The sequence below is a fragment of the Streptomyces sp. NPDC005281 genome (genome assembly GCF_040607495.1).
Taxonomy (GTDB): Bacteria; Actinomycetota; Actinomycetes; order Streptomycetales; family Streptomycetaceae; genus Streptomyces.
Genome location: NZ_JBEXGX010000025.1, coordinates 54,149 through 110,988, shown reverse-complemented (window position 1 = coordinate 110,988; position 56,840 = coordinate 54,149). Strand labels below are relative to the sequence as shown.

The following is a 56,840-nucleotide window of genomic DNA, read 5'->3' as shown; positions in this document are numbered from 1 at the left end:
CGTCGATCACACTTACGACGCCAACGAGGTGCAGTTCCCGGGGAACCGGGTCGAGCGCAATGCCATGCCGCCAGGCTCGCACTCCTCCGACACGCTCAAGGTGCGCGCAGCCGACATCCGGTTCGTCATCGACAAGCTCGGCACGCTCAGCACCGGCGGCAACCCTGACTACGGTCACGCCACGCTCCCCAACGGTCTGACGAAGAACGTGGACATGTCCCGTATCGGCATGTTCGGCTGGTCGCTGGGCGGTGGGGCGGTCGACACCGCCATGCAGCTCGACAAACGCATAGCCGCTGGCGCCAACCTGGACGGACAGTTCTTCGGCACGGCGCCGAGCAAGGACCTGGACCGTCCCTTCATGCTGTTCAGTTCCGGCACCCACAACCGAAACACCGACAGCTCGTGGCGCACCCTGTGGTCGCACCTCAAGGGCTACCGGGTCGACATCCAGCTCCACGGCGCGGCGCACCTGTCGTTCAGTGACAACGAGTGGATGGTGCAGCAGGAGGCGGGTCTGCTCGGGCTCTCCCAGAGCCAGCTCCAGCAGCAGTACGGCACGATCGACCCGAACCGTGCGATCGCGATCCAGCGCGTCTACCTCGCCGCCTTCTTCGACCAGGAATTGCGTAAGAAGCACAGCACCCTGCTCGACGGACCTGACCAGAAGTACTCGGAGATCTCCTTCGTCCGCTGACTGGGCGTTCCCAGGGCGGGCTCCGTTGTGCGGGGTCCGCCCTTTCGTGCGACACCGCATTCGCACGACTGAGGTACGGATATGTGATGGGGATGTGATCACGTCACACTAGAGTGACAGTTCACCCTGTCGAACCTTTGCGCTAGGCGCCCGTTGAGAGAGGAACCGCTGTCCTGCCCACCGAGTCCCGGGCGCCGCGCCGACACAGAGTCCGCCGCCGCGCCGACATGCCGCTGCTGGGCGGTGTTCGCCCGCCGATCGTCCTGCTCCTCCTGCTGCTTCTCGTGGTCGCCGCCCTGACCGTCACCGGCCTCGGCGACGTCCATTCCGAGCATGTGCCGGTGGCCATGCTGAACTCGGAGCAGCAGATCGCTTCGGACACCGCGCTGTCGGTGCGTATCGCGATCGATGCCGAGGCGAGCACGGTACGCCGTACGGCCGACTCCTACACAGCGACGAGCACATCGACACCCGCGAGCACGCTCAAGGCGCTGATTGCCGCGAACAAGGCGGACCTCGGCAGCGCTCTGCTCGACGCGCACACCGGCAAACTGCTGGCGTCCGGTGGCGGGTCGGTGGCGCTGGCCGGGGTGGAGGCCGCCAGGAGGACGTCCGGGCAGGGCCCGATCACGCCCCGGCTGGTGACCTCGGACGGGACGCGGCGGTTGCTGTACTTCGCCAGGGTCACGCTGCCCGCGCAGCAGGTGGACGCCAACCAGGATCAGAACCAGGTCCCGACCGGGGCCGAGCGGCAGTGGCTGCTGGTGGTTTCCGAGGCGCTCCCCACCCTCACGACGTTCGGCGACGGGCGCATCGCCAAGGTGCTGAACGCGAGCGGCAAGGCGCTCGTCACCACGTCCCACGGGGCGGCGTCACCGACCGCGGCCGACAGTGGTCTGCCCGAGTCCGCGTCCCGCGCGGTGAGCGCGTCGGGACGAGACGCCGACGCCTCCGGAAGCCTGCTGGGGGCGGCCACGAGTTCCCGGCCCACGGTGGCAGGTTGGGCCCAGGTCGCCTCGACGACCGGGCCGGGCGACACCGACGGCCTCGGCCTGGTGGTGCTCACCTCCCATGCCGTGCCTGCCACGACCGCCGACACCGACTACTCGGGCTTCGCGCTCGAGGCCGCCGGGGCGCTCGCCGGTATCGCGCTGCTGCTCGGGCTGGCGCTGCAATTCCTCGTGCAGCGCCCGCTACTGCGGCTGTACCTGTCCGCCGGCCGCCTGGCCCGGGGCGCGACAGAGGACGGGTCGGCCGAGGCGGCGGAGCTCGCCCGTCCCGTCCCGGTTCACTGCTTCGGGGAACTCGCCCGGATCGGACGGGCGTTGGAGTCGCTGCGGCAACAACTGCTCGGCGAGAGCGCCCCGCAGGGGTTCCCGGCCCGCCGCGGACCTGGCTACCGGGCGCTGGCCGGGCTCGGCCTGGTGCTGGTGGCCGGCTGGGCGCTGCCGATGATCTTCGTGCTGAACCGGGCGGACGCGGCCTCGGTTCCGGCGCCGGTCATCGCCAACCAGCAGGCGCGCGCCGAGCTCGCGGCGAACCGTGTCCGGCAGTCGCTCGACCAGTCGTACGTCGAGCTGAGTGACGTGGCCGCGAGCCTGCCGGGCAAGAGCCGGGCCGCCCAGACCGAGGATCTGCGACACGCTCTCGCCAAACACAAGCAGTACCGCTCGCTCTACCTCCTGGACCGCTCCGGTGCCATCACCCTCCGGGTCGGGGACACCCCGCTGCGCACCCTCGTCCACGTGCCCGACGGCGGCGGGGTCACCACCGTCAACACCTCGGGCCGGATACCTGCCATCGCCTCCTACGCGCAGGTTCGGCCGGTCAACGGCGAAGCCCCGGCGGACGGGGTGGTCCTCTTCGGCGAGGTCGACGTGAACACGCTCAACTCCACCCTGGCCAGACCCAACCTGGGCAGCGTCTGGGTGACGGACGCCGACTGCAAGGTGCTGGCGGCGAGCGTGGGCTACCGCGCCTTCCAGGAACTGCCCGACCCCGGCCTGACCCGCCTCGCCCGCGCCGCCCAGAGCGCCCCCGGCACCGCGGGCACGGCCACCTCGAAGGTGCTCTCCTCGTCCTCCGGGCCCTCGGTCGACGCCGCCGCGCCGCTGGCGCAGAACGGCCCGACAGCACACCTCGGCTGGCGCGTGGTGACCGCGGAGCCCGCGGCGGCACTCCAGCTCCCCGCGACACAGGCCCAGCAGCGCACGATGCTCGTCGGAATCCTGGGCCTCGCGTTCGGCGCGGCCTGCCTGGGCTGGCTGTACGTCGTGGTGATCCGGCCGCTGCGAGCGGTCGCTGTGCTCGGCGAGAAGCTCGCGGGCGGAGACCGCCGTACCGTGCTGCACCCTGTCAACCACGACGAGATCGGCTCGGTCACCCGCAGCCTGGAGCTGATTCGCCAGGCTTTGGCGGAACGCAGCCGGGCGGCCAGAACCGAACCGACCGACGACCCTTTCGGGTCGTGGCGCGTGAACACACTGCAGCAGCGGTAGGAGAAAGGATTCAGCGTGCTCTTCCTATATGTCATAGTCCTGCTGTGCTGCGCCGCGCTGTGGGTCGCCGGAATCGTGGAGCAGAGGCGGCACTTCGACTCGCTGAACCAGATACCGACGCGGGTACTGGTCAACGGCATCCGCGGCAAGAGCTCGATCACCCGGCTGTGCGCGGGCGCGCTGCGCGGCGGCGGCCTGGTCACGGTGGCCAAGACCACCGGTACCGCGGCCCGGTTCATTCACCCGGACGCCACCGAGGAACCGATCTACCGCAAGTTCGGGCTGTCCAACATCGTCGAGCAGATCGGCATCGTACGGCGAGCGGCGACCTACCGCCCGCACGCGCTGGTGATCGAGTGCATGGCGGTGATGCCTGCGCTGCAGGAGATCAACCAGGAGAAGCTGATCCGCTCCACCATCGGCGTCCTGTGCAACGTCCGTGAGGACCACCTGGAGGAGATGGGGCCGACGTTGGACGACGTGGCCCGCTCGCTCTCCCGCTCGATGCCGGTCGGCGGGGTGTGTGTGACGGCGGAGAAGGACCGTCTGCACGTCCTCCAGGACGAGGCCGACAAGCGGAACTGCCGCCTGGTCTCCGTCGATCCGGAGTCGGTGAGCGACGCCGAACTTCGCGGCTTCAGCTGGTTCACCTTCAAGGAGAACGTGGCGATCGCGCTCGCGGTAGCCGAACTGCTCGGCGTGGAACGGCAGACCGCGTTGCAGGGCATGTGGGACGCGCCCCCCGACCCGGGCGTGCTGTCCGTGGAGCGCTACGTCACGCCCGAGGGCAAGCGGCTGCGCTTCGCCAACATCTTCGCGGCCAACGACCCCGAGTCGACGCTGATGAACGTCAAGCAGCTGCAGGATCTGGGCGCGATCGGGCAGCCGCTCAACGTGATCATCAACTGCCGCCCGGACCGGGTGGAGCGCAACGGCCAGATGGGCACGATCATCCCTGACCTCGCTCCGGAGGCCGTCTTCCTGATCGGCCATCCGACCAAGAGCGCCCGCGACGCCATTCCGGCCGGCTTCACCGGGCGGGTGGTGGATCTCGGCGGCGACCGCCGCGACCCCGAGGAACTCACCGCGGCGATCCTCGCGGAACTCGGCCTCGCTTCCTCGCTGGTCGCGATCGGCAACATCCATGGACAGGGCGAACTGTTCCTGGAATGCCTCGCCGAACTGCCGCTGGACGACTCCGAGGACGAGCTCGCTTCCGCGCCCCTCGGCGACGGTCTGGACCAGGAGACGATGCAGATCGCGCTGCCCCGGCAGATGGCGCTGTCCCGGCCTCCCGCCCCCGAGCCGTACAGCTGGGTGGCACCGCTGGAGACACCGACGTACGCATTCCACGTCCCGGGGCAGCGCGAGCTCGCCCGCCGATTCGCCGCCCGCCACGACCGGCCGGGCGGCGAGCGATCCCAGGACGACCTGCAGCACTCCTACGATCCCCACCAGTCTCCGAGGAACCGTTAGTGATCCCCGCCAACCTCACCGCACAGACCGCCGCGCTCGGGATCGCCCTCGGGCTGGTCTTCTCGCTCGTCTGCTACCTGACCACCAACCTCTCGCCCGGGGGGATGATCACCCCCGGCTGGATCGCCCTCACGCTCGTCACCGACGTGCAGCTGGCGGCGCTGATGGTCGGTGTCTCCGCGCTGACCTACTTCATGACCAAGCTGCTGCAGCGCACGGTGATCCTCTACGGCAAGCGGCTGTTCGCCGCCGTGGTGCTGTGCGCGGTGCTCATGCAGACCACCGTGATGCTCGCTCTCAGCCACGAGTTCCCGCTGCTGTACACGTCACAGACGCTCGGCTTCATCGTCCCCGGCCTGGTCTCCTACCAGATGGTGCGCCAGCCGCTGGGGGCCACGCTCATCTCGACCACGGCCGTGACGCTGGCCACGTACGTGGTCCTGGTCGTCGGACTGCTGATCGGCGCCCTGCCCACCGCCTGACCCGTCCACCGTCCTGCACCCCACACTCTCAAGGAGCACCGGCCATGCACTCTGAACCCGTCGGCAGGCGCAACCGCCCGACCCGCCGTGCCGTGCTCGGGACGGTTGCGGGCGTGGCGACCGCCGGGGCGGCAGGCGCTTACGCCTGGAACCGCCACGGACACGGCAGCGGCAACGGCAACAACGGCGGTGTGAGCGACCGGCCCGGGCGCCGTACCTTCGAGCGGCTGTCCGACCCCGGCCGCACCGTCGTCCGCGGCCCCGACGGCGACACGCTCGCCACCTTCACCGACGATGCCCGTACCGCCGTGCTCGCCGGACCCAGCCGCAGCTTCAGCGAACCGCGGACCACCGCCGCCACAGTGACCACGAACGCCTGGGTGCGGGTGCTGCCGCACGCGTGGCAGCAGGGCATGGAGAAGTCCGCCTGGTTCAAGGGCTGGTTCGACAAGGCGCTCGCCGACACCGGACCGGACGCCTTCGCGGTGGCGTTCGAGTACAGCAGCGCCGGGGCGCCCGACAAGCACAACAGCGCCGGCGTCCGCTACGCGGGCACCGCGCACTTCGGCCCGCGCAACCAGCGAGTCAGGAACCCCCTGGACTTCGCCTACTACGACGAGCAGTCCGACTTCTACGACTTCCTGGGCATCCCCTGGACCTTCTCGGACGGGACGCGCGCGCAGCCGGAGCGGGCCCGCTACGGCGACGTCGACTGCTCCGGCTTCCAGCGCCTGGTATGGGGCTACCGCATGGGCCTGCCCCTGCACAACACCAACACCAAGGGCGCCGGCCTGCCGCGCCGCGCTTTCGCCATCGCCGCCTACGGTCCCGGCCGCATGGTGATCCCCCACACCGACAGACAGCCCACCGAACTGGGCGTCCTGCAGCCCGGGGACCTCGTCTTCTTCGCCATAATCAAGAACCGGCCGAACTTCATCGACCACTGCGGCATGTACATGGGCCTCGACGACCAGGGCCGGCACCGCTTCTACTCCAGTCGCTCCGCTGCCAACGGCCCGACCCTGGGCGACCTGTCGGGCCACTCGCTGTTGGACGGCACCGACTTCTACGCCCGCGGGTTCAGGGCGGCCCGGCGCCTGTGAACCCGCCGCCGCACCCGTCCGCTGATCCGAGGACCACTGCCATGGCCACCATCCCCGCCGCCCAGCCGACCAGAGCGCGCCGACGTCGACGGGCGAACAACCCTCGCTCCGGCCCACCGGAAGCCCTCCAGCGCTGGGAGCGCCCAGCGCTTGCCGCAGTGCTGGTCACGGCTCTGGGGCTGTACTCCTGGGGCATCGGGCACGCCGCGCTCCACCCCTTCTACAGCGCGGCGACACGGTCGATGGCCGGCAGCTGGCGCGCCTTCCTCTACGGCGGGCTCGACGTCAGCGGTTCGATCACCGTCGACAAGCTCCCCGGCGCGTTCTGGCCCGAGGCCGCCTCCGTCTGGCTCTTCGGCCCGCACACGTGGGCGGCCGCGCTGCCGCAGGTCGTCGAGGGCGTGCTCACCGTGTGGCTGCTGCACCGGATCGTACGGGTCTGGGCCGGGCCTTTCGCCGCGCTGATCGCCGCGCTGGCGCTCACTCTCACCCCGGTCACCGTGGTCCTCACCCGAGCCACCATCCCGGACACCGCGCTCACTCTGCTGCTGGTGGCGGCCGCCGGAGCACTGCAGAAAGCGGTGCGCACCGAGCGGCTGCTGCCGCTGATCACCTGCGGGGTCTGGGTCGGGCTCGCTTTCCAGGCCAAGATGCTGCAGGCGTGGCTGGTGCTGCCGGTCTTCGCCCTGGTCTATCAACTCGCGGCACCTGGAACGCCGTTGAAAAGGGCCCTGCGGTCGTTGTCGGCCGGTGCGGTCGCCCTGGCGGTCTCCTGTTCCTGGGTGCTGCTCGCCTGGGCGACACCCGCCGCCGACCGCCCGTACCTCGACGGAACGTCCAACAACAGTGCGTTCGCCATGGTCTTCGGCTACAACGGCCTGAGCCGCTTCAGCAGCGACGCCACCGCATTCGGTGCCGTCGCGGGAACCGCCGCCAGCCGCACGAGCGGCAACACCGGCTGGACGATGCTGATCAACCACACGGTCGGCCCCCAGGTCGCCTGGTTCCTGCCGCTCGCCGTCGTCGCCGCGGTGCTGGGCGTCGTCTGGCGCTCCGGGCAACCGCGGACCGACCCGCTGCGCGCGGGATTTGTGCTCTGGGGCGGCTGGCTGGTCGTGCACGCGCTGGTGTTCAGCGTTTCCAACGGCAATCACGCCTACTACACCGCTGTCATCGCCCCACCACTCGCCGCGCTGGCCGGCGGCGGCCTCGAGCTCTTCCGCTCGGAGTACGAGGCGGGTGGTCAGCGGCGCGTGGCGCTGCCGGCCGCCATCGCGCTGACGACGCTCTGGGCTCTGGTGCTCGACTGGCCCACCCGCTTCCTCTCCTGGCTGCTGCCGCTCGCCGTGATGCTCGCGATATGCGGCGCGGTGGGCCTGTGGATCCGCGGGCCCCGCACCTCCCCGCGACTGGTCCACAGCGCCCTCGCCGCCGGGATCGCGGCCATGCTGGTCGTCCCGGCCGGCTGGGCCTTCTCCTGCCTCGACCCGCTGTACGCGGGCGCCTCCACCTCGCCGACGGCCGGTCCGGTCGGCCTCGCTTACGACGCCGCCCTCCAGAACTACCGAGCCGTCGCCAGGGTGGGGCTCGACCAGCCGGGCAACCGTGACACCGCCCTTCTCCGCTACCTCACTGCGCGCCGCCACGGCGAGAAATACCTGCTCGCCACCCAGGCCGCCTACGCCGCCGAGCCCCTGTTGCGCGCGAAATCCGAGCCCATGCTCGTCATGGGCGGCTTCACCGGCCTTACCCCCTACCCGACCGCCCGGCAGTTCGGCACGCTCGTCACCACCCACCAGCTGCGCTACGCGCTGCTCACCACGAAGCGTCCCACCACCGCCACCACCACCTGGGTGAAGTCCCACTGCACCCGCGTCCGGCCCGCCACTTACGGCCGCCGCACCGGCGGCACTCTTTCCCTCTATGACTGCAACCCGAAGGGGTGAAGGGGCGCCTCCGGAACCCGGGGATCACGGCCAACGGCTGAGTGTCGGCAACCCGGCTGAAAGAACTCTGCTCGTGCCGCCGCCCGAAGCCTGCCGACAAGACCGGACCACCACGCTGAACAGCGACGCGAAACACCGCACGATCGACTCGCTGTCAGCGCCCGGGGGCGTGTCAGTGGGAGCCTCCCCCAAGGCCGGGTAGTTAGCGTTTTCGCTGGTCACGCAAGCCCGTTGAGGGATTCCCGGCATGGAGCAACGGAGCTCGTTGGTACAGGCAGTCGTCCAAGACAGCTTGTTCCCGAGGAGCTCCGTTGCCGTTTCATCCTGTCCTGTCGGCCCCGGTGGTGGCCATCACCCGTACGGTCACCATGGCGGCGGGCCGGCCCGGCCGACGACACCGGGGGGGGGCGATTCGGTCCGTTCCGGACGGTGTCGTTCGACGGGTGCAGTTCGCAAAAGGTCGCCGACTCCGAGCGGAACCGGGTCTGGCTGGGGCGGACGTCTCACCACGGCTATCCGACCGTGGAGTTGATGACGCTGGTCGAGACCGGGACCAGGGCGCTTATCGGCGCGGTGTTCGGGCCACCAGCAGGCGGCGAGACCAGTTACACCTCACAGCTGCTGCATCTGCTGCGGCCGGACATGCTGGTCCTGTGAGACAAAGGCATTGATGGCAACGGCTTCCTTGCCGCCGTGAACGCGACCGGCACCCAGGTGCTGGGCCGGCTCCGGGCCAACCGCCGCACCCCGGTCCTGACGCGCCTTGGCGACGGCTCGTACCTGTCGGTGATCGGTACGGAGAGAGTCCGTGTCATCGACGCGGTGATCACGGTGGCCTGCGCGGACGGGACCGTCTTCACAGGCTCCTACCGGCTGGTCACTACCCTGACCGACGCCCGCCGCTACCCGGCAGCCACGCTGGCAGCTCTCTACCACCAGCGGTGGAACACGAATCGGCGTAGTACGCACTCCGCCACACGATCATGAACGGCTGCATCCTGCGGTCGGGCGACCCGACTGGCGTCGAGCAGGAGATGTGGGCCCTGCTCACTCTCTACCAGACCCTGCGGACCGTGATGGTCGAGGCCGCGGAGTCGCTGCCGGGCACCGATCCGGACCGCTCCTGCTTCACCGTCGCCCTCCAGACCGCCCGTGACCAGGTCGTCCAGGCCGCCGCCGTCATCACCGACCCTGCCGACGCCGGTCGCCTCGGACTGATCAGGCACCGGATCCTGACCCGCCTCCTCCCGCCCCGGCGCCAGCGGGTCAGCGCCCGCAAGGTCAAGTCACCGATGTCCCGCTACAGCACACGCCACGAGGACGGCAGGCCCGACATCAGCCGCACCATCACCGGTCTCGACATCAACGTCCTCGAGCCTGCGGAATCCCGCCCTCAGCTGCCCGCCGTCTCCCGCGACGACCGGCACACAGCCCTCGCTCACATGGTCTTCACCTTCGACTGATCGTTACGGCATGGGATGGTGCCGTCAGTCGCTCCGCCAGGGGGCTTGCTGGACCGAGCCTTCTTCTAGCGGCTGCGGCGGCGGCCCTTGGTGCGGCGGGGGTAGGGGAAGAGCCGCGGGCGGCGTTTGGCGGCTACGTCCTCGATCCAGCCGAAGAGCAGGATCGCCAGGCAGATCAGCGGTACGGCGAGCACCAGCGGTGTCCACTGGCTCGCCAGCAGCCACTGCGCGTGGTCGTAGAAGAACGTGTTGTTCCACAGCGGATCGATCAGTGGCTCGGTCAGCACCAGCGCGAAGGAGTGCCACAGATAGACGGTGACCGCGCGGGAGTTGAGCAGGCTGATCACGCCGTTGAACCGCTCCAGCGGCTTGGGCCACTGTTCCCAGGACGGACTCAGGTGGAGCAGCAGCAGCACCGCTCCGAACGACCAGATCGCCTGTGCGACCGGCACCGCTTCAAGGTCGTGCCCGATCCGGGGGTTGTCCACCGGCGACCGCAACAGCCACCACAGGCCGAACATGAGCACCAGGGGCGCGATGGACGGGACGATGTACTGCGGGATCTTGCGGAGCAGACCCTCCTGGTGGGCCATGCCGAGCAGCCAGCAGGAGCCGAAGGTGGCGAAGTCGGTGACGGCTTCCATCAGCCGGCCGGACTGGTCGACCAGCCCGGAGTTGATGAAGAACGCGAGCGCGAGCGGCACCAGCAGAGTGACCCAGGGCAGCTTCCGCATCGCCTTGAGCAGGAGCGGCGACAGCAGGACGTACCAGAGGTAGGCGCGCAGGTACCACAGTGGCACACAGATCTGTTCGGCCCAGGAACTCGGCAGGTGCCCGCCGAAGGTGTGCAGCGTGGCACCGAACGGCGGCTCGCTGAACGGCAGGACCCAGTAGGCCAGATCGGCCCACCACCAGTTGGGGTGGTGGTGCACGTCGGGCCGCCATCCCTCCAGCAGCATCAGCGGAACCACGACCGCGCCGAACAGCCACATCGGCGGCAGCAGGCGGCGCAGCCGGCCGCGGATCACGCTCAGCGCAGGCCGGTTGAGGGACCGCGCCATCAGCGACCCGGCCAGCGCGAACATGACACCCATGGAGGGGAAGACGATCGGCAGCCAGGTCCAGCTGAAGTTGTGGTAGATGACCACGCGGATCAGGGCGAGCGCCCTCAGCAGGTCGAGGTAGCGGTCACGGCCGGGCTTCGGCGCGGGCGCGGCTTCCTCGGGTTGCGGGGCACGCGGCGTGGGAATCAGGGCGGTGTCCGTCACCCGCAGGGCGACGGTGTCGGAGAAGTCCCGGGCGCCGTAGGCACCTCTTTCAGCGGTACTCATGAAGACGTCGCCCCCGTTGTCACGTCAAGTCCTACCTCACCCGTGCGCCGCAGCTTCTGCCAGCGCAGCCGTCCCCCGGTCAGGGCGGTGATGGCGGACTGAAGCAGCACCATGTACATGAGCACCCGGTAGACCACCTGCTGGGCGGGCAGCGTGATCAGATGCCACGCCTTCTCCTTGTCCAGGCGGAACGACCACCAGGCGCAGACGGCCTGAAGGGCCATCACCGTGAACCAGGCGGCCAGGGTCTTGTACGCGTCGACGAAGACCACTCCGTAGACCATGCCGATGTCGATGGCGGGCGCGAGCATCGGGGTGACCACCATGAACAGGGCGACGAACGGCAGACCCACCCGGCCGAAGTGGCCGGCCGGGCCACGCTCCAGCACCGAGTGCCGGTGCTTCCACATCGCCTGCATGGTGCCGTAGCTCCAGCGGTACCGCTGTGACCACAGTTGCTTCATGGTCGCGGGCGCCTCGGTCCAGGCGCGGGCGTCCTCGGCGTAGACGACCTTCCAGCCGGCCCGGTGCAGGGCCATGGTCACGTCGGTGTCCTCGGCGAGCGTGTCGTCGCTCATTCCGCCCGCCTCATCGAGCGCCGTACGGCGGAAGGCGCCAATGGCTCCGGGGATGGTCGGCATGCAGTTGAGCACGTCGTACATCCGGCGGTCGAGGTTGAAGCCCATCACGTACTCGATGTGCTGCCAGGCGCCGATCAGCGTGTCGCGGTTGCCGACCTTGGCGTTGCCGGCCACCGCGCCGACGCGCGGGTCGGCGAAGGGCTGGACCAGCTCGCGGACGGTGGACGGTTCGAAGACGGTGTCGCCGTCCATCATGACGATCAGGTCGTACGAGGCGGCGGCCACACCGGTGTTGAGGGCGGTGGGCTTGCCGCTGTTCGGCTGCCGGATCAGCCGGACGTTCGGCAGGTCGAGTTCTTCCACGATGGCGGACGTGTCGTCGGTCGACCCGTCGTCGACCACGATCACCTCGATGGGATGGTCGCTCGTGGCCAGGGAGAGCAGGGTGTTGGTGATGCACTCCTGCTCGTTGTACGCGGGCACCACCACGGTGACCGGTTCGGTGATCGGGACGCCCCAGGAGAAGCCCCGCTTGCGGGTGCGCCGCACATGGACGGCCGAGAGCACGAGCATCAGCACGAACCGCGCCATGACCAGCACACCGACGACCGCGAGGAGGCCGACCAGCCACGGCAGCAGCCACACCGAGAAGGTGGTGCACCACAGGAACGCCTTGCCGACCCACAGGCTGTAGGTGCCGACCTTGGTGTTGGCGGAGCCGGTGCCGAGGGCCTCGCCGGTCGTCTTGAAGTCGTAGCCCTGAGCCTTGAGCTTGTCGATGATGACCGGGAGCGCGGCCAGCGTCTGCGCCCGGTTTCCGCCCGCGTCGTGCAGCAGGATCATCTCGCCCTGGCCGGGGAGGTCGGGCATGGCTGCCTTGACGATGGCGTCGACGCCGGGGCGCTTCCAGTCGTCGGTGTCCTTGTTGATGAAGGCGGTCAGATACCCCTCCGACCCGGCCTGTTTGGTCACGGGCCACGACCAGTCGTCCAGCGCGTCCACGGTGGAGGAGTAGGGCGGCCGGAACAGGCTGGAGTGGATGCCGGCGACACCGGCCAGCGCGAGCTGGGTCTCGCCCAGTTCCCAGGTCAGCCGGGTGCCGGAGTGCAGCGCGAGGTCGGGGTGGGTGAAGGTGTGCAGACCGATCTCATGGCCGCTTGCCACGATCTGACGGATCAGCGCCGGGTTGCGGGCGACCATCGAGCCGGTGACGAAGAAGTCGGCGCGGACGTTCTTCTCCTTCAGCACCTCGAGGATCTTCGGCGTCCACTGGGGGGACGGTCCGTCGTCGAAGGAGAGGACGACCGTCTTGTCCGGGATCGTGTAGTTGACCGGCTTGCCGTTCTTGTCACCGCGGGCGTCGACGACCGGGCCGCCCTCCAGCACGCTGGTCGGGACGGTGCCCTTGTCCACCGAGACGGCGATGCGCTCGTCGTGGAAGACCTCGTTGTTGGCCATGCCCCGAAGCACCATCAGAGCCAGCAGGGTCGCCAGTACGGTCACCGGCAGAAAGAAGCGCAGGGGAGGTGCGGCGAGTCGGCGCGGACGCGCGATGGACTGCCGACGGCGTTGATTGCGGGAGCGGGACATGGACTTCCTGGTCGGTCGCGTCTGGACTACTGCGCGAGGGCAGGGGCAGTGGCGGTGGCGGAGCTTGACGCCGCTGTACCGGCCGTCGTCGTGGCGGTGACCGACGCGGTGGTGTCGGACGCGGAGCCCGACGTTCCCGTACCGGCCGCCGTCGTCGGGGTGACCGACGCGGTGGTACCGGACGTGGAGTTCGGCGTTCCCGTACCGGCCGCCGCCGTCGCGGTGGCGGACGCGGTGGCCGACGCGGTGGCGTCGGACGCGGGCGTCGTGGCGGTGGTGCCGTCCTGCGGGATGGCGACGCCCGGAGCCGCGGGCAGCGGCGCGTTCAGGTACTGGCTGGGCGGCGTGGTGTTCGCGGTGCCGGGGACGGTGAGCGCGGGCGCCTGCGACTGGGTTCCGACCAGTCCGGAGACCATCGCCACCACGCAGCCGGTGCAGGTGATGCCCACCATCCAGCCGAGACCGCGCAGACGGCGTCCGCGCAGACCGGTCTGGTCCACAAAGACGGGAGTTGGCTCGACCTCCGTGGAGGTACTGGTCATCGACGGCCCCGAGCCTTCCTTCAGCGCGCTTCTGCCGATTCGACGCCGCCGAAAGCAGTAAGTAATGCAGAAAATTGATTAATAAGGGAAGAAAAGGACATTGTCCGACCCGCCCCCGATCATGCCGCTAGATTAATATGCAGATTCTGTAAATGTCACGTGGGTCTCGTAGAGTCCACTGCGACGTCGCCTGTTTTCTGCTTGAACGGACCTTCCCACATGGCCATAGCCCGCCGCCGCAGCGGCCTGACGGTCGCCGCGATCCTCACGATCGCTGTCACCTTCCTGGTGAATGCCTGTGGCACGGGAAACGGGGGCGACGCCAAAGCGGGTACGGCCACCACTCCGGCCGCGCATTTCGATGTCTCTTCGATGCTCGAACCGTCCGGCCGCGCGCTGGGCGTCGTCGACGACAAGACGCCCTGGCAGTACGACATCGCGACCACCTTCGCCAAAGAGGCCGGGCGGGCTCCCGACATCCGCGAGTACTACGGTTCCTGGGGCGACGACTTCGACGCGGAGGGCAACGCCTTCCTCTGGCGGCACGGCCAGTTGCCCATGATGGCGCTGGTGCCCTCCGACACCTCGCTCGCCGACATCGCCGAGGGCCGGGAAGACGCCTACATCCGTCGCCTGGCGGATCAGATCGCCACCTACGACGGCCCGCTGGCCCTCTCCTTCGCCGGCGAGATGAACGGTCCGTGGAACTCCTGGGGTCCCGAGCACACCAAGCCCGCCGACTTCGTCGCGTCGTGGAAGCGTGTGCACGATGTCTTCACCGCGCGGGGCGTCACCAACGTGATCTGGGTGTGGACTCCGCACGTGGTCGATTCGGGCACGACCGCCGAACTGCGTCCGTACTATCCGGGCAGCGCCTACGTCGACTGGGTCGGCCTCATCGGCTACTACGGGCCGATCGACGGGGTCGCCTTCTCCAGCCTGTTCACCCCCACCCTGCGCGAGATCGCGGCCTTCGCCGACAAGCCGGTGCTGATCGCGGAGACCGGGGTGGCGCAGGGCGAGCAGAAGCAGGCACACATCCGTGACCTGTTCCGAGGTGCCGCGAAAGCGGGCGTCATCGGGCTCGTCTGGTACGACCAGCGCAAGGACTGGCCGGGCGGCAAACAGCTGATGGACTGGCGGATCAGCACCTCGAGGGAGGCGCTCGCCGCGTTCCAGGTGGAGTCGGCCCGCAGCGGCTTCGGCCATTCGTTCAAGAACGGCTGATCCAGGGCGCGCAGGGGAAGCCGGGCGCAAGCCCTCAGGAACGACCTTTACCATCACGCATCGGTGCCGGTGGCACGTGCAACCGCGGATGCCCGAGCAGGGGGAGATCAGGGAGATGACGACGGAATCGTCGCCGGGCCAGGGGGTCCCGCAGGAGGAGCCCGGCTGGGCGTTCCGGCCCCGCACGGCGGCCGGCAACCCGCAGCCGTACGGGGAACAGCAGCAGACGCGGCCCGCCGCACCGTGGGACGGCCGGCCGTCGGCCGAGCAGTACGGCGAATCCTCCGGGACTCGGTGGGAGTACACCGTCCCGCTGCGGGTCCCCGAGCCCGGCGCCGGCACCCACGACGCCATGCGCGGGCCGGGACGCGGTATGCCCCCGCACACGCTGCGCGGCGGTGAACCGGCGGACCCGGGGTCCGGATACCCGTCACCCGCGACCGCCGTCCTCGACCAGACGGTCCTCCGCCGCCCCGAGTCCGCCGCCGCGCAGCCGCAGCCCCCTGCGCGCGGGGGCGCCGAAAGGACCGGGAAGACCGGGCGGGTGGGCCGGATCGTGCTCACCCTTGCCGTCCTCGCCGGCGTCGGCGGGGCCGCCGTCGTCATGCTCAAGCAGCAGGACGCCTCAGCCGTCGCCTCGAGGAACCTCACCCAGGAGTGGCAGCTACCGGCGCCCTCCGCCGGCGACACGCTGATCGGCAGCTGGCTCACCGACAAGCTGCTCGTGCGGGCCGGCAGCCGAGGCGGCCTGCGGGCCTACGACGTCACCGACGGCAAGCAGGTGTGGAGCGCCGCGTCCGTCGCCGGCGCCTCCAAGCGCGGAACCGTCCCCTGCGCGATGTCGCCGACGCTCAACGCCCGGGGCATCGGCACGGTCGCCTTCGGCAAGGGCGGCAGCACCTGCACCTGGCTGGCCGGTGTCAAGGCGTCCACCGGCAAGATCCTCTGGTCCATGCCGCTGACCAACGCCAAGCACCCCGCCGCGGCGATCGCCTCGACGTATCTCAAGGGCAACGTCGCCACCGTCGTCAGCCAGAACTTCCTCGGCGGTGTGGACGTCCGCACGGGCACCCGCGTATGGGGGTACAAGGCTCGCGGTCACTACTGCAACGCCTACAACTGGGGCACCGACGGTGCCGTGCTGGTGGACGACTTCTGTCTCGACCAGAAGACCAGGTTCACCCTCACCGCGTACGACGGCAGGACCGGGAAGGTGATCTGGCGGAAGCCCGAGAGCGCCCATTCGGATGTGACGCACTTCCTGTCCGGCTCGCCGCTGATCGCCGCCGTCCACACGGCACGCCAGGACGCCGTGCGGGTCTTCGGCACCACCGGGACCGGCCGCAAACTGGCCGTGGGCGACGACGAGCTCACGAGCGGCAACAGCACCGGCGCCGATCACTCCGCCCGTCTCTACGGGAAGGTCCTGGTCACCCCGGCCTCGACCGCCGGCAGCACGGTGATCGACGGCTTCGACACCACCACCGGCGCCAAACTCTGGACCCACCACTCCGCCGCCCTCGCCGTCCCGGCGTCCGGCGCGGACGACAAGGTGTACGCCGTCACCACGTCCGGCTCCCCGCAGCTCATCTCGATCGACCCGCGCACCGGTCGCTCCACCCCGGTCGCGGGCCTGCCGACGGGGACCGGCAAGTGGAACTTCACCTCCGGCACGGTGTACGTCACCTCGGACGGCGGAGTGCTGGAGCTCAACGCCATCGGGTCGAACGGCGGCGTGCGGCTGTACCGGTAGGACCCTCACGGCGCTCGGGGTGAGGCGTACCGGTAGGACCTCACCGCGAGCGGGGTGAGGTCCTACCGGTAGCACCTCACCGCGCCCAGCGAGCGGCTGTATCAGTAGGGCCTCTCCGCGCCCGGAGTGAGGCGTACCGGTAGGACCTCACCGCGACCGGCGTACGGCTGTACCGGTAAGGCCTCACCGCGGCCCGGGGTGAGGCTCTACCCGGGCCGGCCGGGCGGCCGGGCGCATCGACTTCTCGGACCTTGCCAAGCGGAAGAACCGCCTCAGCACGTAGCCGATCGCAAGGGCAAGTCCCAGCACTCTCCCCGCGCGCTCCTTTTCAGGTTGCCCGAATCACACGGCGCGCTCCTTTGCGCACGAAGCAACCTGGAGGAAAAAGTGATCATCTTGAGTGAAGTGAGTGATAGCGGCATGCCGGCGGCCAACCCGTACGCATGCGGTCGCAGTTGAACGAGTTGTGGCCATCCACCCCGGGCCGAGGAGATAGAGCATGAGCGCACAGGCAGCCGATGATCTGACCTTTCGGGTGCTGGGGCCGGTGCGGGCCTTCCGTGGCGAGGCCGAACTCCCGGTCGGCCCTCCGCAACAGGCGGCCGTGCTCTCGGCCCTGCTGCTGCGCGTCGGGCACGCGGTGTCCTTCGACGATCTCATCGATGCCCTCTGGGAGAGCACGCTGCCCAAGTCCGCGGCGACGACGATCCGTACCTACGTCTGGCGGCTGCGCCGGCTTCTGGAGCCGGACCCTTCGGCACCGGGCAACCTGCTGTCGGCCGCGGACGGGTACCGCCTCGCCATGACCGGCAGTTCGGTGGACGCGTGGCACGCCGAGTCGCTGGCGCAGCGGACCGCCCAGCTCAGGGCCCAGGGTCGTTTAGCGGACGCCGAGGAAACGGCCGGCCGGGCTCTGGCACTGTGGCAGGGCGAGTCGCTGGCGGGCGTCCCCGGCCCCTTCGCGGCACGCAGGCGCGACAGCCTGGAGGAGCTCAAGGTCTCCCTGCGGGTGGAAAGTCTCGACCTGGCCGTCCAACTGGGCCGATTCCATTCGGCGTTGCCAGGACTGTCCGAGCTCACCGCCGAACACCCTTTGCGCGAGCACCCGCACGCGTTGCTGATGCGCGGCCTGTACGCGACGGGACGGCAGTCGGAAGCGCTCGCGGTCCACGACCGTGTGCGCCGTCGCCTCAAGGAGGAACTCGGCGTCGATCCCGGGCGGGAACTGTCCGAGGAATACACACGCATCCTCAACGGCGACGCCGTGTCCGATGCGCCCTCGGAGACCGGGTCGCCTCGGGAACGTACCGTCCGGGCCCCTGACCTCGTGGACCTCCCGGGCGGTGAGCCGCGTTTTCTCGCGAAGAACGGTCCCGCCTCGGCCGACGAACACACTTCGCACGCGGGACTCGACCTGGGAGCAGACCGAGTCCCGGATCAGGCACAGGCGCCGCGGGGCGGGCCGGTCGCGGACCGCTCACGTCCCGCCTTTCTGCCCGCGCCCGCTCAACTCCCCGCCGACACACCCGTCTTCATCGGCCGCGAGGCGCTCGCACAACGCCTGCACGACCTGCTCACCGCAGCTGAACACCACGCGTTGACCACGGTCGCCGTGACCGGCATGAGTGGCGTCGGCAAGTCCACGTTCGCGCTGTACGTGGCCCACCGCACGCGCCACCACTTTCCGGACGGCCAGCTCTACGCCGATCTGGGCGGCAGCAGCGTCGCGGCGGCCGACCCACTCGGTGTCCTCGGGGGTTTCCTCACCGCGCTGGGCGTGCCGGCCGACAAGCTGCCCGAGGAACTGGAGGCCCGCGGGGCGCTGTTCAGGTCCTTGCTCGACCGTCGCCGGGTTCTGGTCGTCCTGGACGACGCGCGGGACGCGGTGCAGCTTCGCCATCTCATGCCCGGCAGCGCCGGCTGCGCGGTGATCGCCACCAGCCAGCCGCGTATGGCAGGTCTGGACGCCACCGCGCACATTCCTCTGGACGTCTTCACCCCGGAAGAGGCGCTGGCCCTGCTGGAGGAGGTGGTCGGGCCCGCTCGTCTCGCCGCCGAACCCGAGGCCGCGCGTTCTCTGGTCGCCGTCTGCGGTCAACTGCCGCTGGCCACGCGGATCGTGGCGGCGCGACTGGCCGCGCGCCCGGGATGGACGATCGCTTCTCTCGTGCGCAAGCTCGCCGATGAACGCGGTCGCATCACCCATCTGCGGTTCGGGGACATCGCCGTCGACGCGGCCTTCGAGCTGGGGTACCGGCAGCTGACCGCTCATCAGGCCCACGCTTTCCGGCTGCTCGCTCCGGCCGCCGAGCCCGACATCGGACTGGCGGCGGTGGCTGCGGTCCTCGGCCTCGACCAGGCCGGCGCCGAAGACGTGATGGAGTCCTTGGTCGACGCCTCGATGATGGAATCCCCCGCGCCGGGCCGCTACCGCTACCACGACCTGCTGCGGGCGTTCGCCCGCAACCTCCCCGTGCCGCCCGGCGAGGAGCCGGCCCGCATGACGGTCCAGCGGCTGCTCGACTTCCTGTTGGCGAGCGCCTGCCAGGCGTTTCGCCGTGTCGTGCCGGGCGACCCGGTGACCGACTGCCTGGGGCCGATCCGGTTCAGGGGCCCGGACTTCGCCGACGTGCCCGCGGCCCGCGCCTGGATCGCCGAGGAGGTCGACGGCATTCTGGCGGTCCTGCGCCAGGCCGTGGACGATCCCACCGCGTTGCCGGTGGCGATGGATCTGCTGATCGCCCTCACCGCCTTCGGCCAGGAGGTGCCGCTGCCCAGCCTGACGGCGGCGGCCGACGTGCTGGCCGCCGCCGCCGAGACCCACGCGGACCGGCGGGCGCTGGGCAGGGCACGGTGGCTCGGTGGCGCTCTCGCCCTGCGTGCCGGTGATCCGGCCGGCGCCGAACGGCTCGCCACCGAGGCGGTGACCCTGTGCCGTGCCACCGGTGACGAGGTCATCCTGCGGCAGGCGCTCAACGATCTCGGGGTGGCGGCGCAGCTCTTCGGCCGGTACGAGGACGCGCTCGCCCATTTCGACGCCGCTCTGGTCCTGGCCGAGAAGCTCGGGCACCGGTCCGGCAAGGTGGCCACCATGCTCAACGTGGCGCTCACGCTCATCCGCCACGGGCAGCCCGCCGCCGCGGTCGTCCCGTGCGAGACGGTGCTTGCGGATCTGCGGTCCGTCGGCGACGACGCCGGGATGACGGCGTACGCGCTCTATGTGCTGGGGCTGGCTCTGCACGGCATGCGGCTCTGGGACGAGGCGGCCGAGCGGCTTCGGGAGTGCCTGCGCCTGTGCCGGGCGGCCGGTATCCGGGACCGGGCCGCACAGGCCGGCTACCGGCTCGCGGAAACACTCAGCCACATGGGCGACTTGGACGGCGCCGCCCTGCACGCACAGGAGGCGCTTGCGCTTCTGGAGGAGAGCGGCGGGGACCGTGATCTGGCCACGGCACGGCTGATACTCGGCCGTGTCCTGGCGGAGCGCGGAGAACGGGACCGGGCGCGGACACAGCTCGCGGAGGCGTACAGCATGCTGGAGCGTCTCGGGCTGCCCGAGGCCCGGCAGGCCGCGGAGGCCCTGGCGACAGTCGATCTCGCCTCGGACTCGCGCGCCGGCCGGACCTGAGGACGCGGTCCCCTGACGGGCGGCGGTGCGCGCTAGCCGATGGTCGTGCAGGTGACGCAGCTCGCGCTGGTGCTGTTCCAGGCGACGACGTGTGCGGCGGGCTGCGCCCCTCCGTCGGCTCCGGCTCGCTCCGCGACGCCCGATATCACGGCCGCCAGGGCGACGAGCCCGAGGACGGCGACGCAACGTCGACGGATCGGCTTGAGGGTCTTGCCACGCATCATGACGCGTATCTCGCTTTCGTACGGCTGAGCCGCTTCGTACCTGTGTGCGGCCATTTCGTGCCTGTGTGCGGCCATCGTGGCACGGTCGCGTCGACAGCCGGTCAACGTCTGATCGGAGGCCGTCACCTAGCCGACGTCGACGTGCTGTTGACACGTGCTGCCTAGCGTTCTCGGTGGTCGGGCCATCCGGCTCCGCACCACAACCGAGAGATCGAAGGAGAGCGACATGACTCGCAACCACGCCACCGGCCTGCGTCCCCGCCTGGACAAGGTGAAGGTCAAGGCCGCCAAGGCCTGAGGCACCGCATGGTCCGCGGCTGTCGGGAAGCACGTCTTCCCGGCAGCCGCCGCCGCACCCCCCTTTCCTCCGGTTCATCCGCACATCGCGTCGGTCCCCGCCGCGTACGGCCCTACGAGAGTGGCCCTTGACTGTCTACGACCTCACCGCCCGCCTTCCGGGGCCGGCGGGCACCTCCGTACCTCTGCTCGCCGTCGTCGACGAGCGGCTGAAGACCACCAGCGTCTGCCTCGCGCTCGCCCATGGCTCGCGCGACGATCCGCAGGGCCGCGGAGGCATCGCCCACCTGCTGGAACACCTGGTGATGTCCAGTCCCCTCGGGGGCGACGGGCCCGCCCGGTCGTTCAGCGAGTACGTGGAGCGCCGCGGCGGTCAGGCCAACGCGCAGACCGGTCTTGAAGTGATGCTGTACTACGCGCAGACGCACGCCGACGACGCCGAGGACGTGGCCGCCGCACTGCTGCGCGCCGTCTTCGAACCGGTGCTCGACGGCCACACGCTGGACCGCGAACGTGCCGTCGTGCTCCAGGAGTTGGCCGCCGCGGCGGCCGATCCCTCGGACGCCGTCCAGGACGCGGTCCTCGCCGGCCTCTTTCCCGGACACCCGCTCGGTCGCCCGGTCGGCGGCACGCCCGATCACCTGGCCGCGGTGACAGCGGAGGAACTGACCACCGTCCACCGCGACGGATTCGTCCGCGCGCCCGGTGCGCTGGTCGTCGTGGGTCCCAGAGTCCCCTCGACGCTGGCCGGAGCCGCCGTCATGGGGGCGGAAGCGCCGGTGGACCCGGCACCCCGTGTCCGGCTCGAGCCCACGAGCCCCGACGATCCGCTGCCGGATCCCGAGGCGGTGAACTTCACCTGGTTCTGCTTCGGCGCGCGTTCGCCACGGGCCGATGTGCCGGGGCGGGCCGCCTACGGTGTCCTCGCCCACCTCCTGGGCTCCAGTCCCTCCTCCCTGCTGTACCGCACGCTGCGCAGCGAGCACGGTCTGTCCTACTCGTTCCACGCCTGGGACCGCGGCTACCGCGAAGCGGGCGCCTGGCGGCTGCTCATCGGCACCGAAGCCACCTCGGCCGGCCAAGTCCGTACGGTCGTACACGAACTGCTGGCAGCGGTGGCCGAACAGGGTCCCACCGCCGACGACTTCGACGCGGCGGTGCGACAGGCGGAGATGAGCCTGGTCCTGGAGTCCGAGACGCCGTTGGAGTACGCCAAACTCATCGCCGAGCGCACCTGCGCCACGGGACGGCCCTGGTCCCTCGACGGCGAGATCGCCGAACTGCGGCGAGTAGGCATCGACGACGTGCGGCGGGCCGCCGCGCACGTCCGCCGAGAACTGCGGATGACGGTCCGCTCGGTGGCCGTCTGATGTACGCCGCCGAGAGCTATCTGAAGTCCGCGCGGGACGCGGAGCTGGTACGCGTCGTGGCCGGGTTGCCCTGTGTGGCGGGCGTCTCCACCGATCCCCTGTCGGGCGAGCGGCGCCTGCTGGTGGAGTACGCCGACCCGGGGCTGCTGGCGGACTCCGACGCCTCGCAGTCCCTGTGGCGGGCGCTGCTCACCGAACATCAGGGGGTGTCCGCCCTCGTCGTACGCGCCGATGCGGATGTCCGGCTGCCGCGGCCGTGGCACCGCGACCTCACCTACGTGCGACTCGCCGAGGACGCCGAGGTGCCGGCCGGCGCCGACGGCCCCCGGGTCACCACGGCGCTGGACGAACACCGGCCGCTGCTGGCCGACTGGCTCGGGCGCGCCATCGTGCACGCCGCGCGTGAGCAGAACCGGCCGGCCGGCGTCGACGCCGTGGCCGCCGAGGCCGACGCCCTGCTCGACACACCGTCCCGGCAGTCGCTGCTGGTGTGGGAGCGGGGCGTCCCGGTCGGCCACGCGACCGTCGTCGGCGAAGCCTGGGACGAGATCACCGACGAGGCTCACATGGAGCTGGTCGATGTCCTCGTCGAACCCGGCGCCGACGGTCCGGCCGGCCGCGAGGCACTGATCGCCGCCGTGGCCGGCCTCGCCCGCACGGCGCGGCTCCCGTTGACCGGGCATGTCGTGCACGGCCTCGACGGCGGTGGCGACCGGGTCACCGCCGCCCTGTGTGCGCGGGGCTGGCGGATACATCACCGCTACTGGACGACGGACGCCCAGGAACTGGCAGCGACTTTGAAGGGGGCCCGACAGCCATGACCGCCGCATCTCTCGACCTGGAACTGCTGCACCGACTGCTCGACGTCCCCGAGCACGAGGGGCCGTACCGTCTGGTGCGCCGCGCCCAGCAGACTTCGGGAACGCTCGCTCAGCTGATCGTGTCGCTGGCCGTCGGTGAAGGCACCGAGCCCGGCAGCGGCAGCCGGGATCTGCTGGAGCGGGCCCGCTCCCGCGCGGCCCGCTACGCCGAGCTGCGGTCGGCGCTCGCGGACCGCCCGGGCATCGTGACCGTCAAGGGCCCCTCCCTCGCCCGCCACTATCCGCCGGACGTCCGGCGCCCGGTGGGCGACCTGGACCTCGTCGCGCACGACGAGGACCAGCTGTGGAGTGCCGTGCTCACACTGTGCTCGCTGGGCGGCGAACCCGAAGAACTGTCGCTGTTCTTCGCCGACGGACGGCTGCACGTCATGCTCGCCGTCCTGTGGCCCTCCCCCGACCCTCTGATGGAGGAGGAGATCCGGGTGGAGCTGTGCACGGCCGCGTTCTGCGGCGACTTCGCCACCGTCCCCGTACGGCCCGAGCTGCCCGAAGACCACGTCCTGGCCGACCTGTTGTCGGTGGCCGAGGAACGGTTCCAGCGCCCGTTCCACGCCAAGGACGCCGTCGACCTGCTGATGCTGCTCGACAGCGGAGCCCTGAAGCCGACGGCCGTCGCCGACGCGGCCGCCACCTGTCTCCTGGCGCCCGAACTCGTAGAACTGCTCGACCTGTTGAGTGCCGCCGTCGTTCATCCGCAGGCCGAGCCGCTGCGGCGTGCCCTGGCCGCACCGGCGGCCGCGGAGCGTGCCCGCCGGACCGCCGCAGCCCTGCCGCGACCGGAGCCGGACCGCTCGGTCACGGCGCGCCTCGCGTCCGGTCGGCCGGTCTGGGGCATGCCGTTGACCCAGACCGTACGGACCGGGGAGCGGTGCGTGCTCGAGCACCGGGACGACATGACACTGGCCCGCACTCCGGTCGGCGACTTCCTGCTGGTGGCCGGCGAACTGGTGCCACCGGAGCTGCACGCCGCCGCTCTCGCCACCGTCACGAACGAGGAGGCCCGACCGTGACGATCTCGGACACCCACGCCATCGAAGTCCGTTCCCTCACCCGGGAGTTCGGATCCCGCCGTCGGCCCGACTCCCTCGTCGCGGCACTGCGTGGCATCGACCTGACCGTCCGCCCCGGCGAGGTGCACGGCCTGCTCGGGCCGAACGGCGCCGGCAAGACGACGCTGTGCAAGATCCTCACGACCGTGCTGCTGCCCAGTTCGGGGTCGGCGCGGGTGTGCGGTCACGACGTCGCCGCCACGCCACGGGCGGTGAAGCCCCTGATCGGCATCGTCTTCGGCGGCGACCGTGGCCTGTACGGCCGGATCTCGCCGCGCCAGAACCTCGCTCTGTGGGGTGCGCTCTACGGTCTGCATGGGCGTGAACTGCGCCTGCGCACCGACGCGTTGCTGGACCGTGTCGGCCTGAGCGAGCGGGCGGACGACCGGGTGGACGGCTTCTCCCGGGGTATGAAGCAGCGCCTGCACCTGGCTCGCGGCCTGGTCAGCGACCCCCGGGTCCTCATCCTCGACGAGCCGACCGCCGGCATGGACCCGCTGGCCGCCTACGACTTCCGCACGCTGGTGCAGGAGCTGCGCGCGGAGGGCCGCTCGGTGCTCGTCACCACGCACGACATGGCGGAAGCCGAAGCCGTGTGCGACCAGGTCACGCTGATCGACCAGGGCCAGGTACTGGCGACCGACCGGCCCGAGGTGCTGGCCCGCCGGATGTCGGCCTACGAACAGGTGACGGCGGCCGCCGTTCCCGTCGCTGTGGCCGAGGACCTGCGCGGCCTGCCCGGTGTCTCCTCGCTCGACCGGACGCCCGACGGACGGATCACGGTCGAGATCTCCGCGGCCGACACCACCGGCGAGGTCCTGCGGAGGCTGGTCGCGGCGGGAGTCACCTCGCTGGCCACGGTCCGCCCCGGACTGGCCGAGGTCTACCGGCACCTGGTCAAGGACCGCGGAATGCGGGTGACCAGGTGAGCCCGACCCTGTTCTGGCAGGTCTTCCGCCTCCAGACCGTGATGACTCTGCGCACCCCGGACACCCTCCACGTCTTCGTGACCGCGCCGCTGTACACCTGTCTCTTCCTGGCCATCACCGAGCATGCCGACCGCCGGGACCTCGCCGGGTTCGCCGTGCTGGCACCGGTGTTGATGTCGCTGTGGTCGATGGCGCTGATGGCCGGCGGTGAGCTGATCGGCCACGAGCGTGAGCGGGGGACGCTTGAGGCCGTGGTGGCCACCCCCGCGCGCTATTCGTCGGTGATCGCGGCCCGGATCGCGGCGGTGACCCTGCTGAGCACGCTGAGTCTCGCTGAGGCCTGGCTCGTCGCCTGGGCCGGCTTCGGTGTGCTGGTGACGATCGCCCACCCCGTGCTGTTCGTCGTCGGGGTGCTGCTCACGGCCGCCGCGATGGCGGGTACCGCGAGCTGTGTGTCGGCCCTGTTCGTGCTGGCGCCCTCGGCTCGCATTCTCCAGAACACGCTGAGCTTCCCCTTCTTCCTGCTCGGCGGGGTCCTGGTGCCCGTCGGCTATCTCCCGCACTGGCTCCAGCCGGCGAGCAAGGCCGTGTTCCTGTCCTGGAGCGCGCAGGTACTGAGGGCCGCCGTGAGCCCGGGCCCGGCCCACGACACGACCGGCGGTCTCCTGGCCGTCGTTCTGCTGGGGCTGGCCGGCTACGCCGCCGGGACGCTGCTGATCGACCGAATTCTGCGCAGGGTCCGGGTCACCGGCACCCTGGCCCGGATGTGAGGCCGTATGGACATCACCGTTTCCCGCATCGTCGTCGTGGGCCGGGTGGTCCGCGCTGCCGCGGCCAACGCCCTGGCCGACTTCCGCGCGACCTACACCTGGTACAGCTGGACGTTCGGCTGGCTGGGCCGGATGCTCTGCCAGGTCACCTTCTTCGCGTTGATCGGCTCCTTCCTGCACTCGGCCGAACAGACCCGCTACCTCGTCCTCGGCAACTCGGTGGCGACCTGTGTCATCGAGGCCATGACCGTGGTGGTGTCGACCAGCTGGGAACGCGGCCAGGGCACCCTGGCGCTGCTGGCCGCCGCGCCCAGCGAGATGGGCTGGGTCTTCGTCGGCCGCAGTCTCCAGTGGCCGGTCAGCGGCTGCGGCACCTCACTGGTCGCGCTGTTGCTGCTGGATCCGCTGTTCGGCGTGCACTTCACCGCGGCCCAGGTGCCCGTGCTGGTGCTGCTGGTGGTGCTGACCGCGTTCGGTACGTACGGCTTCGGTCTGTTCCTCGGCGCTTTCGTCCTCGCCGCGCCGGCCGTCCGCAACATCGTCTACAACGCCGCGTTCCTCATCACCATGGCCATCAGCGGTGTGCAGGTGCCCACCGGCTTCTGGCCGTTCGGCGTGCGGCTGGTGGCGGAAGCGCTCCCGGCCACCCATGGTGTGGCCGCGGTGCGCGCCCTCGCCGACGGTGCCGGGCCTGCCGCCGTCGCACGCCCGGCGGTGTTCGCCGCCGTGGCCGGCCTGCTGTGGCTGGCGGCCGCGCTGACCGCGTTTCGCCTCGCGGCGGAGCGGGCCCGGCGGCACGACGGATACGAGTTCGCCGTATGAGCGGCAAGCCGTTCGAAGAGAAAGGGCACCCCATGTCCCACCAGGCAGCACCCGGGGAACTGAGCGTCCTGGTCGTCAAACCGGACGGCTACCGGTCCCCGCAGGCACGTGAGTACGTCGATGTGCTCCTGGATGCCTCGCGGCTGAGCGTCGAACTGCGCTACGAGGTCTGCCTGGAGGACGAGGACGTCATGGACACCTGGCCCAAGTTCGCCGGGCCCAAGTACCCGATCACCGCGGAACTGCTGAGGCTGTACCTGACCAGCGGACCGTGCGAGGTCATCGTGGTGCGCGGAACGGACGTGGTCGACCGGTGCGTGCAGGTGCGGAGCAAGGTGCGCGCGCGGTTCGGGACGTCGGCGTTCGCCAACTGCGTGCACACGCCGACCGAGCCTCACGAGATCGCCCCCAACGTGGAGAAGTACCTGGCCAGTCTGCCCACGGGGCAGCCCTTCGTACGGCACCACGACGAGGGCGTGACCGAGGGGATCACCGGCCGGCTGGCCGCCGTGCCCCGGTCCGAACTGCTGCGCGAGGCGCGGGAGTTCTGGAGGACGGCACAGGACGACGGCTGGCGCGCGGCATGGCGCCCGCGATCGACGGCCGGTGCCTTCGACGCCTGTCTGCTGCCCGGGGATCCGCACTCCGTCGACCACGGCATGTCGCTGATCGCGGACGCGTTGCCCGGGACCACACCGCGGGAGGTGATCTCCGCCTACGTGGAGGCCGAGGTGGAGGGCCTGTCCTGTCTGCTGACCGGCACCGAGACGCAGGCCCGGGACCTTGCCGGCCTCCTGTCGGCGCAGGGCCTGTACACCGAGGTCCGGCCCCGGACCACCGTCTAGGCGGAACTCACGGGCTGCCGAACGGCCGTGGCGCCACAGCCCCGCCCGCAGCCCCACCACCACCGCCGACCGCTTCCCCGCCGCAGAGCGCAACGACCTTGGAGAGTCCTCGTATGCCGCTGCCCCCTCACCTCGTGGCCCCGGGCCTTGTACCCGAGCAGGAGGTCAACGACGCCAGCGCCGTCTACTATCCGGTCTCCGACACCCGGATGGTGGCCGGTGAGGGCATCCACCTGTACGACTCCGACGGCCGCGGCTACATCGACTGTGCGTCCGCGACGTTCAACCTCAGTCTCGGCTACCGCCATCCGGCCGTGATCCAGGCCATCAAGGACCAGGCCGACCAGCTCATCCATGTGACGTCGGGCTTCCAGACCGCCCCGATCAACGCCCTCGCCCACCGCCTGGTGCAGCTGGCCCCCAAGTCCATCAGCAAGGCCCATCTGAAGGTGGACGGCGGCTCGGCCGCGAACGAGGGCGCCGTCAAGATGGCGCAGCGGACCACCGGCCGCCGGGACGTGATCACCCTCTTCCGCAGCCACGTCGGACAGACGGTGATGATGGCCAGCCTGTCCGGCAACGCCTTTCGCAAGCAGCCGCTGGCCCAGCTCTACCACGGTGGCCTCCAGGTACCGGACCCGTACTGCATGCGCTGCTTCTACGGCCAGGATCCGCGCTCGTGCAAGCTGATGTGCGTCGACCGCATCAACGACTTCCTGGAGTACGCCAGCAGCGGCAGTGTGGCGGCGGTGCTCGTGGAACCCATCTCGGGCAACGGCGGCAACATCGTGCCGCCGGACGGGTACTTCGCCGCACTGCGCGAGCTGTGCGACACCCACGGGATGAAACTGATCTTCGACGAGGTGCAGACGGGCATCGGCCGCACGGGGCGCATGTTCGCCGCCGAGCACTTCAATGTGGACCCGGACGCCATCACGCTGGCCAAGGGACTCGGTGGTTCCGGTGCCCAGGTCGCCGCCATTCTGACCAGCGACGAGCTGGCCGGCCTGCCGACCAACGATCACTCCTTCACCTACGGCGCCAATCTGCTGGCCTCCGCGGCGGCGCTGGCGACCCTGGACGTCATCGACGATCCCGACTTCCTGGCCAACGTCCGTACCACGGGAGCGCACATCCTGGACCGGCTGGAAGCCCTGCGCGGCGCTCACCCGCAGATCGCGGACGTGCGCGGAGTGGGTCTGATGATCGGTGTCGAGATGGTCGACGAGGCAGGTCGTCCGAGCGCCGCGCTCACCAACCGGCTGGCCGAACGCGCCCTGGACCACGGGCTGGTCATCCGGACCTCCCGCTACGGACACGGCAACGTCCTCAAGATCCGTCCTCCGCTCGTCCTGACCCTCGAAGAGGCCGACGTCATCTGCGACCGGTTCACCGAACTGCTGGTTGCGGAGGGCATCTGATGGATCTCCGCTCGGCGCAGCCCGTCAGCCCACGGCCCGCCATGCCGCAGCCCGCCGTGGACAGCGACATCGCCTTCATCGGCGGCGGCTTCCGCACCACCACGTTCCTCTCGTCGGCCCCGGCCCTGCTGCGGCACCGCGTTCGCGTGTACGAGCGCGGCACCGGCGTGGGCCCCGGCGGCTTCGCCCGCTACGGCATCACCACCACGTCGATCGGCTCCCGCTTCCTCAAACACCTGGACCTGAGCGGCCCCTTCGCGGCCCTGGCCCACTCCCCTGCCGTGATGGACGTCGCGCGCGCCGAACAGCCGGTCGCCATGCCCCGGCTGGCCGGCGCCCTCACCACGCTCGGACGCACCCTCCAGGGCGCCCTCGGGGCGGAGGGTGTGCGGCTGGACAGCACGGTTGTCGCGGTCCACGCCGACCGCGCCGGGCACCGGGTGGACGTCCGGCTCGCCGACGGCAGTACGGAGACCTCCGGGCACGCGGTACTGGCCACCGGCCGGACCGAGCGCGCCCATCCGGAGCTGGCCCCCTGGAGGGCGAAGGTGCTGCTGTCCAGCACCGTGATCGCCACGGCCCACCGGACCGAGATCAAGGAACGGCTGCTTGCGGCGAACGGACGTCCGGTGGTCGTCGCGGGCAGTTCGCACAGCGCGATGTCCGCCCTGCGGATCCTGCTCGACCTGCGGGCCGAGGTGCGTGCCGAACACCCCGGCGCGCCGCTGCCCGAGGTGCAGGTCGTCCGCCGCGGCCCGGCCCGGCTCATGCACGACAGCGCGGACCTCGCGCGCCGCGATCAAGTACCGTGCCGGGAGCGGCCGTTCGATCCGGCGCGCGACATCTGTCCCTCGACCGGCATCGTCTACCGTGACTCGGGACTGCGCCATCAGTCACGCGCCCTGTACTGCGCCCTTTGGGCCGGCGAGCTGCCCGGCGCGGCCCTCGTGGACGCGTCCGTCCTCGCCGACGCGTCCGACCGGTTCGACGAGGCCGCATTCGTCGTCCAGGCCCTCGGTTACCACGGGCAGGCTCCGGACCTCTACCTCGACGGTGTGCTGGTTCGTCCCGGCGACTCGCCCGACCGGCTCCTCGCGGACGACGACGGAGCGCTCCTGGTGTCCGGGACAGCGCATCCGCTTCTGTCCGTCCTTCGGGTCGAGCCCACCCCGCTCGACCGCCGCGACAACACTGCTTACGCCAGCGATCTTTACAGACGCCTGGCCGGCCGCCTGGACCGCCTGGCCGCACCGGTCACGGAGGTGGGCGCGTGAGCGACGAGCCCGTCCTCGACGCGCTGGCCGCCCTGGTGGCCGGACGACGTACGAGCGTCCCCCACCCGTACGTGGTCGGCGTCACCGGAGTCGACACCGCGGGCAAGTCCCGGATGGCCGAACGGCTGCGGGCCCGGCTGCACGCACAGGGCACGCCCGTCGCCGTGGTCCATGTGGACGACTTCCACCGCCCCCGTGCCGAACGGTACGACCCCGCGCTACCGGCGCCCCGTCAGTACTACGAGCGCAGCATCGACTTCGCCCGACTGGCCACCGAAGTACTGGCGCCGCTGCGGACCGACGGCGGGCTCCGGCGCTCCGTCGCCACGCTCGACCTTCCCTCCGACGAGTGGAAGACGGTCCGCTACGACATCGGTCCCGACACCGTCGTGATCCTGGAGGGCGTCTTCCTCTACCGTGCGGAGACCCGGCGCCACGTCGACCTCTTCGTCCATCTGGACGTCGACGAGGACACGGTGCTGGCACGGGCCAGGCAGCGCGACCTGCCCACCCAGGGTGCGGAGGTCATGCTCAAGTACGCCGCCAAGTACCTGCCCGCCCAGCGCGCCTACCTGGAGCGGCACCCGCCGCGGACCATGGCCGACGTCGTGATCGACAACTCCCGCTGGGAGGAACCGACCATCCGCGCCTGGCCGGGCGAGCCCCGGGCCGTCCTGTTCGACCTGTGGAAGACGCTGGTCCCGCTGCCCGAAGAACTCAAGGCGCGCACCTTCGAGGCCACCGCCGAGGCGCTCGGACAGCACCCCTCGGACCTGGCCGACGCGTGGAAGCGCACCCGGGAGGTGCGCGAGACCCGTCCGTTCGCGACGTATCTGGACTGGCTGCGCGACCAGGTGGGAGGCACCTGGTCCGCGGTTCAGGCGCGGGACGCGGCGGCGACGCGGCGGCGGCTGCACGGCGAGGCCTTCGCCACCCCCCTGCCCGGCGCGGTCGAGGCCGTGGCCGAGGCGAGGCGGCTCGGGCTGCGGACCGCGCTGGTCTCCAACTGCGCCTCCGACGTCCGGGAGATGGTGCGCGAATCCGCTTTCGCGGGGCGCTTCGACGAACTGCTGCTCTCCGCGGAGGCCGGCGTCATGAAACCCGACCCGGAACTGTTCCGCACCGCCGCCACCCGGCTCGGCGTGCCGCCGAGCGCCTGTCTCTTCGTCGGTGACGGCACCGACGGCGAACTGGCCGGCGCCGTCGCGGCGGGCATGACGGCCGTCCTGGTGGAGTGCGGCGAGCCGCGCTCGTGGACCGGACCCCGGATCGCCTCCTTGGCCGCACTCACCGACCATCTCATCGACGTTCTCGCCAAGGGGTGACCCGCTGCCATGCACATACACCAGAAGGTCCTGCTCGTTCCCATGCAGCCGACGCCCAACGGCCGGATGCACATCGGCCACGGCGGCGGCACCTACCTCCGTGCCGATGTCATCGCCCGCGCGCTGCGCGCCCAGGGCCATGAGGTCGCGGTCATCACCGGCAGCGACGTGTACGAGGACTGGGTGGTCGCCGCCGCCCAACGCGAAGGCCGTTCCCCCGAGGAAACGTGTCGCGACCACCACGCGGGAATCGCACGCGACCTCGACCGCCTCTCCATCCGGCTCGACGCCTGGATCGACCCTTCGGGAGAGGCACACCGGGACGCCTACCGACAGCTCCACGAGGACGTCCTGACCCGGCTGCGGACGACAGGCGCCGCCCGCCTGGAGAGCGAGCGAATCCCGTTCGCACAGGACACCGGCCGAGCGCTGGTCGGCCCATGGATCGCCGGCGAATGCCCGCACTGCGGGCGCCCGTGCGGCGGCAGCACCTGCACCTCCTGCGGGGAGTACTTCGTACCCGAGCAGCTGGTCCACGCCCGTTCCCGGATCGGTGACAGCCCGGTCCAGTGGCGTACGGAGCAGAACTGGTTCGCGACAGCCGACGATCCCGGCGCCATCGCCGACCGCCATCGCGCGGCGGGTCTGCGGCCGGTGTTCCTCGCTCCGCTGCTGCGCGCCCTGGACAACCACGGCGGCCGTGTCCGGCTGACCGGCCAGGGCGACTGGGGGGTCCGCAGCGGAACACTGCCCGCCGGCAAGGTCATCAGCAACGGATACTTCCTCTACAGCGTCTACTGCGGCGAGGTACACCGGGCGTCGACCGGAGCCGCGGTCAACCCCTTCACACCCGGCAGCGGTGTCACCACCGTCGGCCTGTTCGGCAGCGACAACTCCACGCCAGGACTGCTGGTGCCGGACGTGATCGCCCAGGGCTCGCAGGGGACCCTGGCGCCGTTCGACGCCACCGTCGTCAACGGCATGCTGAACTTCGAAGGCCACAAGTGCTCCACCAGCAAGCGTCACGGCATCTGGCTCTCCGAACTGCTGGAAGGCACGTCCGTGTCCGCGGACGAGCTGCGCCACACCCTGCTGCACGCCCCTCTCGACCACGGCCCGGCCGACATCTCCCTGAACACGCTCACCCACCACGTCAACACTCTGCGCGAGTGGCGCACGACGGTGCTGCGCCCCGCCCTCGACCGACTGCGGGAACAGTCGCACCCCGTACGGCGGGCCGAGGCGGCGCTCAAAGCGGCGGCCGAGCAGTACGCGCTGCTCACCCCCTACTCCCCTGACCTCACAGCAGCCGTGAAGGCCTTCGACGACTGGATCGGCAGTCCCCAGGTCCCCGACGCGGAATGGCTCGTCGGCGTGGCGCTACTCGGCCGTCCGCTGCTCCCGGACCTGGCCGACCACGTGTGGACACAGCTGGGCTTTCCCGGCGAGCCCGATCTGCGGCAGGCGGAACAGCTCGAACCCCTGCCACGGCAATCTCCGGCCACCACCGCGGACCTGCTCTCCGCCCCGCTCGACCCGGCGACGCTGGAGCCTTACGTGCACCTGCAAGATCCGGAGTGAGTCCTCGCGGACCCGACCCGATCGGGCACAGGATGTCGGGTCCGGGCTCGTGGGCGCCGCCTAGCGTGGTGGTCGTCAAGAGGAAGGTGACCGGGCATGCTGGAGCGGCTGAACCAGGCCATGGAGCACATCGAGCGCCGTCTCGACCAGGACATCGAGGTGGACGAGCTGGCGCGCATCGCGGCCACTTCGGAGTACCACCTGCGCCGGATGTTCTCCGCGCTCGCGGGCATGCCGCTGTCGGAGTACATCCGGCGCCGTCGGCTCACCCTCGCGGGCGCCGAGGTGCTCGCGGGGCGGGAGACGCTGCTGGAGATCGCGGTGCGCTACGGCTACGGCTCCGGCGAGGCGTTCGCGCGGGCGTTCCGTGCCATGCACGGCGTCGGACCGAGCGAGGCCCGGCGTACCGGCGCCGCACTCAGCTCCCAGTCCCGGATGGCCTTCCGCCTCACCGTCGAAGGGCGTAGCAGTATGCGATACCGCGTTGTGGACAAGGCGGACTTCGCCGTCGTCGGCCTCAAGGCCCGGGTGCCTCTGGTGCACGCGGGTCCGAACCAGGCGATCATCGACTTCGTCCGCGGGATCGATCCGCGGACCCTGGAGGGCCTGGAGAAGTTGTCGGACCAGGAGCCGCACGGCATCGTCGCGGTCTGCGACGACCTCGACCCCAGCCGCGCCGAAGGCACCGAACTCGACTACTACCAGGGCGTGATCACCTCCGGAGCCGTTCCCGACGGCACGACCTCGCTGGCCGTCCCGGCCGGCGCCTGGGCGGTCTTCACCACCTCGGGGCCCGCGCCGCAGGCCGTCCAGGAACTGTGGCGGGACGTCTTCACCGAATGGTTCCCGTCGAACCCGTACCGCGGCCGCCCCGGCCCGGAGATCCTGCGCATGCGCCTGTCCCCGGCCGGAACCGAGGCCGAAGCCGAACTGTGGCTCCCGGTGGAACCCGAGAACGGCTGAAGACGCGGCGGCCCAGAAGGGATCCGCGGGCTTCGCGTCCCCTATACCTGCATTGGGGCGCTTCCCCGCGGATCGCCGGGTGACGTCCGGGCCGGTGGGGCGCCGCTCGCTGTCGCTGACACCGCCCTCGCAGCGCGCCGCAGCGCGCGACGCTCTCGTCCCGGCAACGTGGTGGCCAACTCGCCGACCGGGCATACGTCGTGGCATTCACCGTCCGGGCCGCCCCGGCACCACCACACCGGCGGGCCGGCCGCGTCCGTCGCGCCCGGGTACCAGTCGCCGGAGGTGCCCGCGGGACGCGGATGCATTCCGATCCTGTGTTCCCGGCAGACCGGCCAGACCTGCCACAGCAGCTCGGTGACGGTCGTCTGCGCCGCGTCGGCGATCACGCTCAGGACCGACATCGGGTCGTCCGGCTCCGGTGGGTCACCCTCCTCCAGATCGGTCGCGTTCACCGCGTTGCCGTGCCAACGGCCGTCCGGCAGCGCCACGTAGATCTGCTCCCCGTCCAACGAACCCCGTGGTGCGGCGTTCCAGGACGGGACGAGCATCAGCACCAGCGGTTCCTGACCAGGCAGGGTCGCCGTCAGATCGCGGTTGACCACCGCGAGCGCCGCCTCCGCCTTCGGCCACTGCCCGAACTCGGCCCTTCCGGGCTCCGGCCGGTACCGCCCGCCCCGGTCCGGACCGACGATGTGGGAGGAGAAGTAGTTCACCGGTCCATCGTCCCACCCTGAGCCTCCCAGGCGGCAGGGATATTGGCCGCTCGGTACGCAACGCGCTCCGGACCGAGGCTTCCGCGTGCGTTGCTAACGTGATGGCATGGGACGTCGTCGGCATCGGCACTTGGTCATCGGATCCGAGCGGTTCAGGTGGTGGGTCAGCCATCGGCATGTACCGGCCGCCGACACCGGCAACGTGGCCGGATGCTCATGCCAAGAGGTCCTCGTCCTCGCGCGCGTGGGTTCTCCTGGCGTGATCCGTATCGTCTTCGAGGCGGGTCCCGATCGCGTGGTGGGTGGCGGTGGTTGGGGGGCTCACGACGGTGGCGTCAGCCGCGTGCGAGGCGGCTACCTCAACCTCCACCGGCCTGCCACCGTGCGAGGCTTGATGGAAGCGGCACTGGCGGACGGACAGCGTTTCGGGCACGCCGGCCAGGTCGACGGGTGGCGGTACTTCGATGCCGTGGCCGCGCATCTGCCGCCGGAACCGTCGGACCCCGTCAATCGAGCCGTGGATCATTCAGCGCTCTGAACGGATTCGGGTCCGACGCCGTAGTCGTAGCCGTACGCGCCAAGTCACCACTGTCTGAAGCTCCGTATCGCCGACCGGCGCCGGTCACCGCCAACTCCATCGCCATCGCTACTGCCACTGCCACTGCCACCAAATCGGGCCACATTGGCGATCCGCGCCGTACAACGGGCCGGCCTTCGGACAACCAGGCCTACGATTGTGCCGGTTGATGAGCCGTACCATCTGTTGAGGCCACGACGCGAAAGGCAGCGACATGGTGCAGTGGCACGGGACCAACTTCACCGTGGACGGACACGAGCCGACCAGTGCCGAGGAGTACTACCGGATCGGCCTGCACTGCTGGAACAGCGGGCAGCACCCGGGTGCCGAGGTCTACTTCCTGGAAACCGCGGCGTCCTCCGGCCACAGCGCCGCGATCGAGCTGCTGGGGCACATCGACTACATGCAGGGGCGTTACGCGAGCGCCGTGCCACGGTTGCGGCACAGCAGCGGATCGCCTCGAGCGGCCTTCTACCTGGCCTCGCTCTACCACCACGGCTGCCCCCAGGCGGGCATCGTCGAGTCGCTGGACGAAGCGGCCCGCTGGTATCACGCATCGGCCGAACTGGGCGAGCCCGAGGCGATGCTCATCCTGGGCGACCTGTATCTGGAGCGGCTGATTCCGATCACCCGGACCCCCGCGGAACACGCCTTGGAACAGTTCCTGGCGGCCGCCACCCGCAACCACCCCTACGCCCAGTACCGCGCGGCGGAGATCTACCGCACCCTCTACCAGGACAACGAACGAGCCGCCGTGATGTACCAGTCCTGTGTGGACAACCCCATGACCGGGAACCACGCGCTGGGGTCGATGATGCTGCTTCAGAGCCAGGCGCACCTACGGGAGATTTCCGCCCTCAGGGCCGCCCGTGGGCTCCAGCAGCGGCGTGACACCGTGAACCCCGCCCAGCGCCGGGGCGACTTCTACTGACGTCGCCGCGTTCAGGCGTCACGCGCCCCCGCCCCCTCCCCCGCCCTGAGCTCGGGCAAGGGGGCCGCATCCGTCATCCCGCGCACCCTTCGTCCACCGCGGATGACGCCCGCGCGACTCCCCGGTTCGCTGCGGAGGAGCGGAAACCGCGTGGACGAGGGAAGATCGCTGCGGACGAGCGTGGATTCTCGATGAGGGAGCCGTTCATGACTGACAGCATCTGGGGCTACCACCCAACCTCCGGGCACGTCGAGGGCACGGATCTGGTCGGGTACAAGGTCGAGGCCAGCGACGGCGCCATCGGCAAGGTCGACAAGCATTCGGAGGACTTCGACTCCTCGTATCTCATCGTCGACATCGGCGTGTGGATCTTCGGCAGGCATGTCCTGCTGCCCGCCGGCACCGTGAAGCGGGTCGACCGGGCAGAGCGGAAGATCTACGTCGCGCTCACCCAGGAGCAGATCAGGCGGTCCCCCGAGTTCGACAGGGCCAAACACGTCGGCGACGTCGACTACCACGATCTGGTCGGCGGCTACTACCAGAGCCACCGCGCCTGACACACCGGCACGCCGGGCTTCGGGGACCGACCGCGCCGGGCCACGGAGGCCCAGGCGCCGGTCTCTGGGCTGTGAGCTCTGGGGCTGGGCGGCGCCACTCCCCGGCCCCGGCCCCTGTCCCGGCCCCTGCCTCACACCGAGTCGGAGGCGGGATCAGCCCTGGGCCAGCTCCGCCACCGGCTGCCACTTCTCCCATGACGCGAGACGCTGCTCGTAGTCCGCCCTCGCGATGCCCAGCGGCGCCGAACCGAAGAAGCAGCGCAGCGGTGGCTCCTCCGCGTCCACGAGCTTCAGCACCGCCGCGGCCGAGGCGCCCGGGTCGCCCGGGGTGCCGACACGCTTGCGCCGCATTTCCTGGACTTCCTTGTGGAACTCGGCGTACGCCGGGAGCGGCTCGGACGTACTCGACGAGGAACCGGCCCAGTCGGTGGCGAACCCGCCGGGCTCGATCAGTGTGACCTTGATGCCGAACGGCGCCACTTCCTGAGCGAGTGCCTGGCTCATTCCCTCGAGCGCCCATTTCGACGCGTGGTAGATGCCGACCAGCGGGAAGGCGCTGATCCCGCCGATGGAGGAGACCTGGAGAATGTGGCCGCTTCCCTGCTCGCGCAGGATGGGCAGTGCCGCCTGGGTGACCCACAGGGCCCCGAACAGGTTGGTCTCCAGCTGGGCGCGAGCCTCGGCCTCGGTGATTTCCTCGATCATCCCGAAGTGTCCGTACCCGGCGTTGTTGACCACGACGTCGAGCCGTCCGAACCGCTCGTGCGCCAATCGCACGGCGTCGAAGTCGGCGTCCCGGTCCGTGACGTCCAGTTGCAGTGGCAGCAGCCGCTCTCCGTAGGTCTCCCGAAGATCGCCCAGCGTGGACAGGTCGCGCGCCGTCGCGGCGACCGAGTCGCCACGTTCCAGCGCGGCGATCGCCCACTCCCGCCCGAAGCCGCGGGAGGCGCCGGTGATGAACCAGATCTTCTGTGTCATGGAGTGCTCCTCGTGGAACGTTTCGTCCGCTCGGTCACCACGTCTCCGCGGCGCCACTCCTGACACCCAACACCTTCGAGTGCGCTTCAGGGCAAATCCAGCGGCCCGGGCGCGGCCTGCCACCGGTTCCAGCTCCCGCCCGAGGGGCCTCCACGGCCGGTTCGAGGCCTTGCGGGCGGGAGCGCGAACGGTGGTGGGCGCAGAGCGGTCACGCCTGTACGAGCTGCGGTTCCGGCTGTTGCACGGGGGCGATCTGCGGACTCCACTGTCTGGTGGTCCGCAGGTATCCATAGATCACGGAGGCCATCGCCAGCAGAAGGCCGGGGCCGAACACCCAGGCGTGCCTGGCCATCTCCACCGGCAGATAGCGGTACGACACCAGCAGCACGGTGAAAACCGCCGAGCCGTAGACGACCAGCGTGATTCCCGACCGGTCCCATCCACGGTGGAACGAGCGCATGGCCGCCTCGATCGTGAGCGCGAACACCACGCCGGCGACGAGATCCGCACCGTAGTGGTAGCCGAATCCGAGCGTTGCCGTGAGCGTGCCGACCAGCCAGAACGTGCCCGCGTAGCGCAGAAGCCGCGACCCCTCGCGGGTGTGGATGAAGAGCGTGGTGGCCCAGGCCGTGTGCAGGCTGGGCATGCAGTTGCGAGGGGTGATCTCGTCGAACGGCATCGGGTGCGGCGAGCCGATCGGCACCGGGGTGTGGGGCCACAGGTTGGCCGCCGCCCATTGCCCGCCCTCGGCGCCGTAGGCGAAGACCGGCCCGGCCACGGGGAAGATCATGTAGATGGCGGGCCCGACCAGACCGATGGCCAGGAAGGTACGCACCAGATGATGGCCGGGGAAGCGGCGTTCCTCCGCCACGTTGCGCAGCTGGTAGAGCGCGAAGACGGCCGCCGCGAGCGGGAGCTGGCCGTAGACGAGATGGAGAGCGTTGTAGCCGATCGGGCCGGTGGCGTCGACGATCCGGCCCATCACCCAGGACGGGTTGCCCAGCGCGTGATCGGCTGTGGCCACGTACGCGTCGAGGACGGAAGGGCGGGTCTCCGACGTGATCATCAGCCAGGTGTCGCCGGTCTTGTGGCCGGCCACCAGGAGCAGGCCCAGTCCGACGCCCTTAAGGAGCAGAACGCGCTCCTTGCCCGTGCGGCTCGTGAGCGCGATGAAGGCGTAGGCCAGAATCACCCACAATGCGCCGTTGCCGAACATCATTCTGATGTCGAAAACCCAGCGCACCAGGAAGAACACGACGTCGATGCCCGCCGCGATTCCCAACGCGATGAACCGTTGCCGCCAGGGAAGGACGACCATCATCAATGCGAGTCCGGAGTACAGCAGCGGCCCCGAGGTGGGCGTGAGTATCACCTCGCCCACCTGATTGGTGATCGGTCCCGGCATGTCGTAATGGCGCGCGACGATCTCCATCGCGACGAGGAACCCGAAGGTCACGACCCCCGCGACGGCCCACAGAATCACCCGTGGCCGACGCCGCTCATCGAAGTCAATTACGTTGTTTATTCGTGAAATTACTCGGGATGCTATAGATATCAACTGTTTGGCCGATTTGATAGGTGTTGGTCAAATAGCTCACCCTTCGCGCTAGACAGCGTGTTCTTCTAGTGAAGGACGGACGATCAGGGCAATCGTCGTGAGTTCGATCATGTTATGAGCGTTACAGGTGCGTTTCAAGGGTCACAGCCGGTGCAAAGGTGGGCGGATCCTGTGTCCGCCGATCTGCCGAGGCGCCCGAAAACTGCCACTGTGGCTGTAAATCACTCCTCGACAGGTCAGGGGCGTTCATGGTGTGGACAGGCGGGAGACCCATTGCGGGACCGAAGCCGGAGAGCCGGACATGAGCGGTTCTCCGGCCTCCGACGGCCATTATGGAGAAGACCTGTTCGAGCCGGAGCACCCGCATGAATCCGAACGCATCGACGCCGCGGCACTGATCTACGACCCTTTCACCACGGACCGTCTGCGCACGCTGGTTCCAGGACCCGGCGGCCGCTGCCTGGAGGTAGGAGCCGGGACCGGGACCGTGGTCCGATGGCTGCTGGAGGAGGCGGCAGCGGCCGAGGTGGTCGCCCTGGACCGGGACACGGGCGGCCTGGGCGCGACCGTCGATCCGCGGCTACGAGTAATCACCGCCGATCTCCGGGACGAGGCCTTGGACCTGGGCACCTTCGACGTCATCCACGCCAGGTTCGTTCTCATGCATCTGCCCGAACGCCGTCAACTCGTCTCACGTCTCGCACGATGGCTGAACCCGGGCGGCCGGCTGCTGCTGGGTGATGCCGTGGAGGTACCGAACCCGCTGGACACCTCGTCGGCCTACCGGCGGACCATGGATGCCATGTGGCAGGCGCTGCGGTCGACCATCGGCACCGACACGTCGGCGATCACGGCGTATCCGCACTTCCTGAGAGAGGAAGGTCTCCAGAACGTCGCTGGCGAGCTGGTCTGTCCACCGCTGGTCGCGGGCGGCCCACTGGCCCGTTTCTGGTCCGAGACGTGGAACCGGATGCGGCCCGCGCTGGAGGAAACCGGACGAGTGGACGCCACCGTGATCGACGAGGCAGTGGCCTACCTGGCCTCGCCCGGGCTCGCCGAACTCGGCCCCGGCATGATGACGGCCTGGGGGCAGCGTCCCTGACCGGCGCCCGGTCGCGCTCACGTCTGCCGGGACGGCTCGTACGTCTCGGCGGCGAGGCCGAACGTCCACGCCACCCCCTCACGGGCCGTACGGGTCGTCGGCGGGACGCGCAGCCAGTACGTACGGTTCGTGCCGTCGGGCTCGGGTGTCGAGTTGACGACCTCGACCATGACCACGTCCTCGTCCCCGACCAGTTCGACCCGCCACAGCACCCCCGTCTCGTCGCGGTGAACGGGAACGGCACCCGACTCGTCCAGGTACCGGTCGTAGCCGTAGTGCTCCAGCATCACCCGGCGCAGTTCGGCGTTCTCCTCGTCGCGTATCCGCTCGGGCGTCAGCGCGGTGAGCTCGTCGAGGAAGGTGCGGGGGACGGGCATCCCGCGCCACGCGTAGAGCTCGAAACCGTCCGCGTAGCCCAGTGCCGGACCGTCTCCCCGGTCCAGACGTCCGACCTCGTCGCGGTGCAGGCTCAGCGGGCGCTCACTGATGACGGCGACCTTCTCGTACGGCCACCACCAGCCCGCGTCGCGCGCCACTGCGGCTATCCCGGCCAGGACGCTCGCCTCGTCGGGGTCGAAGGCGCACAACCATGCCGCGTCGTGCTGGCCCAGGGTCGCGTCGAGGAGCAGCAACCGCACCCGGCCCTCCGCGTGCCGGTCGGATGCGAGGTCCTCGACGATGCCCGCGCGCACGCGTTCGGCCAAGGTGCGGACCGATTCCCACAGGGCTGCTCCCGTGGCGCGCCAGTGCCCGCTCCATCCCTCTGGTCCCAGCCGTTCGTGTGCTCGCGCGCGTTCCGCCGCCCAGGGGCCAGCGACGACGGCGTCCCGCACGCTCGGGCCGGTGTCCCCCAGCGCGGCGCCGCCGCCGGCGGGCGCCGTGCCCATGAGCATGCGGACGGCCTCATGGGGTGAGCGCGCCCAGACGATGCGCTCGGGCTCGTCCAGCCCCGCCTTCCGATAGGCGAGCCTGACGCCCTCCTCGGCCGCCGTCCGGTCGCCCGCTCCCGTCCGGGTCGCGGTGGCACGCCAACTGCCTTGTTCCATCACACCGTTCCTCTCCGATATCCCCTGTACCCGAGCGGCACGGCGCCCCCGCTGCCGCCCGGTCCTGCCCACGAACATCCCGTGCCCGCCGCTGTGCGCCGCTCCGCGCCCGGAGACGACGCCACCGCCGGATCCGTCAGTCGGCGACGATCCGCACCGAACCCGGCACGTACTCCCGCTGGCGGATCACCCGGTACCAGCCCTTGGGGAGCGAGATCGCCGCGTGTTCCTCGTGCACGACCCGCGCCCCGTCGGGAACGTGCAGAAGCATCGGGCCGAACACCCCGCCGTCCCGTATCAGGCGCCCCGGGCCGACCACGGCGTGGGCGTGCCCGGTGACTTCACCGAGGGCCAGCACGAGTCGTCCACGGCCGTCACGGGGCTCGGACGCGGCGCTGACGGCGTGGTCCGGCACAGCCTTCTCGGCCAACGGCACGATCAGCACGTCTCCTTGACGGAACATGGGTCTCCCTCCCGGCTCGGCACGAGGTGTGCCATGGAAAAACCGTAGACGCGGCCACTGACAATCGGTCTCCGGACCGGGCACGTAACCCTGTTGACCAGGCATCATGTCCCCGGTGGCCGGGTGTCGTACGCCGGTCCGGGCCGGTCGGGCCGGTCGCCCGGCGGCCGCTCCCCCGCCGCCCGTCCCCAGGTGCCGACCCCTGTTCGCCGTGATGTCAGTGGGGCTTGGTAGAACTCGTCTACCGGGTGCGGTCCGCGCGCTCCGGACTCTCCACCACGACCGTCGATCCACCGCACGAAGGAGTGGGCGCGCATGACCATCAACAGGCACCTCGAGGAGTTCCACGGCCTGCCGGCCTTCACCTTCCCCGACGCCGACGACAAGTCGCCGCGGGCCACGTCGCTTCCCGCGCCCGAATCCGTCGCCTGGCGCGTCGCCGTGGACGCCTACGAGAGCGGGGAGGAGTGGGAGGACGCCTTCGCGCGCTTCCTCGCGGCCGTCGACACCGAGCGGGTGAAGGCCCTGATCGTCGGCGCGTGGAGCGATGTGTACGACTCCTCCCCGAGTGCGGTGATCGCCGCGCTGGTGGCCGCGCGCGACCGGCTGCCCGCGCTTCGCGGACTGTTCCTCGCCGACATCGTGATGGAGGAGTGCGAGATCTCCTGGATCGTCCAGGGTGACGTGTCGCCTCTGCTGGAGGCCTTCCCCGACCTGGAGGAGTTCGGTGTCCGGGGCGGCAATCAGCTGGTGTTCCCCACCCTCCGGCACGAGCGGCTGCGCACGCTGACCGTCGAGAGCGGCGGCATGCCCGTCGCGGCCGTGCGCGGAGTCGCCGGCAGCGATCTGCCCGCCCTGGAGGGGCTCGACCTGTGGCTGGGTACGTCGGAGTACGGGGGCGACGCCGATGTCGCCGACCTGGAGCCGTTCTTCGCGGGCACCCGGCTACCCGGCCTGACCCGTCTCGGTCTGCGCAACAGCGAGATCCAGGACGCCATCTGCACGGCGCTGGCCTCGGCTCCGGTCGTGGCGCGCCTCACGCACCTCGACATCTCCATGGGCGTGCTCACCGACGACGGCGCGACGGCCCTGCTGTCGGGCCAGCCGCTGACGCATCTCAAGGTGCTCGACGCACACCACAACTACCTCGGCGCGGAGGTACGGAAGCGCCTGCTGGAGACACTGGAGCCCGCCGGTGTCACGGTGCGCGCCGACCAGGACGACGCGGAGTCCGACGAGGAGGAGGACGGAACGGTCTGGCGTTTCGTCGCGGTCGGCGAGTAGCGGCGGAACGGAGAACGAGGAGGCGGGATGGGCGGGTTGCGGCCGCGGGGCCGGCCGGTGAAGTGGGCGGTCGTCGCCAACGGGGACAACCGTCGTGTGGCTCTGTTCAGGACGGCGGCCGAGGCGGCGGGCTGCGGGACACCCCGCGTGGTCGAGTGGCGGGACGTCCTGCGGGACGGCGGGCACGACTTCGCCGACGACGAGGTCGTCAGACTGGACTCCCCCGGCGAGAACGCCGAGGTGGACCTGCTGTTGCGCGGCATCGACGAGCCGACGAGGGTGGAGGGCTCCGCGCGCTGGTACGCGGGTCTCCTCGACTGCGTGGGTTCGCTGCGCGGGGGCCGGCGGCTCGACGACCCGGCGGAACTGACCGTGCTCTTCGACAAAAGGATGTGCCACGCCCGTCTCGACGCGGTGGGTGTGCCGGTGCCGCAGTCTCCCACCTCGGGGGCCCGCCGGGCCGTGGAGGACTGGAACGGTGTCCGGGACCTCATGGCGGAGGCCGCGCTCCGTCGGGTCTTCGTGAAGCTCGCGCACGGCTCGTCCGCGTCGGGTGTGCTGGCCGTCGAGACGACCGCCTCCGGCCGCATCCGGGCCACCACCTCGGTCGAACGCACGGCGGACGGCGACCTCCACAACTCCCTGCGGATCCGCCGCTACACGGACGAGGCGCAGATCGCCGCGATCGTGGACACGCTCGCTCCGGACGGACTGCACATCGAGCGCTGGCTGCCGAAGGCCTCGCTCGGCAGCAGGTCGGCGGACCTGCGTGTCGTCGTCGTGGCCGGGCGCGCGACCCACGCCGTGGTCCGTACGAGCCGCTCTCCCCTGACCAATCTGCACCTGGGCGGGGCACGCGGCGATCTCGCGGCGGTGCGCGCGCTGGCCGGTGACCGGTGGGTCGAGGCCCTCTCCATCAGCGAACGGGCCGCCGCCTGCTTCCCCGGCACCCTGTGCGTGGGCGTCGATCTGCTGCCTGCCGTCGGCTGGCGCCGGTTCGCCGTCGGGGAGGTCAACGCCTTCGGCGACCTGCTCCCCCGCCTGACCGGCCTTCCCGGCAGCGGCGCGGAAGGCCTGGACACGTACGCGGCGCAGATCGCGGCGTTCCGTTCACTCTCCACCGACCGGTTCCCCGCGCGGCCGGCACCCTCGCTCGACACTCCTGCCAGGACAGACCATGCCTCAGCCTGAACCCGACCGGACACCGGCCATGACACCTTTCGCCTCCGGCCCGGCAGGGACGCCGGACATGAACGAGGTGGTGGGCCGGGACGACCTGCTCCTGCTCACTCTCGACACCCTGCGCCACGACGTGGCCGTCGAACTCGCCGCGGCCGGCCGGCTGCCGAACCTGACCGCGCATCTGCCCGGCGGAACCTGGGAGCGGCGGCACGCGCCGGGGAATTTCACCTACGCCTCCCACCAGGCCATGTTCGCGGGCTTCCTGCCCACCCCGGCAGCGCCGGGACCGCACCCGCGGCTGTTCGCGGCCCGGTTCGCGGGCAGCGAGACGACGGCGGACCGTACGTTCGTCTTCGACACCCCGGACCTGGTGTCCGGCCTCGCCTCGCACGGCTACCGCACCGTGTGCATCGGGGGCGTCGGATTCTTCAACAAGCAGGGCGCGCTGGGCAGCGTGCTGCCAGGCCTCTTCCAGGAGAGCCACTGGGAGCCGGAGTTCGGGGTGGCGTCGCCCATCTCGTTCGAGGCGCAGGTCGCCCGGGCGGAGAAGACCGTGGCCGAACTCCCCTCGGAACAGCGACTGTTCCTGTTCCTGAACGCCTCGGCGCTGCACCAGCCGAACTGGTTCCACCTGCCCGGCGCGACCCGCGAAACGAGCGACAGCCGAGTTACTCACGCCGCGGCCCTCGAGTACATCGACGCCCATGTCGGACGGCTGTTCCGCGCGATGAGCTCGCGGCGCCGCTGCTTCGCCATCATCTGCTCCGATCACGGCACGGCCTACGGAGACGACGGCTACACCGGCCACCGTCTCGGCCACGACAGCGTGTGGACCGTGCCCTACAGCCACTTCTTCTTGGAGCCGACCGTATGACGCTCGCCCCCGCGGCTGCCCCGACCAGCCTGCCGCGCCCGTACCAGAGCTACACCTACGCCTATCCGCACAAGACCGCCTACCGGCCTCTCACTCCGCGCCCCGCGCTGAAGGACCTGTGGGCCGGCGAGTCCCGGCGGTCGCTCTCGCTGTATCTGCACATCCCGTTCTGCGAAGTCCGCTGCGGTTTCTGCAACCTGTTCACCCGGATCGGCGCTCCCGGTGACCTGACGGGACGCTATCTGGACGCGGTACGGCGCCAGGCCGCCGCGATGCGCGAGGCACTCGGTGACGAGGAAACCCCCCGTTTCGCCAACGCCGCGTTCGGGGGCGGCACACCGACGTTCCTGGAGGCCGCCGAGCTGGAGCGGCTGTGCGACATCGCCGAGCGGGAGATGGGTGCCGATCTCCGCGCGATCCCCCTGTCCGTCGAAGCCTCGCCCTCCACGGCCACGGCCGAACGGCTGGCCGTGCTCGTCGAACGGGGCACCACCCGGCTCAGTCTCGGAGTGCAGAGTTTCGTCGAGGAGGAGTCCCGTGCCGCCGTACGGCCGCAGCGGCGCTCCGAGGTGGAGGCGGCGCTCGCGCGCATCCGTGAGGCGGCCGTCCCCGTCCTCAACATCGACCTGATCTACGGCATCGACGGTCAGACCGCGGCCAGTTGGCGCCATTCGCTGGACGCGGCCCTGGCCTGGCGGCCCGAGGAGATCTATCTCTACCCCCTCTACATCCGCCCGCTCACCGGCCTCGGCAGACACGCCGACGCGCGGACGGCCGACCTGGAGTGGGACGAACAGCGGCTGCGGCGCTACCGCGAGGGCCGCGACCACCTGCTGGCCAACGGCTACGAGCAGGTGTCGATGCGCATGTTCCGGCGCGCGGACGCGCCACCGCAGGGGCCGGACGACTACGCCTGCCAGACCGACGGCATGATCGGCCTCGGCTGCGGTGCCCGTTCGTACACCTCCACGCTGCACTACTCCTTCGACTACGCGGTGTCGATGCGGGAGATCCGCGGCATCATCGACGACTACACCGCCACCGAGGACTTCTCGCACGCGCTGCACGGCCGCCGTGTCGACGAGGACGAGGCACGGCGCCGGCATCTGCTCCAGTCCCTCCTCCAGGCCGAGGGCCTGCCCGTCGCGGACTACCGGTTGCGCTTCGGATCGGATCCGTACGACGACTTCCCGTCCGAGATCGCCGCACTCGCGGCACGGGGATGGGTCTCGCACCGGGACGAGGACCGGCTCCGTCTCTCCGCGGAAGGACTGGCGCACTCGGACGCGATAGGCCCCGAGTTCTTCTCTCCGGCCGTCCGGGACGCCATGGCCGCCTACGAGACGAAGTGAGGCTCCGGTGGACCTGACGATCCTGTACCGCGGCCCGCTCGCGTCCTGCGACTACGACTGTCCGTACTGCCCGTTCGCGAAGCGCCGCGACACCACGGCGCAACTGCGGGCGGACCGCGCCGCGCTGGAACGGTTCACCGCGTGGGTGGGCGAGCAGCGCGAGGACCGCCTGTCGGTGCTGTTCACCCCGTGGGGCGAGGGACTGGTCCGCTCCTGGTACCGCCGTGCCCTCGTGGAGCTGTCGCACCTGCCCCACGTCAAGCGTGTGGCCATCCAGACGAACCTCAGCTGCCGTACCGACTGGCTGGAGGCGGCTGACCGGGACACGGTGGCGCTGTGGTGCACGTACCACCCCGGTCAGACACCGCACGAACGGTTCGTCGCCAAAACCCGGCGGCTCGGCGAACTGGGCGTCCGCTTCAGTGTCGGCATAGTCGGCCTGCCCGAGCACCGGGAACCCGCGCGCAGGCTGCGCGCGGAGCTCCCGGAGCACGTGTACCTGTGGGTGAACGCCGCCGAGGGACACACCTACACGGACGAACAGGCCGCCGAGTGGACCGCGCTCGACCCGCTCTTCCGCTTCAGCCGCCACCCGCACCGGTCGGCCGGCCTGCCCTGCCGCACCGGCGAGTCCGTCATCTCGGTGGACGGCGACGGAAAGGTGAGCCGCTGCCACTTCGTACGGACGGAGCTGGGCCGACTGTACGACGGCTCCTACCGTGCCGCGCTCGCCCCGCGTCCCTGCCCCCTGACCGCGTGCGACTGCCACATCGGCTACGTCCATCTGGAAACTCTGCCGTTGTACGACGTCTTTGCGGGCGGCGTCCTGGAACGCGTCCCGAGGGAGCTGCCGGACCGGGCGCTGCTACCCGTGGTCAACGCGCCCGGCTCTGCCTGAGGGGTTGGCCGGGTCCGGCGGCCTGCCGGTCCCAGGTGCCGTCAGCCGTCGCGCCTTGGTGCGAGGCAGACGGTGCCGTCAGCCGTTGCGCCTTCGTGCGAGGTAGACGGTGTTGGCGGCGGTCCCGCCTTGAAGGGGATTGTCGAAATCCACGACGCGCGCCGCGGTGTCCGTGAAGACCTCCGCGAGCACCGCGCCGAACTCCTTGTCCGGCGGGTCGTTCGACCACAGAGCGAACACCCCTCCGGGCTGCAGCAGTTCGGCCAGAGCTGTCAGCCCGGCCCGGGTGTAGAGCACGGCATGGGCGGGGTGCAGCACATGGCGCGGCGAGTGGTCGACGTCCAGGAGGATCGCGTGGAAGCGGCGGTCGGGGGCATCGGGGTCGAGACCGCGCGTGCCGTCCCCGGTGGTCATCGCGAAGAAGTCCCCGTGCACCAGGCGGCACCGGGGGTCGGACGCCAGGCCCGCGCCCAGAGGTACGAGCCCGCGGCGGTGCCAGTCGATCACTTCGGCCAGGGTGTCCACGACGATGAGCGAGTTCACGCGCGGATCGTCCAGAGCCGTCCTGGCCGTGTACCCGAGGCCGAGTCCGCCCACGACGACGTCGAGCGGGCCCTCGGACAGCTCCGCCAGACCGAGCCTGGCCAGCTCGATCTCCCCCGTGGTGAAGAGGCTGGACATCAGGTACTCGTCGCCGAGCTTCACCTCGTACACGTCGTCGCCCGACATCGGATCCCGACGACGGCGCAGGCTGATCTCGCCCATGGGCGTCGGCCGCCAGTCGATCTCCTCGAAACGCGCGCTCATCCGATGGCTCTCCCCGCTCTTGTCCCGGCCGCCGCCGGTGATTCCGAAAGACAGCGGCCGCCGCCGGACGCCCCGGCCGGCACCTGGTGCGGCACGACTCGGCACCACACTGTCCGGCTCGGGCCCGATGCTTGAGACGATCTTCACACGGCGCGCTTCCGACGGGCGACCAAACGCCCGCACGGCACCGGAGCGAGTCCGCCCGATCCGCCGCACCACGGTGTGGCACGTGCCCGAGACGGCTCGGGGCAAGGCCGCGGAGCGGCCGGTGAGCGACGCTCACGATCACCGGCGCCGCTGTGCTCGGTGCCCGTGCCGCTACTCCTCGGTGCGAGCGCCGTCGGCGACGGAGTCACCGGCAGCGGCCGTCGATCCGGGTTCCTCGCCGAGATCACGGACCCCCGCGAGCCGCAGCGTCAACAGGGCCGCCAGCCCCGCGGCGACGCCGAAGGTGAGGGCGGCCGGGACACCCTCGTCGAGCTGGCTGACCAGGGACACCGGCCCTCGTATGACGAACGCGTCGTCGAAGAGGATGTGCACCAGGCGGCCGGCCGACAGTGCGAGTACGGTCGCGCAGACCCCGCCGACGGCCATCGCCGACGCCGTGGTCCGGGTGAGCAGACCGGGAAGCAGGCGCAGCGCCCACCAGACCACCGCCAGCACGAGCGCGTCGGCGGCCCGGTACAGCAGCCAGTCCCCGATGGGCGTTCCCGCCGGACTCGCCCAGCTGCCGAGCAGCAGCCAGGCGCGCAGCAGTTCGCCGGGCTCGGACAGCAGGCCCGGGCCGTCGAAGGAGGTCTGGATCCAGCCGGCCACCGACTGGTACGACAGGACGACCAGCGACAGTGCGATCACCGCGGTTCCCGCGCTCGCGGCCAGGCGGGCGGCGCGCGGTGCCACGCTCTGCCGGGGCGCCGGTTCCTCGCCCTTGGCGGTGATCCGTGCGACGAGCACCGTGAGCGGGGCTGCCACCAGCCCCACGAGCACGGTGACCGGCCCGCTCGACGTGATCACGGACGCCAGTTGCGGCAGCACCCGGAAGCTGCCGTGCCCGTAGGAGGCGATCAGCCACGGCGCGGAGACGGTCACGGCCAGCATGCCGGCCATCGGGGCCCAGGCCCACAGCCCGAGCACCGTGGCCGGGGTGCGGCCCCGCGTCGGCGGGATCCTGCGGATCAGGATCAGGGCGCCGGCCAGGAAGAACGCGAAGACGGCCACGAATCTGATCTGCATCGCGGTGGTGTAGAGGCCGGCGTACTGGGAGGCACCGCCCGGACCCGCGCCCGTGGATCCGTCTGCCAGCAGCTCCGCCGGAGGGTCGTACGACCAGGGTGCCAGCCACACTCGTAGCTCGCTCAGAGACTGAGCGTCGAACACACTGGTGGAGCCACGCAGTTGAAGTGCCTGCGCGCTCTCCCCCGCCCACCACAGCAACAACGTGATCAGCAGACTTCCGACCAGTGCCGGTATCACCGCGCGCCGATATGTCATGTGTGTTCCCCCGTGTCTGTCCTGCGTTCAGGCCCGTTTCAACAAGGCGCAGAATAAGGGGTGTTGATCGTCGTACGGCATGCACCCGTGCCGGCCGAGGAGCCGCACCCTTGAACACCCGAGCCACCACAGAGGAGTCCTCGACCGTCATGACATCGGAGCAGCCCGCCCCGCGCGAGGTCCATGTGCTCTGGCATGCCCGCCACCTCGCCATGGAGGACGACGGACGGATCGTCCACCAGGACCCCGACGGAAGCCTGCACTTGGACGAAGAGGAGTGGCGGATCCTCGGCGTCTGGACCACCGAGGCGGCGGCGGAGGCGCGAAGGCAGGCCTCGAAGGGCCTGCCGGGGTTCAGCGGCGAGCCCGACTGCTTCGACATCTCCTCCATGACGCTCGACGAGGATCTGTGGAACCACGGGTACTTCACCGAGTGGCCCGACGGGACGCAGGAGGACTGAACCGCCCTGCTTCCCATCACACTTCGCTCACGAAGGCTTGCAATGAACCAGACGGTCTACCTCCTGGTGCACAGGCACCACATCGCGCTCGACCCCGACTCCGTCGCCGCCGACTTCATGGAGGACGGAGAGCCACTGTTCTGGGACGACAGCGAGGACGACTTCAAGATTCTCGGGCTGTACTCGACTCGGCGACTGGCGGAACAACGGGTGGAGCGGGCGCGATCCCTGCCCGGATTCAGGCGTTCCCCGGAGGGCTTCTTCGTGCATGAATACACGCTGGACGACCCTCGTTGGCCGGACGGCTTCCATGTCGGCGACGGCGCCGTCTGAGACGGGCAGGGGTCCGGGTGCCGCCGACGGCCGGGGCTCCGAAGTCCTCGCCTCGAGAAGGTCAGACGTCCGCCACCAGGAGTCGATAGCCGACGTCGATGGCGTCGAGGGCCAGCAGGTCGGCCTGACGGCGGTGCCAATCGCCCGTCGCGAGGTCGTCGGTGAGCGCCGCCAGGCCCGGGGCGAGGGTGGCCTCTCCTGTTTGGGCGAATATCGAGATCCCGGCCCGTACTTGAGGGTCGAGGTAGGCGTGCGGGCGGCGCCAGTAGGCCGCGCCGAACCCGTCCGTGCAGTCGTGCGGGACGTGGACGGGCTCCTGCCGGGCCCCGCCCAGCAAAGTGATGAGCCGGTCGATCGGGACGGCCCGGCTGTCGTCGAACACGGTGGCCTGCGGGAGGTATTCGCGTACGAGCCAGAACTTCTCGCGAAAGATCTCCTGGTCCCAGGTCAGGATGACGATACGGCGGCGGGCGACCCGGCGGAGTTCGGCGATGCCTGCCACGAGGTCGGTCCAGTGGTGGACGGTCAGCAGTGCCATGACGGCGTCGGCGGCGTTGTCGCGCAGCGGAAGGTGTTCGGCGACCGCGCACACGGCCGGCGCGGACCGGCGCGGTCGCTGGGCGATCATGATCTGGCTGGGCTCGACGGCGAGGACCGTCTGCTCCGGCTCGTAGGAACCGGTTCCCGCTCCTACGTTGATCACCGTCGCGGCGTCCCCGAGCGCGGTGTGTATCTGCGCGGCTATCCGCGGATCCGGCTGCCGGGTACGGCCGTACGTAGCGCCGAGCGTGTCATAGATGGCCATGGTCCTCAGTATCACCAAGGAGCCACGCTTCGCGGACCCGCTCCACACGCCTGAACTCCGTAAGGAGCGAACGGCACTCCAGGACACTTCGCCTGCGAGGTCCCCACGGCGGCTTCGGTATCCCCTGTGCGGTGTGGATGAGCGGACACGAAAAAACCCTGCCCCGTGCAGTACGGGACAGGGTTTCCTTGGAGCGCCGGGCCGGCCTTGCACCTGCATTTCCCCGCAGGAAGCGGGGCGTCTTTCCTTGGACCACCAACGCATCGCGAACCGGAGTGACTTCCTCCGACCAGCTCAAGATCAATACTATCAGACGATCACGCCCCTTCATCGAAAGGTATCTTGTGCAACTCCGGCCCCGAGCAGACGAGCCCGTGATGCCGGGCCGGCTCAGGAGGTCGCATGAGCGAGGCGTACTCGCCCGTCCCGGAACTCAACCTGCTCAAGGAGTTCCAGGACCGGCTCGGTCCCGTGTTCTACGCGGAGGGCTTCGAGCTGTGTGAGTACGGCGGGGACGCCGGCCTGCACACCTGGTCGGAGGATCCCGCGTTCCTCAGCCGATTCGTCCCCTTCGCGAAAGCCAACGGCACCGGCTCCGACTACGCCCTGTGGCGATGCGACGATCGCGCCGAACTCGCCACCTTGCCCGTCGTCTTCGTCGGCGACGAAGGCGACCTCTACGTGATCGCCCGGGACCTCAGGGAACTGTTCCGGCTCCTCGCCATCGACAGGGAACCGGTCTCAAAGGGGTTCCTCGATCCCGGCAGGTTCGAGGAACACAGCGAAGGACACGCCGAGTTTCTCGCCTGGCTGGACCTGACGTTCGGGCTCGGGCCCGCGGAGGATCCGGAGGCGCTGTGGGAAGCGCGCAAGGAGCACGACGATCGGTTCAGGGCCTGGGCGGTGCGCTTCGTCGATCTGGGCGACGGCTGACGAAAGTCCGTCGTCGGCGGCTCTCGGAGGTCCGTCGCCTGTGGCTCTCGGAGGTCAGCCGTCGGCGGCCGCCGGGCCCTCGCCCGCGCTGTAGAGGCGGCCGTAGGTGTCGTGCACGGCGGCGCGTCCGGCTTCCAGCGCGCTTTCGAGGAGGTCCCCCTCGCGCGCCAGTCGGCCGACGGTCGGGGAATCCTGGGCGGGGCGGATCGAGACGATGGCCGCGTGATCGGCCAGACAGGCGTCGTCCTCGGCCAGGCGGGTCTCGCGGTCGAGGAACACCTGACGCAAGGCATCGGGTTCGCGCCGCAGCACCGTCTTCGCGATGAGCGGCGCGGAACGCGACGGCCGGGCGACGTCGATCGCGCGCCGCGATCGCAGCACCATGACGTGGGTCGCGCCCTGGGCCAGCGCGGTTCGGTAGGGCACGGACTCGGAGACGCCCGCGTCGTAGAAACGGCGCCCTCGCAACGTGACCGGTTCACCTGCGAGCAGCGGCAGGGAGGCGCTCGCCCGCAGCGCGAGACGCAGTTCCGCGGCGTCGCCTATGTAAGGCCGTAGGTCGGTGGACACCCCGGTCGCGGCGTCGGTGGCCAGCGGGTGGTACTCGATGTCGCTGGCGAGGATCGAGGCGAAGTCCATCGGCCCGCAGTCCGCGTCGCCGTATCGGTAGAGAACCTCGTAGAAGGCGTGCAGGTCCACGAGAGGCTTGCCGCGCAGGAGGTTCGAGCGCCGGATCAGCGTCCTGGCGTACTTGGGAGCGGCCCAGAAGCGCAGCGACTGCGGGCTCGTGCTCAGCAGCCAGGCGGCGGAGGCGGCACCGGCGGAGGCCCCGTAGGCGGCGTCGAAACTGTTGGTCAGTCCGAGTTCATGGAGGGCCAGGGCCATCCCTCCGGCGATGATGCCGCGCATCCCGCCGCCCTCGATGGCCAGCGCGACGCGGTGTCCGTCGGCGCGTGCGCCGGGGCGGCTGCCGGTACGCGCGCGCTCGGCGAGCACGCTCCACACCGGGTGCGGCTCCGCGGACTCGGGCGTGCCGGCAGGGTTCGTGGCGGTCGTCGTCATCGCGGTCAGGGCTCCAGGGGGCCTCGGGGGTTCTGCAGAACTGGGGCGGCAAGGCGCGAGTACGCCCGCCACCCGGGAGCACGGCCTGGCCGCCGCTGGGCGGCCGCCCCCCGGTCGGCCGTGCGGACGGCTGAGGTGCCAAGCGCCATGTGCCATGTGCCATGTGCCACAGAATGCGGCTGCACCACCCGCTCAGACAATCACTTTACCAGTAAACAGCCGCTCACTAGCCAACGGCAAGTGAACTGGGGTGCCGCATCGGAACGAGTACCGAAGACCACGAGTACCGAACGTCGAGTACCGAACGCCACGAGCGTCGGCTCACGCCTCGTCGGATTCCGCGGACCCTGCGGACCCCGCGGACCCCGGCACTGCCAGGAGCCCGCGTGCGGTCGGGAGCAGCGTCGCCCTCAGGTCGTCGTCCGGGAGGTCGGACAGCTCGCCGAGGCCCTCCAGCATCCATACGCACATCACGTAGGCCATGCGTTCCGACGGCGTGGGCGAGTTCCCGAACAGCACCCGAAGAATGCGCCGTCTGCGCCGGTCGTTCTCGGCGTAGATACTGGCGGCCCGGATCTCGGGATCGTGCAGGAGCATCGTTCCGAGTTCGCGGTTGCGCACCAGGAAGTCGACCCAGCCGACCGCGTACGCGTCCAGCCTCTCCTCGCGTGACGGCATGCCGGCCAACTCGTCGAGCAGCACCGCCATTTCCTCGACCGCGGGATCGAGCGAGGCCTGGAGGATCTGCGCCTTGGTCCGGAAGTGGTAGTAGACGGCGGCCTTGGTGAGGCCCATCTCGTCCGCGATGGCCTGCAACGAGGTCGCTTGGTAGCCGCGGCCGGCGAAGAACCTCTGGGCCGTCGCGACGATCTGTTGTCTCGTCGCCGCGGCCTGGGCGGATCGACTCACCACCGGGACGCCCGGCTCTCGCTCGCTGGGCACGATCGCTCCCGCATGGGTCTTGCCTTCATGGGCCACTGCCGAATGCCCACTTTACCCGCGCGGCCCTCGGGCGGGCGATCGGCCGGTCGGACGCCTGACGGCTGTACGCGCGAGGGCCGGACACTCCTCAAAGCTGGGGCCGCAAACTCCTCAGAACTGCGTCCGGACACTCCTCATACCTGAGCCGCCGGTTCGAGGGCCTCGACGGCAGCCGCCGCGGCGGCGGAGTCCCGGCCGTAGAAGATGTCGATGTCGACCTCCTCTCCGCCCATGGTGAGGGTGTCCCAGGCGCCGCTGAGCACCAGCATGCGGAGCGTCCTGCTCTCCAGGGTCCCCAGCCGTTCCAGGATCGCCTCGTCGTCAGGCAGGCCCGACATGCGCTTCGCCAGTCGCGAGCGGATCCCGCGCAGCCGCTCCAGCAGCGTCGTGGTGTCCGCCTCGCGATCCGGCTCCTCGGCGATTCCGTCGATGCCGTGCGCGATGATGTCCTTGATGGCCCAGGTGGCACCCTTGTCGTCGGTGGTCACCATCGCCTTCCAGGCGCGACTCTTGTGGCGATACTGGAGCATCGACATGGCGGCTTCATGGCGCAGGAAGTCCGCGTCCCGGAAGGGCTTGCCGTTCCAGGCTCCGTTGAGGGACCGTGCGAGCGAGATCGCCGAGGCCAGACCGCTGTTGAGTCCCCGGCCCGGCCAGAAGTGGATGGCGTTGGCGGCGTCGCCCAGCAGGAATCCGTACGTGCCCGTGGAGTTGGCCGTGGGCGGCAGCAACTCGGCCGTGAATCGCGGACGTTGCACCATGTCGAGGCGGAAGGAGGTGACAGCGCTCAGGTCGCCCGGCTCGACGCCGAACAGACGCAGCCCCTCGCCCACCCGCTTCCACAGGGCGGAACCCCTGATCAGGGCCGGCAGGAACAGGGTGCTGTGCGTGGAGCAGCGGTAGTCGCCGTGCTCGTCGCGCCCCATCAGGCAGGGGCGAGAGGCGATGCACTCCTCGAAGACGCGGCGGACCGGATCGATGCCGACGACCTCCGCGATCTCCGCGTCCGTCAGGCGCATGTTGAGGAAGCCCTCGCCGCGCAGGGAGTTCAGCAGGAAGCGGTTCTGCCCGACGGTCAGCAGGACCGCCATGGGGTCGGCGAGGCCTGATTTCACGCGCAGGCCGAGAACCACGTCCTGGAGATGGCGGCCGTCGAGCGAGTAGATGGATTCGTCCGCCTTGCCGAACTTGGCGGCGAAGTGCTCGCGCGTGTGCGAGCGTCCGCCGTCACAGATCGCCAGTACGTGCTGACCGGCCAGCGCGTCCTGCTGCTCTTCGACGCTGAACCGGGCGGGAACGAGTCGAATCCGGCCCCGCTTCTCGTTCGCCACCTCCAGGAGCCGGTCCTCGATGTAGGCGATGCGCATGTTGCGCGGGTGGTGGTCGCCGATGGAGTCGGGGCCGGAGGGCCACATCTCGGTGTAGCTGTCCGGGTCGAAGAGCCGGGCCTGCACCTCCTCGGGCAGGCTCAGGTACTGGCGGCTCTGTATGGTCACCACCTGCTGACGCCGCACGTTGCCCTGGCTCTCGTCCTTCCAGACGATCTTGCGGCCCTGCTTTCGCCACCGGCCTTCGTGGATGGTGATGTCCACCTGTGCGCCGAGGAAATGCTCCAGCAGCAGGGCGAGCGACAGACCCACGGGGCCTCCACCCGCGATGGTGACCCGCAGCACCGGCCCCCGTTCGGTCTCCTCGTCGCCGCAGGTGAGTGACCTCGGCACGGAGAGAGCCATGATCGTCTCCATGGCGTCCGCGACCTCGAAACGGAACTCCTGGTCACCGATGGTGATGTCGTCCCCGGCATTGAGGAGCCGGGAGTCGATCTCCTCGCCGTTGACCAGCGTGCCGTTGCTGCTGCCGCAGTCACGCAGCACATAGCCCTGGGTGTCGTCCAGGACGATCTCCGCGTGGAAGCGCGAGACGCTCAGACTGGAGACGACGACCGTGTTCTCGGGGTTGCGTCCGAACGTGACCCGGGTGCCGATCACCGGTATCCGCTCTCCGGCCAGCAATCCTTCGCGTCCAACAAGCACCGGCGCCACTGGACTTCCTCCCCAGTTGCTGCTGCCGCGGCGCCATCCGTCGACACGTCTGCGCGGGCGTGGACCGGCAGGGCGCGACGGGCAGGGCGGGGCGACATTCGCTCGACGTACGGGAACGGTGAACGGTTCAGTCCGACAACGGCGTTGGGTCGCTTGACCGGTACGGATGCCCCATCATGCCCGATTCCGGAGCCTTTCGGGAGAGGCTGTCCGGCGTCGGCGAAACAGATGCCGCCGGCGCTGGCTCATCGGCCCGATATGCCCTCTAGGGCTTCCGGGCGACGCCCACATACAGCGGAATCCGCCGGCCGTCCGTGTGCCCACGCTCTCCCTCGGGGT

53 protein-coding genes (2 of these 53 running past the window's edge) are annotated in these 56,840 nt (G+C 70.2%); 37 read left to right on the top strand and 16 right to left on the bottom strand.

The features are described from left to right. The 9 genes from ABZV42_RS30235 to ABZV42_RS30195 all read left to right on the top strand — a co-directional run. On the top strand, positions 1-697 hold the 3' portion of the coding sequence (locus tag ABZV42_RS30235; protein WP_355984639.1) for a hydrolase. Its footprint begins 608 nt before the window's first position; the window shows 697 of its 1,305 coding nt (coding positions 609-1,305); its start codon lies off the left edge, out of view; the stop codon is at positions 695-697. A gap of 227 nt (positions 698-924) precedes the next feature. Beyond that, complete coding sequence (locus ABZV42_RS30230) at positions 925-3,195, top strand: cache domain-containing protein (RefSeq protein ID WP_355984638.1); 2,271 nt, start codon at positions 925-927, stop codon at positions 3,193-3,195. A gap of 15 nt (positions 3,196-3,210) precedes the next feature. Continuing rightward, positions 3,211-4,671 carry a poly-gamma-glutamate synthase PgsB gene (gene pgsB, locus ABZV42_RS30225; RefSeq protein WP_356054558.1) on the top strand — a complete coding sequence of 487 codons (1,461 nt, stop codon included), beginning with the start codon at positions 3,211-3,213 and terminating at the stop codon, positions 4,669-4,671. After that, positions 4,671-5,153, top strand: coding sequence for a poly-gamma-glutamate biosynthesis protein PgsC/CapC (locus ABZV42_RS30220; protein ID WP_355984636.1), 483 nt, complete (start codon positions 4,671-4,673; stop codon positions 5,151-5,153). Before pgsB ends, ABZV42_RS30220 begins: the two co-directional genes overlap by 1 nt. Before the next feature lie 44 nt (positions 5,154-5,197). Further along, complete coding sequence (locus ABZV42_RS30215; RefSeq protein WP_356054556.1) at positions 5,198-6,256, top strand: hypothetical protein; 1,059 nt, start codon at positions 5,198-5,200, stop codon at positions 6,254-6,256. A 41-nt stretch (positions 6,257-6,297) separates the two neighbouring features. Continuing rightward, on the top strand, positions 6,298-8,202 hold the full coding sequence (locus tag ABZV42_RS30210) for a glycosyltransferase family 39 protein (protein ID WP_356054554.1): 1,905 nt from the start codon (positions 6,298-6,300) through the stop codon (positions 8,200-8,202). A 429-nt stretch (positions 8,203-8,631) separates the two neighbouring features. Then, complete coding sequence (locus ABZV42_RS30205; protein ID WP_356054552.1) at positions 8,632-8,859, top strand: hypothetical protein; 228 nt, start codon at positions 8,632-8,634, stop codon at positions 8,857-8,859. A 36-nt stretch (positions 8,860-8,895) separates the two neighbouring features. Further along, positions 8,896-9,189 (top strand): hypothetical protein, encoded by a 294-nt coding sequence (locus ABZV42_RS30200; RefSeq protein ID WP_356054550.1) that lies wholly within the window; start codon positions 8,896-8,898, stop codon positions 9,187-9,189. Next, positions 9,186-9,665 carry a hypothetical protein gene (locus ABZV42_RS30195; RefSeq protein WP_356054548.1) on the top strand — a complete coding sequence of 160 codons (480 nt, stop codon included), beginning with the start codon at positions 9,186-9,188 and terminating at the stop codon, positions 9,663-9,665. The genes ABZV42_RS30200 and ABZV42_RS30195 overlap by 4 nt, the downstream gene beginning before the upstream one ends. A 65-nt stretch (positions 9,666-9,730) precedes the next feature. Here the strand turns inward: ABZV42_RS30195 and ABZV42_RS30190 are convergent, their stop codons facing one another. The 3 genes from ABZV42_RS30190 to ABZV42_RS30180 are packed head-to-tail and all read right to left on the bottom strand — an operon-like array spanning position 9,731 to position 13,709. Further along, the gene (locus ABZV42_RS30190) at positions 9,731-10,996 is read right to left on the bottom strand and encodes an acyltransferase (RefSeq protein ID WP_356054545.1); all 1,266 of its coding nucleotides are present in this window, start codon (positions 10,994-10,996) and stop codon (positions 9,731-9,733) included. Then, positions 10,993-13,167: a bifunctional polysaccharide deacetylase/glycosyltransferase family 2 protein gene (locus ABZV42_RS30185; protein WP_355984629.1), complete on the bottom strand. Its 2,175-nt coding sequence runs from the start codon at positions 13,165-13,167 to the stop codon at positions 10,993-10,995. The genes ABZV42_RS30190 and ABZV42_RS30185 overlap by 4 nt, the downstream gene beginning before the upstream one ends. A gap of 26 nt (positions 13,168-13,193) precedes the next feature. After that, complete coding sequence (locus ABZV42_RS30180; protein WP_356054543.1) at positions 13,194-13,709, bottom strand: hypothetical protein; 516 nt, start codon at positions 13,707-13,709, stop codon at positions 13,194-13,196. A gap of 219 nt (positions 13,710-13,928) precedes the next feature. On the opposite strand from ABZV42_RS30180, the gene ABZV42_RS30175 reads away from it, so the two are divergent. The 3 genes from ABZV42_RS30175 (at position 13,929) to ABZV42_RS30165 (ending at position 20,317) form a co-directional block, all read left to right on the top strand. Then, positions 13,929-14,936 (top strand): glycosyl hydrolase, encoded by a 1,008-nt coding sequence (locus tag ABZV42_RS30175; RefSeq protein ID WP_356054541.1) that lies wholly within the window; start codon positions 13,929-13,931, stop codon positions 14,934-14,936. Positions 14,937-15,051: 115 nt separating this feature from the next. Beyond that, the gene (locus tag ABZV42_RS30170) at positions 15,052-16,689 is read left to right on the top strand and encodes a PQQ-binding-like beta-propeller repeat protein (protein ID WP_355984626.1); all 1,638 of its coding nucleotides are present in this window, start codon (positions 15,052-15,054) and stop codon (positions 16,687-16,689) included. 499 nt (positions 16,690-17,188) lie between these two features. Further along, entirely contained in the window at positions 17,189-20,317 is a 3,129-nt protein-coding gene (locus ABZV42_RS30165; protein ID WP_356054539.1) for a BTAD domain-containing putative transcriptional regulator, read from the top strand. A gap of 32 nt (positions 20,318-20,349) precedes the next feature. On the opposite strand, the gene ABZV42_RS30160 is transcribed toward ABZV42_RS30165, so the two are convergent. After that, positions 20,350-20,595 (bottom strand): hypothetical protein, encoded by a 246-nt coding sequence (locus ABZV42_RS30160; RefSeq protein WP_355984624.1) that lies wholly within the window; start codon positions 20,593-20,595, stop codon positions 20,350-20,352. A gap of 100 nt (positions 20,596-20,695) precedes the next feature. Between ABZV42_RS30160 and ABZV42_RS30155 the strand changes: the two genes are divergently transcribed. The 13 genes from ABZV42_RS30155 (at position 20,696) to ABZV42_RS30095 (ending at position 34,068) form a co-directional block, all read left to right on the top strand. Next, positions 20,696-20,839, top strand: coding sequence for a hypothetical protein (locus tag ABZV42_RS30155; protein WP_355984623.1), 144 nt, complete (start codon positions 20,696-20,698; stop codon positions 20,837-20,839). Positions 20,840-20,966: 127 nt separating this feature from the next. Continuing rightward, entirely contained in the window at positions 20,967-22,208 is a 1,242-nt protein-coding gene (locus ABZV42_RS30150) for a pitrilysin family protein (protein ID WP_355984622.1), read from the top strand. After that, positions 22,208-23,029 carry a hypothetical protein gene (locus tag ABZV42_RS30145; protein ID WP_356054537.1) on the top strand — a complete coding sequence of 274 codons (822 nt, stop codon included), beginning with the start codon at positions 22,208-22,210 and terminating at the stop codon, positions 23,027-23,029. Before ABZV42_RS30150 ends, ABZV42_RS30145 begins: the two co-directional genes overlap by 1 nt. Further along, positions 23,026-24,099, top strand: a complete 1,074-nt coding sequence (locus tag ABZV42_RS30140) for a hypothetical protein (protein WP_356054535.1) — start codon at positions 23,026-23,028, stop codon at positions 24,097-24,099. The genes ABZV42_RS30145 and ABZV42_RS30140 overlap by 4 nt, the downstream gene beginning before the upstream one ends. Beyond that, positions 24,096-25,067, top strand: coding sequence for an ABC transporter ATP-binding protein (locus ABZV42_RS30135; RefSeq protein WP_356054533.1), 972 nt, complete (start codon positions 24,096-24,098; stop codon positions 25,065-25,067). Before ABZV42_RS30140 ends, ABZV42_RS30135 begins: the two co-directional genes overlap by 4 nt. Continuing rightward, positions 25,064-25,837: an ABC transporter permease gene (locus tag ABZV42_RS30130; protein ID WP_356054531.1), complete on the top strand. Its 774-nt coding sequence runs from the start codon at positions 25,064-25,066 to the stop codon at positions 25,835-25,837. Before ABZV42_RS30135 ends, ABZV42_RS30130 begins: the two co-directional genes overlap by 4 nt. Positions 25,838-25,843: 6 nt before the next feature. Continuing rightward, positions 25,844-26,659: an ABC transporter permease gene (locus ABZV42_RS30125; RefSeq protein WP_355984617.1), complete on the top strand. Its 816-nt coding sequence runs from the start codon at positions 25,844-25,846 to the stop codon at positions 26,657-26,659. A gap of 32 nt (positions 26,660-26,691) precedes the next feature. Next, positions 26,692-27,504, top strand: a complete 813-nt coding sequence (locus ABZV42_RS30120; protein ID WP_355984616.1) for a hypothetical protein — start codon at positions 26,692-26,694, stop codon at positions 27,502-27,504. 113 nt (positions 27,505-27,617) lie between these two features. Continuing rightward, positions 27,618-28,925 carry an aminotransferase class III-fold pyridoxal phosphate-dependent enzyme gene (locus tag ABZV42_RS30115; protein ID WP_356054529.1) on the top strand — a complete coding sequence of 436 codons (1,308 nt, stop codon included), beginning with the start codon at positions 27,618-27,620 and terminating at the stop codon, positions 28,923-28,925. Further along, positions 28,925-30,199, top strand: a complete 1,275-nt coding sequence (locus tag ABZV42_RS30110) for a hypothetical protein (protein WP_356054527.1) — start codon at positions 28,925-28,927, stop codon at positions 30,197-30,199. Before ABZV42_RS30115 ends, ABZV42_RS30110 begins: the two co-directional genes overlap by 1 nt. Then, on the top strand, positions 30,196-31,524 hold the full coding sequence (locus ABZV42_RS30105; protein ID WP_356054525.1) for an HAD-IA family hydrolase: 1,329 nt from the start codon (positions 30,196-30,198) through the stop codon (positions 31,522-31,524). Before ABZV42_RS30110 ends, ABZV42_RS30105 begins: the two co-directional genes overlap by 4 nt. 9 nt (positions 31,525-31,533) lie before the next feature. Further along, positions 31,534-33,105: a class I tRNA ligase family protein gene (locus ABZV42_RS30100; protein WP_356054523.1), complete on the top strand. Its 1,572-nt coding sequence runs from the start codon at positions 31,534-31,536 to the stop codon at positions 33,103-33,105. Positions 33,106-33,201: 96 nt separating this feature from the next. Beyond that, complete coding sequence (locus ABZV42_RS30095) at positions 33,202-34,068, top strand: AraC family transcriptional regulator (RefSeq protein WP_355984611.1); 867 nt, start codon at positions 33,202-33,204, stop codon at positions 34,066-34,068. A 41-nt stretch (positions 34,069-34,109) separates the two neighbouring features. Here the strand turns inward: ABZV42_RS30095 and ABZV42_RS30090 are convergent, their stop codons facing one another. Next, positions 34,110-34,784, bottom strand: coding sequence for a hypothetical protein (locus ABZV42_RS30090; RefSeq protein WP_355984610.1), 675 nt, complete (start codon positions 34,782-34,784; stop codon positions 34,110-34,112). Between the two features lie 259 nt (positions 34,785-35,043). On the opposite strand from ABZV42_RS30090, the gene ABZV42_RS30085 reads away from it, so the two are divergent. The 3 genes from ABZV42_RS30085 (at position 35,044) to ABZV42_RS30075 (ending at position 36,849) form a co-directional block, all read left to right on the top strand. After that, a complete protein-coding gene (locus tag ABZV42_RS30085; RefSeq protein WP_355984609.1) occupies positions 35,044-35,322 on the top strand; it encodes a hypothetical protein in 279 nt (92 codons plus the stop codon). A gap of 253 nt (positions 35,323-35,575) precedes the next feature. Further along, on the top strand, positions 35,576-36,292 hold the full coding sequence (locus ABZV42_RS30080; protein WP_355984608.1) for a hypothetical protein: 717 nt from the start codon (positions 35,576-35,578) through the stop codon (positions 36,290-36,292). 206 nt (positions 36,293-36,498) lie between these two features. Next, complete coding sequence (locus ABZV42_RS30075; protein ID WP_356054521.1) at positions 36,499-36,849, top strand: PRC-barrel domain containing protein; 351 nt, start codon at positions 36,499-36,501, stop codon at positions 36,847-36,849. A 153-nt stretch (positions 36,850-37,002) separates the two neighbouring features. Here ABZV42_RS30075 and ABZV42_RS30070 read toward each other — a convergent pair whose 3' ends face one another. Next, entirely contained in the window at positions 37,003-37,827 is an 825-nt protein-coding gene (locus ABZV42_RS30070; RefSeq protein ID WP_355984606.1) for an SDR family oxidoreductase, read from the bottom strand. A 208-nt stretch (positions 37,828-38,035) separates the two neighbouring features. Next, positions 38,036-39,307, bottom strand: coding sequence for a phosphatase PAP2 family protein (locus ABZV42_RS30065; RefSeq protein WP_356054590.1), 1,272 nt, complete (start codon positions 39,305-39,307; stop codon positions 38,036-38,038). 379 nt (positions 39,308-39,686) lie between these two features. On the opposite strand from ABZV42_RS30065, the gene ABZV42_RS30060 reads away from it, so the two are divergent. Next, a complete protein-coding gene (locus tag ABZV42_RS30060) occupies positions 39,687-40,487 on the top strand; it encodes a methyltransferase (protein WP_356054518.1) in 801 nt (266 codons plus the stop codon). Positions 40,488-40,504: 17 nt separating this feature from the next. Here ABZV42_RS30060 and ABZV42_RS30055 read toward each other — a convergent pair whose 3' ends face one another. Beyond that, complete coding sequence (locus ABZV42_RS30055) at positions 40,505-41,533, bottom strand: DUF6745 domain-containing protein (RefSeq protein WP_356054515.1); 1,029 nt, start codon at positions 41,531-41,533, stop codon at positions 40,505-40,507. A 136-nt stretch (positions 41,534-41,669) separates the two neighbouring features. Further along, positions 41,670-41,996 carry a hypothetical protein gene (locus tag ABZV42_RS30050; RefSeq protein WP_356054513.1) on the bottom strand — a complete coding sequence of 109 codons (327 nt, stop codon included), beginning with the start codon at positions 41,994-41,996 and terminating at the stop codon, positions 41,670-41,672. 315 nt (positions 41,997-42,311) lie between these two features. Here ABZV42_RS30050 and ABZV42_RS30045 point away from each other — a divergent pair, with 315 nt between their 5' ends. From ABZV42_RS30045 to ABZV42_RS30025, 5 genes are read left to right on the top strand one after another with little or no spacing between them, the layout of a single operon-like run. After that, positions 42,312-43,280 carry an STM4015 family protein gene (locus ABZV42_RS30045; protein ID WP_356054511.1) on the top strand — a complete coding sequence of 323 codons (969 nt, stop codon included), beginning with the start codon at positions 42,312-42,314 and terminating at the stop codon, positions 43,278-43,280. Positions 43,281-43,307: 27 nt separating this feature from the next. After that, positions 43,308-44,471, top strand: a complete 1,164-nt coding sequence (locus ABZV42_RS30040; protein ID WP_356054508.1) for an STM4014 family protein — start codon at positions 43,308-43,310, stop codon at positions 44,469-44,471. Positions 44,472-44,529: 58 nt separating this feature from the next. Next, positions 44,530-45,336, top strand: coding sequence for an STM4013/SEN3800 family hydrolase (locus ABZV42_RS30035; protein WP_356054506.1), 807 nt, complete (start codon positions 44,530-44,532; stop codon positions 45,334-45,336). Continuing rightward, positions 45,333-46,688, top strand: a complete 1,356-nt coding sequence (locus tag ABZV42_RS30030; RefSeq protein WP_356054504.1) for an STM4012 family radical SAM protein — start codon at positions 45,333-45,335, stop codon at positions 46,686-46,688. The genes ABZV42_RS30035 and ABZV42_RS30030 overlap by 4 nt, the downstream gene beginning before the upstream one ends. Positions 46,689-46,695: 7 nt before the next feature. Then, positions 46,696-47,586 carry an STM4011 family radical SAM protein gene (locus tag ABZV42_RS30025; RefSeq protein ID WP_356054501.1) on the top strand — a complete coding sequence of 297 codons (891 nt, stop codon included), beginning with the start codon at positions 46,696-46,698 and terminating at the stop codon, positions 47,584-47,586. A 78-nt stretch (positions 47,587-47,664) separates the two neighbouring features. Here ABZV42_RS30025 and ABZV42_RS30020 read toward each other — a convergent pair whose 3' ends face one another. Both ABZV42_RS30020 and ABZV42_RS30015 read right to left on the bottom strand, forming a co-directional pair. Next, a complete protein-coding gene (locus tag ABZV42_RS30020) occupies positions 47,665-48,393 on the bottom strand; it encodes a spermidine synthase (protein WP_356054499.1) in 729 nt (242 codons plus the stop codon). A 318-nt stretch (positions 48,394-48,711) separates the two neighbouring features. After that, positions 48,712-49,884 (bottom strand): hypothetical protein, encoded by a 1,173-nt coding sequence (locus ABZV42_RS30015; RefSeq protein ID WP_356054496.1) that lies wholly within the window; start codon positions 49,882-49,884, stop codon positions 48,712-48,714. Between the two features lie 110 nt (positions 49,885-49,994). Here ABZV42_RS30015 and ABZV42_RS30010 point away from each other — a divergent pair, with 110 nt between their 5' ends. Together ABZV42_RS30010 and ABZV42_RS30005 are read left to right on the top strand one after the other, a co-directional pair. Then, a complete protein-coding gene (locus tag ABZV42_RS30010; protein WP_355984594.1) occupies positions 49,995-50,345 on the top strand; it encodes a hypothetical protein in 351 nt (116 codons plus the stop codon). 42 nt (positions 50,346-50,387) lie between these two features. Next, positions 50,388-50,678: a hypothetical protein gene (locus ABZV42_RS30005; RefSeq protein WP_355984593.1), complete on the top strand. Its 291-nt coding sequence runs from the start codon at positions 50,388-50,390 to the stop codon at positions 50,676-50,678. Positions 50,679-50,739: 61 nt separating this feature from the next. On the opposite strand, the gene ABZV42_RS30000 is transcribed toward ABZV42_RS30005, so the two are convergent. Continuing rightward, positions 50,740-51,483 (bottom strand): methyltransferase domain-containing protein, encoded by a 744-nt coding sequence (locus ABZV42_RS30000; protein ID WP_355984592.1) that lies wholly within the window; start codon positions 51,481-51,483, stop codon positions 50,740-50,742. A 402-nt stretch (positions 51,484-51,885) separates the two neighbouring features. Between ABZV42_RS30000 and ABZV42_RS29995 the strand changes: the two genes are divergently transcribed. Beyond that, a complete protein-coding gene (locus ABZV42_RS29995) occupies positions 51,886-52,416 on the top strand; it encodes a hypothetical protein (RefSeq protein WP_355984591.1) in 531 nt (176 codons plus the stop codon). A gap of 54 nt (positions 52,417-52,470) precedes the next feature. On the opposite strand, the gene ABZV42_RS29990 is transcribed toward ABZV42_RS29995, so the two are convergent. The 4 genes from ABZV42_RS29990 to ABZV42_RS29975 all read right to left on the bottom strand — a co-directional run. Further along, a complete protein-coding gene (locus ABZV42_RS29990) occupies positions 52,471-53,478 on the bottom strand; it encodes a patatin-like phospholipase family protein (protein ID WP_356054493.1) in 1,008 nt (335 codons plus the stop codon). A 321-nt stretch (positions 53,479-53,799) separates the two neighbouring features. Then, entirely contained in the window at positions 53,800-54,420 is a 621-nt protein-coding gene (locus tag ABZV42_RS29985) for a TetR/AcrR family transcriptional regulator (protein WP_356054491.1), read from the bottom strand. A 173-nt stretch (positions 54,421-54,593) separates the two neighbouring features. Further along, positions 54,594-56,492 carry an FHA domain-containing protein gene (locus ABZV42_RS29980; protein WP_356054488.1) on the bottom strand — a complete coding sequence of 633 codons (1,899 nt, stop codon included), beginning with the start codon at positions 56,490-56,492 and terminating at the stop codon, positions 54,594-54,596. A 274-nt stretch (positions 56,493-56,766) separates the two neighbouring features. After that, on the bottom strand, positions 56,767-56,840 hold the 3' portion of the coding sequence (locus ABZV42_RS29975; RefSeq protein WP_355984587.1) for an SAM-dependent methyltransferase. 730 nt of this gene lie beyond the right edge of the window; 74 of the gene's 804 nt are visible here — the last part of the coding sequence; its start codon lies beyond the right edge, outside the window; it ends in the stop codon at positions 56,767-56,769.

What these genes read in the sequence shown, in the direction of transcription:
- ABZV42_RS30210 (WP_356054554.1), top strand. Translation starts at nt 6,298, where the DNA reads ATGGCCACCATCCCCGCCGCCCAGCCGACCAGAGCGCGCCGACGTCGA.
- ABZV42_RS30075 (WP_356054521.1), top strand. Translation starts at nt 36,499, where the DNA reads ATGACTGACAGCATCTGGGGCTACCACCCAACCTCCGGGCACGTCGAG.
- ABZV42_RS30180 (WP_356054543.1), bottom strand. Translation starts at nt 13,709, where the DNA reads ATGACCAGTACCTCCACGGAGGTCGAGCCAACTCCCGTCTTTGTGGAC.
- ABZV42_RS30230 (WP_355984638.1), top strand. Translation starts at nt 925, where the DNA reads ATGCCGCTGCTGGGCGGTGTTCGCCCGCCGATCGTCCTGCTCCTCCTG.
- ABZV42_RS30145 (WP_356054537.1), top strand. Translation starts at nt 22,208, where the DNA reads ATGTACGCCGCCGAGAGCTATCTGAAGTCCGCGCGGGACGCGGAGCTG.
- ABZV42_RS30110 (WP_356054527.1), top strand. Translation starts at nt 28,925, where the DNA reads ATGGATCTCCGCTCGGCGCAGCCCGTCAGCCCACGGCCCGCCATGCCG.
- ABZV42_RS30020 (WP_356054499.1), bottom strand. Translation starts at nt 48,393, where the DNA reads ATGAGCGCGCGTTTCGAGGAGATCGACTGGCGGCCGACGCCCATGGGC.
- ABZV42_RS30035 (WP_356054506.1), top strand. Translation starts at nt 44,530, where the DNA reads ATGAACGAGGTGGTGGGCCGGGACGACCTGCTCCTGCTCACTCTCGAC.
- ABZV42_RS30040 (WP_356054508.1), top strand. Translation starts at nt 43,308, where the DNA reads ATGGGCGGGTTGCGGCCGCGGGGCCGGCCGGTGAAGTGGGCGGTCGTC.
- ABZV42_RS30115 (WP_356054529.1), top strand. Translation starts at nt 27,618, where the DNA reads ATGCCGCTGCCCCCTCACCTCGTGGCCCCGGGCCTTGTACCCGAGCAG.
- ABZV42_RS30160 (WP_355984624.1), bottom strand. Translation starts at nt 20,595, where the DNA reads ATGGCCGCACACAGGTACGAAGCGGCTCAGCCGTACGAAAGCGAGATA.
- ABZV42_RS30060 (WP_356054518.1), top strand. Translation starts at nt 39,687, where the DNA reads ATGAGCGGTTCTCCGGCCTCCGACGGCCATTATGGAGAAGACCTGTTC.
- ABZV42_RS30015 (WP_356054496.1), bottom strand. Translation starts at nt 49,884, where the DNA reads ATGACATATCGGCGCGCGGTGATACCGGCACTGGTCGGAAGTCTGCTG.
- ABZV42_RS30070 (WP_355984606.1), bottom strand. Translation starts at nt 37,827, where the DNA reads ATGACACAGAAGATCTGGTTCATCACCGGCGCCTCCCGCGGCTTCGGG.
- ABZV42_RS30165 (WP_356054539.1), top strand. Translation starts at nt 17,189, where the DNA reads ATGAGCGCACAGGCAGCCGATGATCTGACCTTTCGGGTGCTGGGGCCG.
- ABZV42_RS30125 (WP_355984617.1), top strand. Translation starts at nt 25,844, where the DNA reads ATGGACATCACCGTTTCCCGCATCGTCGTCGTGGGCCGGGTGGTCCGC.
- ABZV42_RS30185 (WP_355984629.1), bottom strand. Translation starts at nt 13,167, where the DNA reads ATGTCCCGCTCCCGCAATCAACGCCGTCGGCAGTCCATCGCGCGTCCG.
- ABZV42_RS30120 (WP_355984616.1), top strand. Translation starts at nt 26,692, where the DNA reads ATGTCCCACCAGGCAGCACCCGGGGAACTGAGCGTCCTGGTCGTCAAA.
- ABZV42_RS30170 (WP_355984626.1), top strand. Translation starts at nt 15,052, where the DNA reads ATGACGACGGAATCGTCGCCGGGCCAGGGGGTCCCGCAGGAGGAGCCC.
- ABZV42_RS29990 (WP_356054493.1), bottom strand. Translation starts at nt 53,478, where the DNA reads ATGACGACGACCGCCACGAACCCTGCCGGCACGCCCGAGTCCGCGGAG.
- ABZV42_RS30140 (WP_356054535.1), top strand. Translation starts at nt 23,026, where the DNA reads ATGACCGCCGCATCTCTCGACCTGGAACTGCTGCACCGACTGCTCGAC.
- ABZV42_RS30195 (WP_356054548.1), top strand. Translation starts at nt 9,186, where the DNA reads ATGAACGGCTGCATCCTGCGGTCGGGCGACCCGACTGGCGTCGAGCAG.
- ABZV42_RS30050 (WP_356054513.1), bottom strand. Translation starts at nt 41,996, where the DNA reads ATGTTCCGTCAAGGAGACGTGCTGATCGTGCCGTTGGCCGAGAAGGCT.
- ABZV42_RS30080 (WP_355984608.1), top strand. Translation starts at nt 35,576, where the DNA reads ATGGTGCAGTGGCACGGGACCAACTTCACCGTGGACGGACACGAGCCG.
- ABZV42_RS30100 (WP_356054523.1), top strand. Translation starts at nt 31,534, where the DNA reads ATGCACATACACCAGAAGGTCCTGCTCGTTCCCATGCAGCCGACGCCC.
- ABZV42_RS30095 (WP_355984611.1), top strand. Translation starts at nt 33,202, where the DNA reads ATGCTGGAGCGGCTGAACCAGGCCATGGAGCACATCGAGCGCCGTCTC.
- ABZV42_RS30005 (WP_355984593.1), top strand. Translation starts at nt 50,388, where the DNA reads ATGAACCAGACGGTCTACCTCCTGGTGCACAGGCACCACATCGCGCTC.
- ABZV42_RS30000 (WP_355984592.1), bottom strand. Translation starts at nt 51,483, where the DNA reads ATGGCCATCTATGACACGCTCGGCGCTACGTACGGCCGTACCCGGCAG.
- ABZV42_RS29995 (WP_355984591.1), top strand. Translation starts at nt 51,886, where the DNA reads ATGAGCGAGGCGTACTCGCCCGTCCCGGAACTCAACCTGCTCAAGGAG.
- ABZV42_RS30190 (WP_356054545.1), bottom strand. Translation starts at nt 10,996, where the DNA reads ATGAGTACCGCTGAAAGAGGTGCCTACGGCGCCCGGGACTTCTCCGAC.
- ABZV42_RS30215 (WP_356054556.1), top strand. Translation starts at nt 5,198, where the DNA reads ATGCACTCTGAACCCGTCGGCAGGCGCAACCGCCCGACCCGCCGTGCC.
- ABZV42_RS30045 (WP_356054511.1), top strand. Translation starts at nt 42,312, where the DNA reads ATGACCATCAACAGGCACCTCGAGGAGTTCCACGGCCTGCCGGCCTTC.
- ABZV42_RS30030 (WP_356054504.1), top strand. Translation starts at nt 45,333, where the DNA reads ATGACGCTCGCCCCCGCGGCTGCCCCGACCAGCCTGCCGCGCCCGTAC.
- ABZV42_RS30055 (WP_356054515.1), bottom strand. Translation starts at nt 41,533, where the DNA reads ATGGAACAAGGCAGTTGGCGTGCCACCGCGACCCGGACGGGAGCGGGC.
- ABZV42_RS30175 (WP_356054541.1), top strand. Translation starts at nt 13,929, where the DNA reads ATGGCCATAGCCCGCCGCCGCAGCGGCCTGACGGTCGCCGCGATCCTC.